We start from the raw sequence: 47,490 nt of genomic DNA, 5'->3' as shown, positions 1-47,490 counted from the left end.
TGGTAGTGTGGTTCGCCCATGTGAGAGTAGGTCATCGTCAGCTCCCTATTCCAAAACACCCCCCTTACTCTTGTAAGGGGGTGTTTTTTTTGCATCCCTGAAAGACTCAGAGAAAAACTCAGAATAGAAAATTAATGTTTTTATCGCAGACTTTGGGTAAAATAGGCGAAAATTTTTGGTGTGAAATTTAAAGTGAGTGTTACCATGCAAATTACCGTTATTGACCATCCCTTAGTTAAGCATAAATTATCATTGATGCGCGAGGCAGATAGTAGCACTTATAAATTTCGCACCTTAACCAAAGAGCTTGCCCGTTTGATGGCGTATGAAGCAAGCCGTGATTTTCCCATAGAAACAATCAGCATTCAGGGCTGGGAAGGCAACCAAATAGAAGGCATTCAAATCAAAGGTAAGACCGTCACTGTCGTACCTATCTTGCGCGCGGGTTTGGGAATGCTTGATGGGGTTTTAGACCTTATTCCCACGGCAAAAATCTCGATGGTTGGACTGCAACGTGATGAGGATACCCTTGAGCCTGTGCCTTTTTTTGAAAAGTTGGTGAAAGATATTAATGAGCGTCCTGCGTTGATTTTAGATCCTATGCTTGCCACGGGTGGTAGTATGGTAGCAACGATTGATATGATGAAAAAACACGGTTGTAAAAATATTAAAGCCTTAGTATTAGTGGCAACGCCTGAAGGGGTGAAAGCGGTGAATGATGCCCATCCTGATGTGAAGATTTTTACCGCAGCACTCGATAGTCATCTCAATGAACAAGGGTATATTATCCCAGGTCTTGGGGATGCAGGGGATAAAATTTTTGGCACAAAACAGCACTGATGGGCAAAACAGTAAAAGTAGGAGAAAAGCTAGATGATTTATCTAGCTTTTTTATTGACACTTGTATAGTGACTATTTTTTGGTCGGTTGTAAGCTATCGGCTAAGTCGATAAGCTTGATAAATTCGCGGCGAATACCTTGTGGGTCGTTGCCGATATTGGCTTGGGCGAGTCGCTTGCTATCGTTTAGTTGCCAATTACCGAGGTATTTGCTTTGCTTGAGGGTTTCACCAAAACCTGCCACACTTAGCGCAAATGCCAGTTCGCTGCTCGGCTGTTGGGTAGTATTGGTAATGGGCAGTGTCAAAAGCGTTGATGTGTTGCTATTTGGGGCTTTATAGCGAAGTTTTAAAAATCCCAGCTCAGTATTTTTGCTGGTGTGACTGATAGGGTAAGCTTGGTAGCGGCTATCGTCTAGCCAACCTTGCTGCCCCACAGGGGTAACTTCAAACAGCGCAACCACGGATTTGCCTGCACCTAGCTCACCTGCGTCTACTTTATCGTTGTTAAAATCTTCTTTTGCAAGGACACGATTTTCATAACCAATCAACCGCCATTCTTTAACCGTCTGGGGATTGAATTCCACTTGGACTTTGACGTCTTTTGCTACGGTATTAAAGGTTGCTGACATTTCGTCTACCAAGGCTTTTTTGGCCTCAGACAGGCTGTTGATGTAGCTATAGTTACCGTTGCCGTTATCCGCGACTTGTTCCATCATATGGTCGTTTAAATTGCCTTCACCAAAGCCAAATGTGGAAAGTGATACGCCGCTATCACGCTCACGGCGGATAATATCTAGCATTTCATCGACGTCCGATACGCCGACATTAAAATCCCCATCGGTCATCATCAAAATGCGGTTGATGCCGTCTTTTTTATAGTGGATTTTTGCTTGTTGATAAGCCAACTTTATCGCTGCTTCGCCATTGGTCGAGCCACTGGCAGCTAGGCTATCAATCGCGGCTAATATTTTGTCGGTATCACTGCCTTTAGTGGCAGGAAGCGTCACTTGGGTACGACCTGCATAGGTCACGATACTAATGGTATCTTGCGCCCTCAATTGCTTGGTGAGCATTTTTAGCGAAGATTTGACTAGTGGTAATTTATCGTTGTCTGACATCGAGCCTGACACATCCACCAAAAATACCAAGTTGGCAGGCGGTAAGACGCTTTGTTTGGTGATGGTAGGGTCATCCGCTTTGATAGCCACTTTGATGATACGATTGGTAGCACGCCACGGTGCGGTAACCGTTTCGGTACTTACCAAAAAAGGGGCGTTGGCAAGGCGCTTGGCTTGTGAAAAGTCATAGTTAAAATAGTTGATAAGCTCTTCAATACGCACCGCGTCAGTGGGCGGTAATTGTCCGTCGTTTAGAAAACGGCGCACATTGGCGTAGCTGCCGGTGTCAGTATCGATACTAAAGGTGGCAACGGCATCAGTTGCGGTTTGGTGAATGGGGTTGACTGCAAGGTGCTGATATTTTTCGCTATTATCCTGTGGTATCGGCATCGGCATGATAGGCGAGTAGCGTGCCATCTTGCTCATTGCTGCCGCTTCCATCATCATGGCAGGCGCAGCAACCATGGGCGTTGGTGAGGCAATAACAGGTGTGGCAGGGCTCGTATCACGGCTATTTGACGGCGAGGGGCTACAAGCCGTCAATAAGCTTTGGGCGATTACGAGGCTCAGTAGTGTTGGCTTAAAAATGTCGCGCTGCATGACTAACTCCTTTTCAATCTTGACTGGCGTAATTACAGTTTACGACATTTTTTGATAAAAAAGGCAGTTTTTGTGATAAAAACCTTCTCAATATAGCGGTACTTAGCGCGCTGTTAGCGGTTAAATAGGTTAAGAATAATAGTGAGAATGATACTCACAATAATCATGGTGACGATGGGGAAGTGAAAGCTGAAGCCACCGCCTTCGGAGCGATAATTAACGTCCCCCGGCATACGACCAAACCAGTTAAAGGCATTGGGAAAAAACAGATAAATTAAGCCAATGATGAGAAATAAAATCCCTATCCCAATAAAAATTTTTGCCATATTGAAAGCCTTTTATTTTTATAATGGTTTGTATTTTAGTGATTTTTTAACGTTTTTAGTGCTGTGTTTAGTTGTTAAGATGTAAGCTTGATGTAAAAATAAAAATTTAAATTTTATTGAGAATATTTTATCAAAAAGAAATGCTATCACATAATGTTTGAGGCTTCGAGTCTTTATTCGGAGCAATACATTGGAGTTTTAGACAGAAGGTGAAATAACGCAGCCATCAGTCATGGGAATGGTTTAATCCATTCAGACTATAGGTTATTTCTAGCTAATTATTTTGCATTTAACGATTACAGTATTCGAAGAAAACACCAAAATCAAATTGGGAGATTTTAGAAATCATCAAAGTCTAAACCAAGTTAAAGGTGCTAAACACTCTTTTTTTAATCATGCAAAAGACATAAAATTGCTATCAATCTTCAGACATGGCATTAAAATTGAAATTATTTAAAAATAAATGAGGCGGCTTGTAGAAATACTCTACAAGCCTTGAATAACATAAACTATTTAGTTTTCCGCGGCGGTAAGCCTGTATGTTGCGTTTGGAAATTACTCTTTTTCGGATTCGGTTTTTTACCAAAGCTCGTGGGCGTGGGTTTTTTTTCCGATTTACTTTGCCCATTATTTGAATTGGAGTTATCCGCTTTACCATTACGCTTAACAGAATCGCCACCTGCTGAGCTGTTTTTCTTTCTTGCCGATTGGTAAATGTCTTCGCCTTCCAATTTTGGGTTATAAGGCGGAATTAAACACTGACTGCCATGCCCAATCAAATCCTCACGCCCCAATTCTTTGAGCGATTGACGCAGCAGTGCCCAATTTTTAGGGTCGTGATAGCGTAGATACGCTTTGTGTAGTTTACGCTGTTTGCCCGATTTGACGATTTCCACACCTTCGCTGTCACGGGTGACTTTATGCAGCGGGTCTTTGGCAGTATGGTACATGGTAGTCGCAGTTGCCATTGGGCTTGGGTAAAAGGCTTGCACTTGGTCGGCACGAAAGCCATTGCGCTTGAGCCAAATTGCCAAGTTCATCATGTCGGTGTCGGTGGTGCCAGGGTGGGCGGCAATAAAATACGGAATCAAATATTGCTCTTTACCTGCTTCACGGCTGTATTTGTCAAACATCTGCTTGAAAGTATCGTACGTCCCCATACCCGGTTTCATCATTTTAGAGAGTACATTGGTTTCGGAATGTTCAGGGGCGATTTTGAGATAACCGCCGACATGGTGGGTGACCAATTCTTTGACATATTCGGGGTCTTTGACCGCCAAATCATAGCGCAAGCCTGACGCAATCAGGATTTTTTTCACCCCTTTGATGTCACGAGCTTTACGGTACAGTTGGGTGAGAGGACTGTGGTCGGTGAGTAAGTTGTCGCAGATATCAGGATACACGCAGGACGGTTTGCGGCAGTTTTTTTCAATGGCATCGTCTTTACAATGCAAACGGTACATGTTGGCAGTCGGTCCACCAAGGTCAGAAATTACCCCGGTAAATGACGGCTCGGTGTCGCGGATTTTTTTGATTTCGCCCAAGATAGACTCTTCTGAACGGTTTTGGATAATCCGTCCTTCATGTTCGGTAATCGAGCAGAAGGTACAGCCGCCAAAACAGCCGCGCATGATATTGACTGATAATTTAATCATGTCGTAGGCAGGAATTCTTGCGTTGCCGTAGCTGGGATGGGGCAAACGCGCATACGGCAAATCAAAGATATAATCCATCTCTTCCATGGTAAGTGGAATGGGCGGCGGATTGAGCCATACATCAATGTCGCCATGTTGCTGCACCAAGGCGCGGGCGTTATGCGGATTGGTTTCTAGGTGCAAAATACGGTTGGCATGGGCGTAAAGTACGGGGTCGGATTTGACTTGCTCAAAGTCGGGCAAGCGAATCACGGTTTTGTCACGGGGCGGCAACGGGCGTTTGTGTTTTAAGGCGTTTTTATTGGGGTCTTTGAGGTTGACCACTTGGATGTCTTGGCTTTCAGCGACCTTATCAGCATTGAGCACTTTGTGCTCGACTTTATCTGCCACAAACCCTTTATATTGACTCTCAAGGGTTTTTTCTTGTTCGATGTGACAGTCGCCCACATCTTCCATCATCACATACGGGTTGATAATCGGGTCAACACGCCCAACGGTGTCGACGTCGTTACTGGCGATTTCTATCATATCGCGTTGCCAGTGTTTTTTGGTTTGTGTAGACAGATACGCGGTGCCACGCACTTTGGCAAGGTCTTCAAAACGGTAACCTTTGGCAAGTGCATGTACAACATCGACAATCGCGCGCTCGGCATTGCCATACAGCAAAATATCAGCGCGGCTATCCATCAAAATGCTACGGCGCACTTTATCTGACCAATAATCATAATGGGCGATACGGCGCAGCGAGCCTTCAATCCCGCCCAAAATAATGGGCACATCGGGATAGGCTTCACGGCAGCGCTGGCTATATACCACAGCAGCACGGTCGGGGCGTTTGTCGGGGGCATTGTCTGGCGAGTAGGCATCGTCACTGCGAATGCGTCTATCGGCGGTGTAGCGGTTAATCATGCTGTCCATGTTGCCTGCGGTGACGCCCCACGCGATGGTCGGTTTGCCAAGTGTCATAAAAGCGTCTTTGCTCGTCCAGTCAGGCTGGGCGATGATACCGACGCGAAAGCCTTGCGACTCTAACAGTCTGCCGATGATTGCCATACCAAAGCTTGGGTGATCCACGTAGGCATCGCCTGAGACGATAATGACATCACAGGCATCCCAACCAAGGGCATCCATTTCGGCTCGGCTCATCGGCAAAAATGGCGCAGGCTCAAAGCAGCTTGCCCAGTGTTTGTCATAGTCAAATAGGGCTTTGGTACCTTGTTTAAAGGCTTTGTTAGCAATAGTTTCGGCGGACATAGGCTTGGATATTAAATAAAATGAATATGGCTCATTTTATCATGAATCAATTTTGCGATGGGGGTTTATAGGGCGAAATAACAAAAAAACCTGATTAAATTAGTCGGAATTTTATTGGCTATTAGACAAAATTTTTTGCAAGTAATTACATTATAATAAGCGTTGAAAATTTTTTACTTACCATAAACTATTTAATCACGATGACTTTAGGCGATAATTTTATTGGTAGTACTTTTTTTGTTGGCAACAGCTAAATATAAGGATAATTGATAATGCAAATCTTACCACTAACTGCACAGGATAAAACTAACTGGCAAGCCTTGTGGCAGGGCTATTTAGAATTTTATCAAACAGATCTACCCCAAGCGACTACGGAAAATACTTGGCAAAAAATCATTGACGAAACATCACCCATTTTTGGTTTCGGGGCATTTGTGGATGATAAGCTTATCGGCTTTGTACATGTTGTATTGCATCCTAATACATGGAATACCACAGACTGTTGCTATCTTGAGGATTTGTTCGTCAAAGAAAATGGGCGTGGTAAAGGTGTGGGAAGAATGCTGATCAAATATATCTATCAATTTGCTGAAGATAAAAACTGTAATCGCGTCTATTGGGTCACTCAAGAAGGCAACGTTTCCGCTCGCCGTCTGTACGACCATATCGCTAAAAAGACGGATTTTGTGCAGTATCGGCATACTTTATAAATAAGATTTTTTATAACTGCCCCAAAACTTTGGTGGTAAACTATAGCTTTCTTGACTTTTTTGCAGCGCCTTATGAGTGATACCTTTGCTGATGCCCTAGAAGCGCTTGATCCGCTAACACCTGAGCCTACTAAGCTTTCGCCCCCGACAGAGCCGAAGCCTAGACGGCGGTTGCCGTATATGGCGTATGAACACCAGCAGCAAATCACCCGTCTGTGTGTGCGCTGTGGGCTGCTACTCATGCAATATGGGGCAGAGTCGGCAACGGTAACAGATTTGTGCCGCCGATTGGGGTTAGCGTTGGGGTTGGCTAGCGTGGAGTGTGGGATTGCCTACAATGGCTTGACCATCACCACAATTTATAATAACCGCTGCATTACCACCCTGCGCGCGTCAACCACCCATGCCATCAATGTCAATATTATTGTACAAATTCAGCGAATTGTACTGGATTTGGAAAGTATGCCGGTGACGAGTACCCTAGAGCATGCGACTTATCGATTTGATGAGATTGATCGCGGCACTTATCCTGCCAAGATGGTCGCGCCGATGGTCGGTGTGGCGTGTGCCTGCTTTGCGTATTTGGCAGGGGGCGATATACTGGTGTGTTTGGTGACTTTTATTGCCAGTATGATGGGGTATTCGCTGCGGCTATGGCTGAGTAACCGCAACTTTAATCCCTTTATATCCGCGCTCATAGCGGCGTGTTTTGGCTCCATCTTCGCCAGTACCGCGCTGTTATTGGGGATTGGTAACGACCCGCATATTGCCATGGCATCAAGTGTGCTTTGGTTGGTTCCCAGTTTTCCTTTGATAAATTCATTATCAGATATGCTCAAGGGTTATATGAACATCGGTATCGGGCGCTTTATGTTTGTGATTATCTTGACACTGTCAAGCTGTATCGGCATCGTGCTGTCATTGCTATTACTAAATATCAGTCATTGGGGCGTGGGTTGATGAAAGCGTTTGATAAAATTTTATTGCCAATATTGGGTAGGGTGAAAAATGGCGATTGATGCGATTGCCTTGATACGCGCAGCAATTTTTGCTTGCTTGATGACGCTTGGCTGGACACTGCTTGTCAATGTGCCACGCCGCTATATTTGGCAATGCTTATTGTTGACCGTGCTGGGTTACGGACTTAGAGAACTCTTAAAACAACTGTCAGTCAATTTGATAATAGCGACATTTGTGGCAGCGGGTATTTCATCCTTTGTGGCAATTTATTTGGCAAAAAAATATTTACTCACCCCAAAGATGATTTTGGTGCCTGCCATGCTGTGTATGATGCCGGGGATTACCGCGTACAAAGCTATGATTAGCTTTGTACAGCTAGGCTACTATGGCTACAATCCACAAGTATTTACCCAAATGATGGATTTTAGCTTCAATGCGATATTTGTGACCGCTGCGTTGGTGTTTGGCATTTCGTTGCCAACGTCATTTTGGTATCGCACCAAGCCCATTGTTTGAGCCCATTGTCTGATGGCGCAGTAATCTAACTAATCTAACTGGATTTTAGTGCCTACCTTGGAAAAATTCATCACAAATTGACTTTTAAAGCGTCGCACATTGTTTTCATAAGTTAAATTATCTTGGGTAAAACGGTGATATTCCGCCATATTTTTGGCATGTACCAATAGCAAAAAGTCATAATCTCCTGAGATTTCATAACAACTCATGACGTTGGGCAATCGGCTCATCAAGCGCTCAAAGCCATGCTGCAGCGCGGTATTTTGTTTTTCCATTTCAATCAGCACAAACGCGCTTAAATCAAAGCCCAATTCGGTGGGATTGACAATCACCACTTGGCGAGTAATCACCCCAGTCTCTGTCATCATTTGGATACGGCGCTGACAGGTCGCTACCGATGCATGCACTTTTTCGGCGATGTTCTTGAGTGGTAGCGTCGCATCTTCTTGCAACAAGTTTAAAATACGTTTATCGATATCATCGATTTCATGAATCATAGCCATGTCCTTCTAAAAATATACAATAAGACAAATTGAGAAAAATATAGCAAATTTATCTTATATTAATATTAATTTATCATAAATAATGATATTTTGAAATAATTTACCAAAGATAATTGTTATACTGCTTGGCAATTTAACCGCAAAAGCAAAAATATAACAAGGTCAATTATGTCAGTCTCCAGCGCTTTATCACCATCGTCTATCGTTGCTCCCCCCAACGCAACAACTTCTCAGCCCGCTACCGCTGCCAAAAAGTTACGTTTTGGGGTGGTGTTGGCATTGATTTCTAATGTGTTGTTTGGCGTGCTGTATCTGTATAGTCACTGGCTTGCGCCGTTGTCAGGCACGCAAGTTTTTTTGTGGCGCATGGTGGCGATGTGGTTTGGGTTGGTGGGGTTGTTGGCCGTGACGCAAAGTTTTGGGCAACTCAAAGCATTTTTGATGGGATTAAACAAACAACAATGGGTTTTATTGCTGTTGCCGACACCGATTTTGGCAAGTCAGCTGTGGCTGTTTATGTGGGCGCCTATCAATGGACAGGCGGTCAATACCGCAATGGGGTATTTTTTGCTTCCCTTGATGATGGTACTGATGGGCTGTGTGGTGTTTAAAGAAATCTTAAATCGATTGCAGTGGGCGGCGATTATCGCTGCGTCGGCAGGGGTAGGATTGCAATTTTGGCTCGCGGGGAGTGTATCGTGGGTCACTGCATGGGTGTGTTTGACGTATCCGATTTATTATGGACTGCGCCGCTGGCAAGGGGTGCCGGCACTGATGGGGCTGTTCGTTGATTTGTCAGTGATTGCACCGATTGCCCTAGGTTTTTTATTATGGCAAAACAGCAGTATATCGATAGTAACAGGGTCAATGACAATGGGGCTGCTATTGATTGGACTGGGTATGATTAGTGCGCTTGCCATGCAGACCAATCTCAAAGCCAGTCAGGTGTTGCCGATGAACACCTTTGGTATGCTCAGTTATCTTGAACCTGCGCTGATGTTTTTATTGTCCATTTTTGTGCTGCATGAAGCTGTCAATGGTACCATGATTGCCAGTTTTGCTTTAATTTGGGTAGGGGTGTTGCTGATGATCGTAAATGCAATGCGAGCGTCCAAAAATAACCACTCAACCGCTATTTGTGACTAGGTAAGCTAATATTCTTGATTTAATGGATGGATTAGTATGTAATAAATTGTTAAAATTGCGCTGAACAAAAATTGTAAAACCATAAAGACTGAGGTGCTGCTTGGGGCAAATTCATTATCTAACTTATGTGAGCCGTATGACGTTGAAAGCTGGCGTAACCCCTAGAACGCTGTCTGATATCATGACGGTGGCACAGCGTGAGAACCTTGCCCATCAAATTACCGGTTTTTTGTGCTTTGGTAATGGCTATTTTTTTCAGTACATTGAAGGCGAAAAATCAGCGATTGAGCAATTATTTGGTAACATTCAGCGTGATGGGCGCAACCGCGATGTCACGCTCAAGTCTAAAGGGATGATCGAACAACGGCTGTTTCAAGATTGGCAAATGTTGATGGTCAATATCAATAACCCAGAAACGCATGAAGATGTTATCAATACATTTTTACCTGTATTGTCAGCTGGGTCAAAAGCGGCAGCGGCTGATAAGTTTGTTGACGTCATGCGGTCACAATATCATCGCCGTAGCTTGGTGGATTTTCAAAGCTATTCTCTCAAAAATGTCAGTCATTATGGCATCAGTCTGCGCGGATTGCTCAAAGTGCATCAGCATTTTTTATTGGTTCAAAGCATTTTACTGGTATTAATTTTGATTAGTTTTAGCCTATTTTGGGGTCTGTAGCACCGAGAAATCTGTAGCATCGAGAAATATGTTATCCGCTGTTGACTATTGAACCCGCTTATCGAAAATCACACGCCGCTACATGGTCATTCACCATGCCGACTGCTTGCATAAACGCATAGCAAATCGTCGAGCCCACAAATTTAAACCCGTCTTTTTTAAGCTGTTTTGACATGTTATCTGAATATTCAGTATTGGTGGGGATATCAGCAAATATTTTTGGGTGGTTATCCTGCGGTATTTTTGCCAAGCCGCTGGGCGACAGTGCCCAAAGATAATCGCTAAAAGCTTGCGTTTGGGTGATTTTTAGATAGCATTTGGCATTGTTGATGATGGCTTTGATTTTACCGCGGTGGCGAATAATGCCCGCATCGGTCATGAGACTATCCACCTTGGCATCATCAAACTGTGCGATAATTGCAGGGTCAAAATCAGCAAATACTTGGTAATAACGCTCGCGTTTTTTGAGTATGGTAATCCAGCTGAGTCCCGCTTGCATACCTTCTAAACATAACATGGCAAATAGATGACGGTCGTCATAACTGGGCTTTCCCCATTCATTGTCGTGGTAAGCTTGATAAAGTGGGTCAGTGCCGCACCATTCACAGCGGTTATAGGCTTTCATCCTATGTCTCACGGTATTGAAAGGTTTATTATAACCGCCTTGGGCAAAAAAAACGCCAGCATTTGCCAGCGTTTTTGAGGTATCAGTTTTTAGTCTATCTTTTCTTTTAATCCATCAAATCGATATTTTTGGTTTCTTTAATTGAGAATAAGGCAATGAGAGAAATCAAACCGTTGATAACAATATATATAGCCACACCTTTCATGCCATATTGCTCATTGATTTTGATGGCATAAATCGCAGGAATCGATGCACCCACAATCGCCGCTAGATTGTAAGCTAGGGACGCACCTGAATACCGTACTTCGGTGGGGAACAGCTCTGGTAATAGCGCTGCCATTGGACCAAATGACATACCCATACATGCCATGCCCAAAATGAGGAAAATAAATACCGTGGTTGGTGTACCATTGCTGAGCAGTGCTGGCATAAAGCAGGCAAACACCATACATAATATAGTCACGCCAATCAGCCATTTTTTACGACCGATTTTGTCCGCGCCAATCCCAGAGATACTGGTAAAAAGACCAAACACAATCGCAGCCACCAATAAAAAGCCAGTAAAGGTATTTGGGGCAATACCTAACCCTGTTGGGAAGCCAAAAGAAGATAATTTTGCCGGGCTTTTTGAATAGGCTTGTACGAAGGCAGTCATGATATAAAAAATCACATAAGTCATCGCCATCAAGAATGTGCCTTGCATAATCGGACGCCAATATTGGGTAATGACTTTTGACACAGGGGCATTAACTTTTTTGCCTTCGGCTTCAGCGGTAAGGAATACATGGCTTTCATGCAGGCTTAAACGTACCCAAAGACCCACACCCACAAGCACGATTGAAATAAGAAACGGGATGCGCCATGCCCACTCGACCAAGGCATCTTTTCCTAAAAAATAACTGAGTAAAAAGAACACTAAGTTGGCTAAAAATAACCCAATCGGCGCGCCTAACTGCGGGAAAGTACCATACCAAGCACGTTTGCCTTCTGGCGCATTTTCGGTGGCGACCAAGGCAGCACCGCCCCATTCACCGCCAAGCCCAATCCCTTGACCCACACGAAGTAAACATAACAATAATGGGGCAATGACGCCTACTTGGGCATAAGTCGGTAGCAAACCAATCGCTACGGTTGATAAACCCATCGTGAGCAGAGAGGCCACCAAGGTTTTTTTACGACCGAGTTTATCACCAAAGTGACCAAATAATGCTGAACCGAAAGGGCGGGCAATAAATGCCAATGCCAACGTCGAAAGCGAGTAAAGCATCGCCGCTTTTTCATCGGTTTTATCAAAAAACTGGGTATTGAAAATCAATACCGCCGCGGCGGCATAAATGTAATAATCATAAAACTCAATAGCCGTACCAATCATAGATGCCACGGCGACCTTTTTTGGGTCATTGCGTAGCGCGATATGCTGATGATCAGGGGGCGCGGTTGAAGCCGTCGTCATGATGTCATCCCTCCTTAGATAATAAAAGTTTAAGTTAAAATTAAGATGCATAAAATATTGGAATGAATTATAAATCATAATTTGCCAAAAACTTGATAAAAATAGTTAAGGTGATGCAAAAATTTGGTTATTAATCGCTGATTTGATAAATTTCGTCAGCTTATCCATAATAAGCCATCACAAAATACACATTAAAAATTAAGAGGTAATCATGATTCGTGAACTAGCCATTACCGAATTTTCTGCCACGGCAAACGATACCGTTTGGGATGTGCGGGATAGTCAAGCATTTGCGCAAGGACATATTGAGTGTGCCAAAAACCAACCCTTGGATACGCTGACGGCAGAGTTATTGGCAACCACAGATGGCACTGTCTATGTGCTATGCGGTGGTGGCAGCAAAGCCGCCAAAGCTGTCGCTTTGCTCAATGAGATTGACCCACATCGGGATATCGTCCATTTGACGGGTGGTACGCGTGCAGCAAAAGCGGCAGGTATGACCATCGTGAGTGATAATCTGTCATGAGTGAGCCAGCAAAAAATATTATCTATACGGGCGTAGCAGGGACAGGCAAGACCTACCGACTGCAACAAATCGCCAAACAATATACCGAGATATTGCCAGTAGCCAATGCGGATGAATTGCTAAGAGCTTTGCTTAAGCCACTAAGCTGGCGAGATGTAATTTGTTTGATATTCCTAAATAATTATCAACAAGGTAGAAAACTGCTTAAAGTGCCAGAAATAATCGATCATCAATTTTTTAGGATGAAGGCGCAATTAAATGACCGTAAAGAAAATTTGAATCAAACGGCTTGGGGCACATTGATGATGTACAGTGATAAGAACTCAGTCCGTGTCAAATATCATCGAAGGGCTAGCCAATCGTATTTTGATAAAGACGATAGCAGTAATTGGTTTTTATTAGCAGACAGTTTGCCGTTATTAGCAGACTTGCAAAACAAGCTTGATGATTACCAAGTGGCGATTCACAGCCAGTTTCAGCCCAACTATTTACAGCCAAAGCTAGAACGCTTTAGTTTTGTCAGTTTTCATCAAGCGTATGGGTATGAAGAATTTGTCGAAGGGATTCGTCCCCACATCGCGGACAATGGGCAGATGAGCTATCGCGTTGAGTCAGGGGCTTTTCTTAGACTGTGTCAACAAGCCAAACATGACCCTAGTCACCGTTATGCCATGTTGATTGATGAAATCAACCGCGCCAATGTCGCCCGCGTGTTTGGGGAATTGATGAGTTTGATTGAACCGAGTAAACGCGCAGGACAGACAGATAGCCTGTCGGTAAATTTGGCGTATTCGCGTCAGCCGTTTAGTGTGCCTAGCAATGTCGATATCTACGCCACCATGAACAGCCAAGATCATTCATTGGCGCCGCTCGATATGGCATTTCGCCGCCGTTTTGAATTTATTGAATGTCGACCACAGCCACAGTTATTGGGTAAAGTCATGGCAAATGGGATTGAGATTGATTTAGCCAAATTGTTGACTGCACTCAATGAAAGAATCTCGCAGAATTTGGCAAAAGACAGCCAGTTAGGGCATAGTTTTTTGTGGGGTATTGATTCGCTGCAAGCGTTAAGCGCTGCGTTTAGCCAATCCATCATCCCGCAAGTGGCGCAATCCTGCCAGCACCATGGACAAATCTTGCAAGCAGTCTTTGGGCAACGCTTTATCAGGCTGATTGATAACAAAAAAGCAACTGGATTTATGGCGCAGCAAGCGGGTTTTGACATCAATACCCAGGCGCTTGATGACCCAAATAGCTATCTTGCAATCTATCAAAGCACCCAATGAAAGCCATCATCACGTTTGAACATAGTTGCCTGACCGCGGCAGATTTTGATGATGGGCAGGATTTTGACTGGCTTATTGAGCAAAATTTTGACGTGTTTCGCATTGAGCGTAAACAGCAGCAGTGGCAACTCAAAGTGCGCCACTATATCGGTGTGATTGGGTTGCCCAGTGGTGGGCAAATTGAGATTTTGCCAAAACTTGCACAAAGCCAAATTACCCATGCCGATGAAGTTGCCCAAACCCGTCAATGGGTGCAACAGATGCTGACAGCGGTGTGGCAAGCCTTATTGCCCAAGTCGTTACCCAATCTAGCCAATCAACTACTCATCAATCCTCCAGCCCCCAATCCTCCACCCAGCAATCATTCACTATCGCTTAGCGAGTGGCTACAAGCGTATTTTTGGCAGGGATTTGCCCAGTATGTGCCCAATCAGCAATATCAGCAATTTGAGCAAAATCAGCCCTATCTGCAGGGTAAATTACTGGTCAAAGAGCAATTGCAGCATAACTTCCACCAGCCGCATAAGTTTTATCATCAGACTGAAAATTTTGCGATGGATACCGCGGGCAATCGCTTGGTAAAAACCACCATCGAGCGGGTGATTGGCAGCATGGCTTTCCCATTACCGCCTCAGTGGCAGGTAGTGGGTACCGTTGCCAAAGACTTATACGACATCTTATTTTCTCAAGCGCTGCAAGAGTTGACCGCGTTGCCCAGTCTGCTTGCCCAGCGTAATTATACTTTTATCAGCTTTTGTTATGCGCTGCTGACGCTACAACAAGCCAGTAACCAAGGGCAGTTTTTGACCCCAACTTGGCTGGTGAATATGCCATTTGCCTTTGAAAAATGGGTGGGCAGGAAAATCCATGAACAATTTGTAGGGCAGAATTTTGAGCTAGTTGAGCAAAAAAGACAGCCATTGACCGTGCAGCAAGGGTTAACCATCAAACCCGATATTTGGCTAAAGTCTCCCGACAAACTCATTATTGCCGATGTAAAATGGAAAAAAACTGCTACTTTCAACGACATAAGCTTGGCTGATATGTACCAACTACTTACCTACGCCAGTGAGTTTGATGCCGATGAAGCTTGGCTGATTGTCCCAACACTAAGCACACAGTTAATGGCACAGCAGATTGAATTTTGCCAACCCAAAAAAACCCGATTTTATCTGATGCCTTTTGAAGTGACGCAAGGGTGTTTAAACCTTTTTCATTAAAATTATTCAAAAAAAAAGCTAATTCGTTTTATTTTATCAATGAGAAAGGTGAGAATTAACAACTTTTCTAGCCACCAAAACTTGGTAAAATAACCGCATATAACTTTGAAAATGACCAAAAAACAGGAAAAATTATGAGCAAACATTATGATTATATCGCGATTGGTGGTGGGTCAGGGGGCATTGCATCCATCAACCGTGCTGCCAGCTATGGTAAAAAATGTGCCTTGATTGAAGCCAAGCAGCTAGGCGGTACTTGTGTCAATGTGGGCTGTGTACCCAAAAAAGTGATGTGGTATGGCGCCAATATGGCAGCAGCGATCCATCATTATGCGCCTGACTATGGCTTTGATTTGGATGTTAAACAATTTGACTTTGCGAAATTGGTACAAAGTCGCCAAGCCTATATCACCCGTATTCATCAGTCGTACAACAATGGTCTGAAAAATAACCAAGTCGATGTGATTCATGGTTTTGCCAAATTTGCCGATAAGCATACGGTTGAGGTGTATAAAAATGACGGCACAATAGAGACCATTACCGCTGACCATATTTTGCTAGCGATGGGGGGACGACCTGTTCGCCCCGCGATTGAAGGGGCAGAGTTGGGTATTGACTCGGATGGTTTTTTTGACTTGACCGAGTTGCCACCGCGGGTAGCGATTGTGGGGTCAGGCTATATCGGTGTCGAGATTGCAGGGGTGATGAATGCATTGGGCTCAAAGACCCATTTGATTGTGCGTAGCAAGCGGGTGCTCAAAAACTTCGATGCCGACATTGTCACCACGCTCACCCATATCATGCACGATGATGGTATTGAATTTCATTATGGATTGCTGCCACAACAAGTGCGCAAAAACCAAGATGGCTCATTGAGCATTGAATTGTCAAACAATGAGACCTTGACGGTGGATTGTTTGATTTGGGCAACGGGTCGCGAACCTGCAACTGATACCATCAATCTTGATAAAGCGGGCGTTGAAGTCAATGAGCAAGGCTTTGTTAAAGTCGATGCCTATCAAAATACCAATGTCGAAGGGATATATGCCGTCGGCGATATTATCGAACATGGTATTCAATTGACCCCAGTGGCGGTGGCAGCAGGTCGTCGATTATCTGAGCGCTTGTTTAACAACAAACCCAATGAGCATTTGGACTATAACCTAGTGCCGAGCGTGATTTTTAGCCATCCACCGATTGGTACTATAGGGCTGAGTGAAGAAGAGGCGGTTAAAGGCTATGGCATCAATGCAGTTAAAGTCTATAAATCCAGTTTTACCCCGATGTATAGTGCAGTGACCAAGCACCGTGAGCCGTGTCACATGAAGCTGATTTGTGTGGGTGAGGAAGAAAAAGTGGTGGGCTTGCATGGTGTAGGTTTTGGCGTCGATGAGATGATTCAAGGTTTTGCCGTTGCTATCAAAATGGGCGCAACCAAACGTGACTTTGATGACACGGTGGCGATTCATCCGACTGGCTCAGAAGAGTTTGTCACCATGCGCTAAGCAGATTTTTAGGGTAAAAAAGCGGACTTAATCATAAGCCCGCTTTTTTTATAGTTTTTTAATGACCGCTTATTGAAAAATTACATATCCACTTTGAGCCTATCCCAGTATTGCTGATACAGCGCCATTATCTCATCGCCTACGTCTTCACGGAACATCGCGTGTTTTAGCAAATCAGCTGGCGGATACACAATTGGATTGTTGGCAAGCTCAGGTGGCATTTCTTTTTTAGCCGCCTCGTTGGGCGAGCCGTAGCCGATTTCTTCACTAATCATGGCAGCGTATTTGGGTCGCAAGATAAAATCGATAAACTTGTGGGCGTTGTCGTTGTTTTTGGCATTTTTGGGGATGACCATGTTATCCATCCACATAATAGCGCCTTCTTTTGGATACACAAAGTCCAGCTCTGGCATCCCTTGGTCTTGCGCCATGATGACTTCACCGTTCCAAGCCAAGCCCAAGTAAGTTTCCCCTTCCATAAACGGCATGCGTGGTGCATCTGAGTTAAAGGTGCGCACATTGGGCATCAGCTTGGTGAGTTTTTCATACGCTTGTTTGATGGCTTCAGGATTTTTGGTGCTGCCGTTATAGCCAAGGGTCAATAGACTCATGGTAAACACGTCACGGATGTCATTCATTAGCATCACGCGCCCTTCGTACTCTGGCTTCCATAAGTCATTCCAGCTGCTCAAGCTTGCTTTAGCAATGCGTTTGGTATTGACTGCAATGCCTGATGAGCCCCACAGATAGGGAATACTAAACTTGTTTTCAGGGTCAAAAGGGGCATTGATAAAGGTTTTGCCGAGGTTGCCAAAATTGGTTAATTTGGCATGGTTGAGCGGCTCAAGCATCCCTTCTTTACGCATTTTATCGACAAAATCCGTCCCTGGAAATGCCACATCATACTCACCACTGCCATTCATCAGTTTGAGCTTGGCATACATGGCTTCGTTAGAATCAAAGGTGCTATAAATAACGTCGATACCTGTCTCTGCGGTAAAATCTTTAAGCACTTGGTCAGAGATATACTCTGTCCAGTTATAGACATTGACGACCTTGCCACCTTGACTGGTAGTAGGCGCAGACGCCGCAGTGCTAGTCGCGGTTTCGCTCGCTTTTTGACAACCCGTTAGATTACTTGCCAGCCCCCCTGTTAAAACGGCACCGCCAACACCCAAGCCATACCCTAAAAAACGTCTTCTATTGAGCATCCGAGAAATCATATAAGTCTCCTTAACGTTTTTGGGTCGATGGTAGATTCATCGACTTTTTGGCAAGTAATAACTGCGAGATAATCAGACCCAGTAGCGAGATTGCGAGCAAGATTGTACCAACGGCGTTGACTTCAGGTTTTACCCCGACACGCACCATCGAATAAATCTGTAATGGTAAAATCTCAAACTCAGGTCCTGTATTGAACGTCGATACCACCACATCATCAAGTGATAGGGTAAAGGCAAGCACCCAGCCCGCCAAAATCGCAGGCAAAATAATCGGTACAAGCACGGTACGAATCATGGTGAATTCATTGGCACCCAAATCACGCGCCGCTTCCAACACGCGGGTGTCGAGGCTAGATAGACGCGCAGTCACCGTAATCACCACAAAGGGCAGACAAAAGGTAATGTGCGCAATTAGCAACGTCACAAACCCCAGCTGTATCCCCACAATCAAAAATAACGCCAATAGCGAAATCGCCAACACAATCTCAGGCGACATCATCAGTACAAATAGCAAGCTTTGTAGTATCGATTTACCTTTAAAGTCATAACGCTGCAACGCTAAAGCCGTCAAACCGCCAATCGCAGTAGAAATCGTCGCAGCCACTACCGCCAATATCACCGAGTTGATGGCAGCTTGTACCATCGCGGCATTACTAAATAACTCGCTGTACCAATGGGTACTAAAACCGCCCCACTGATAGCCGACTTTTGAGGCATTAAACGAGAAAATCACCATCACCGCAATCGGCGAGAACATCAGCAGATATACGATGGTCAAATACAGGCGAGACAGCCATTTCATAGTATTAGACATAGCGTCCCCCTTATGCCACTTCGTTGTAGTCAGTTTTGCCAATGCGTTTGCTACTGGCTCGATACGCGATAATCAGCAATGCCATGGCAAGCGTCAATAGTACGGACGCCGCGGCACCAAATGGCCAGTCACGGGCATCCAAAAACTGCGATTTGATGATATTACCCACCAACAAGTTGCGCGAACCGCCCAAGATATCCGCCACATAAAACATGCCCATGGCAGGCAACAGTACCAGCAATACCCCTGAAATAATCCCTGGTGTAGTCAGCGGTAAAATCACGTGCCAAAAGGTTTGTAGCTTGTTCGCGCCCAAATCTTTGGATGCCAAAATATAATCGTCACGCAAATCCACAAATACCGCATACAGGGGCAGTACCATAAACGGAAACAGCAAATACACCAAACCGCCAATCACAGCTTTTTGGGTATATAAAATTTGCAGTGGCTCGTTGATAAGCCCAAGGTTAATCAGCAAGGTGCTAAGTAGACCATTGGCCGCCATAATGAGTTTCACCGCATACAGCCGCACCAATGAGTTGGTCCAAAACGGAATCACTAGCAATAACATCAATAATGACTGCCATTTCTTATCCGCTTTACTGACCAGGTAGGCAAATGGATAACCCAGCAGCAAACAGATAATCGTCGTCATCCCTGCCATCGACAGCGAATGCAAAAACACTTTTAAATAAAGCGGGTCAATCAATCGAATATAGTTGTCAAGGGTGACCGGCAGCGTTAAAAACTTATCTTCATCACGGGTCAAAAAACTGGCGGCTATCACCAAGATATTGGGAATCAGGGCAAAAATAATCAGCCATGCCCAAATCACAAACAGGGTCGCACGCTGAAAGCCGCGCCCGCCTTGTTTTGTCATAACAGGGGCAGGCGTGCTAGCAGCCGAAACGCTAGAGGTCGAAGGTGAAGTAGTATTATTCATCTGGCAAAATCCACTCCCAACCATCGACCCAGTCAATACGCACTTCTTGACCCAGTTTATAGTTAAAATTTGGATCGTCTTCGTTAAAGTACTCTGACGTTTTGACGATATTACCGTTTTTTAATCGAATCACAGAATCCAGGGTACTGCCTTTATAAGCACTGTCTACCACGTTGCCAATTAAGCCTTCATGACCTTCATGGGTGTAGTACACGCGGATATCTTCAGGACGCAACAGTAAGTTGACATTTTGACCGACTTGCACGTCAAATTTTGGCCGGGGCAATTCACGAATCGGATGAAAGCCGTCATTTTGCTCCACCACTTCCACCTTGATGGTGGCTGGATTGACCTCTAGCACTTTACCTTTAAACAAATTGGTTTCGCCAATAAAGCTTGCGGTAAATAAATTGGCAGGCGATTCATAGATACCAATGGGCGTATCAATTTGCTGGAATACGCCGTTTTTCATGACGGCAATCCGGTCAGACATTGACAAAGCTTCTTGTTGGTCATGGGTCACGAACACAAAGGTAATACCCAGTTCACGCTGCAAGCGTTTGAGTTCTGATTGCATTTGCTCACGTAGTTTGGCATCGAGCGCTGAGAGAGGTTCATCAAGTAGCAGCATTTTTGGGCGATTAACCACGGCACGGGCGATGGCGATACGCTGCTGCTGACCCCCCGACAAATCTTGCGGACGACGATTGATGGTATGGTCAAGTTGCACCATCGCCAGCGCTTCACGCACCCGCTGGTCGATTTCGGTTTTGGGTACGCCTTTAAGTTTTAGTCCATAGGCGATATTGTCGTACACGTTCATGTGCGGAAACAGGGCATACTGCTGAAACACCGTATTAATCGGACGTTTTTCCGCAGGTAAGCCTGCAATATCAACCCCTTCTAACTGCAAACTACCGGCATTGGGCAGCTCAAACCCGCCAATCAAGCGTAGTAGGGTAGTTTTGCCACAGCCAGAAGGACCCAGCAGCGTCAAAAACTCCCCGTCATAAATATCTAGATTGATATTTTGCAAAATTTGGGTGTCGCCATAAGATTTGGATAAATGACGGATTTGTAGTAGTACAGGTTTTTGGTTGGTCGGCTGGGCGCTATCAGGCATAGCTGATGGTGCGTTTAGGGTGGTTTGTGGCGTTGATGCGGACGTTGATGCAGACATAGGCACAATCTCACGGCAAGGCTAAAATAGCGGGCTAAAATGGCATATTTATGATAGGGTCAAAGCGCAATCAGCATGACAACATAAATACAGAGTTTTTCGATAGTTTCACCTGTGAAAATACAGTTAAAAGTTGCGTTCAGTATAACGGCTAAAATTAAAAAATGTTACTGAAAATTGACCTACTATTCATAAAATTTTAGTGGCTAATTTTAGTAGAGAATAAGGGGTTGATTTGGCACAAATCAGCAACGTAACTTTTTACCAAAGCCATTAAAATAGCAAGCTTGAACGACTTTTATGTGATGATAATTTAGCCAGTGACCGATTGAGCATTTAGCTATTGAATATTTACCGATTGAACATTTAAGAGACACGCCATGCCTAGCAAAAAAAAGCCTCAAAACCCAACGACTGAAACAACAACCACTCAAACAGGTGCAAACAATACGGCTTATCAAACCACGGCTAACAAAATACCTGCAAAAAAACCAACCGCTAAAGAAACAGCGACCAAAAAACCAACAACGGACACAACAGCGGCGCTGCCCATCGCTATTGCTCTGCCCAAATCCTTACAGCATGCTCAGTGTGTGGATTTGACGCGCCATCGCTACCAAGGCAAGCTTCTAAGCCAAGCAGATAGTATTGCACTTGGCAAACAGCAGCGTAAGGCGTATCCATTAAAAAACTTGGCTGCCATCAGCCAACGTCCGACTGCCATCGACGCGCTCAGTCTTTATCATTGGTCTAATCAAGGTCGCTTATTAGAACTGCTGCCCATCCGTGCCAAGCGCATGAGTGTATCGCCGTTTACTTTTTTTCGCGGGATGCCCGCTTTGATGCTGTTTGACCAAGCATGGCAGGGGCAACATTCTGGGCTATTTCAGCAGATTTGCGGCGATTGTCATGTCAGTAATTTTGGCGGTTATGCCAGTCCTGAACGCAATTTATTATTTGGCATTAATGATTTTGATGAAACCATCGTTGCACCATTTGAATGGGATTTGCAGCGACTGGTCGCCAGTATTTTAATCGCCAGTCAAAGTTTTAAGTATGTAGAATCGGTGGGCTATAAGGCGATAGAAAAACTGCTGACCAGTTACCTTGATGGATTAGAAGCGCATCGCAGCTTGTCACCACTACAAGTGTGGTATGAAAAAATCGACACCCATAAAATATTGGCAAATACCGAAGACGTGACTGTTCGTAAACGCCGTCATGCCGATTTTGAAAAAGCCAAAAAAAATGATGCGGTAAAAATGCTGCCAAAATTGACTGAGCGTGATACTGTCACAGGGTTACGCGCGTTTAAAACGGACGGTGAATTGCAGCGACCACCACACCGAGGACAGCCATTTTTTGGCGGTAGCCACGCTTTTTTTGACGCTTATCGAGATACCCTGAAGTCAGATAGACAAGTGTTGTTTGACCGGTATGATTTTACCGATGTGGCATTAAAAGTAGTTGGGGTGGGGAGTGTCGGTACCGTGTGTGCGGTGGCATTATTCCAAGATGCCGACCATGAGCCGCTGATATTGCAAATGAAGCAAGCCAAAGCGTCTATCTTGGCACCCTTACTGGCAAAACAATTTAGCCATCAAGGCAAGCGCTTGGTGGAAGGGCAACAATTGATGCAGGCATCGAGTGATATTTTCTTGGGCTATGCATCGCTCGATAACTTTGAGATGGATTTTTATGTCAGGCAGCTGCGGGACATGAAGTATTCGGCGTCTCTTGAGACCATGACGGCTGCCCATTTTTACGAATATATCGAAAGCTGTGGTCATGCCTTGGCGCATGCGCATACCAAAGCGGGCAATGCCGATACGCTTATGGGTTATCTGGGCAATGGTAGTGAAATCATCTCTGTCATGCAAGGGTATGCCGAGCAAACTGCGGCTCGCAATGCCCAAGATTATGCGCAATTTATGAACCAAATAGCCGATGGGCATATTGCTGTGGCAGGCGATGAGGTATTATAGTAGCTATAGAGCCGTCTTGAAAAAAATTTTGCGTTTTAAAAAGTTTAAAATGATAAAAAATATCGCGTTTTATATCATAATACAGTTCGTTATTATCACAGGATGAAAGGAGAAAACCAAATGCCAAACAGTCACTTACCGCGTCCCGAAACTGCCGAGCAAGCGCTCGAGATGCTCAAACAAGGCAACGCACGATTCGTAGAGAATGTGCAAAACCCCCAATCAACCTTGCTTGCGTCTAATGCGCTCACCCATGTGCATGAACCGTTTGCGATTATTTTGGGGTGTTCTGATGCGCGCGTGCCCGCTGAGATTGTCTTTGATCAAGGTTTAGGTGATTTATTCGTCATTCGTGTAGCAGGTAACGTAGTCGCGCCGTCTCAGATTGGCTCGGTTGAGTTCGCCGCTGAAAAATTCGGTACCAAGTTAGTCGTGGTGTTGGGTCATTCCCATTGCGGTGCGGTGACGGCTTGTGTGGAGACACTGATCAATCCTGATCAGCAGTTTTCCCCCAATTTACGTTCGATTGTTGACCGTATCCGCCCCAGTGTTTACAACTTGCATGAAATCTATACCGCCAATGGACAAGACATTGACGCGCAAGAGTTGATTAATCGAGGCATTAAAGCCAACGTGCGTATGTCAGTCACCCAGCTCAAACACGGCTCTCGTATTCTTGAAGATGCGGTTAATAATGGTAGCTTAATTATTGTTGGGGCGGTGTATGATTTGGACACCGGTAAAGTGACATTTATTGAGTAGCAAATATTGCATAGAGAATAGTAAATAGCCAATTGAGCAGCTTACCTAAGTGCAATGTTATGTAATATTATTAGCCATGATGTTATGAGAAATGACGGCTATATTTTTACCCAAAAGTTAATTAAAATTAAACAGTATTGAATTTTTGGCAAACTGTCGTTATTAATGACGTTTAGTCAACGTCTTTTTCTTTTAAGGTTTTTTCTTTTAGAGGCATATTACAATAAGGATCACTATGTCAAACTTGTCCGCTACCAATGGGTTTATCTTTAATCACACCATGCTTAGGGTGAAAGACCCGCAAGTGTCTTTGGCTTTTTATCAAGATGTATTAGGCATGACGCTACTACAAACCAAACGCTATCCACAAGCGGAATTTGATTTGTATTTTTTGGCAAAGCTTACCGATGAACAGGTGGCAAATTTGCCGACCGATACTGCCGCGCTAGCAGCATTTACCTTTAGTCAGCCAGGGGTGCTAGAATTGACCCATAATTATGGCACGGAGTCTGATGCAGAGTTTCACTATCACAGTGGCAACAGCGAACCACAAGGATTTGGGCATATTTGTTTTGCCGTGCCAAATCTGCAAGAAGCGGTTGCTTGGTTTGAGCAACACCAAGTCACCTTCAAAAAACGCCCTGAAGAAGGTACGATGAAAGATATTGCCTTCATCTTGGATCCAGATGGTTACTGGATAGAAATCGTACAACCAAACTTAATGGGTTAATCGCCCATGAAAAAAAGGGCAACTGTGATTGCCCTTTTTTATGGTGTTTTATTAAGATTGCGTTTTGTTAAGCCTTGAGGTTCAGCCAATCTCTGGGTTTTAGATAAAAATCCGTGAGTTCAAATTCAGGCGTTCCTGCGAGAGGCTCATAACGATATTCCCAGCCGGTGAGCGGCGGCAGACTGACCAAAATCGACTCAATGCGACCGTTTGATTGTAGGCCAAACAAAGTACCGCGGTCATACACCAGATTGTATTCGACATAGCGACCGCGACGGTACAACTGAAAATTACGCTGCGGCTCGGTATAGTGCGTGTGTTTGCGTTTCTCAAAAATCGGGATAATACCTTTAAGGTAGCCATTGCCTACCGCCTGCATAAACGCAAAGCACTTATCAAAATCCCAGCCCATGCTAAGCGTGTTCAAATCATCATAAAACAAGCCGCCGATGCCGCGTTGTTCGTTACGATGCTTTAAATAAAAATACTCATCGCACCACGTCTTAAACTTGGGATAAATATCTGCCCCAAACGGCGCGCACAAATCATGACACACTTGGTGCCAATGCACACAGTCTTCCATCACAGGATAAAACGGCGTTAAATCAAAGCCCCCACCAAACCACCAAATCGGCTCGTAGCCTTCTTTTTCCGCGATAAACATCCGTACGTTGGCATGACTGGTTGGCACGTTAGGATTGGTCGGATGAATCACCAGTGAGACACCGAGTGCTTGTGCTTGGCGACCAGCAAGTTCAGGGTGGCGAGCGGTGGCAGTGGCTGGCAGATGGTTGATAACAATGTGGCTAAACATCACCCCGCCTTTTTCAATCACTTTGCCGCCTTGAAGTACATTGGAGCGACCACCGCCCAAATTTTGATGGGTGCCTTGCTCAGTGGGTCTCTCCCAAACATCAGCGACAAATTTGGCATTGCTGGCACCTTCAGCATATAGATTAAAGCCGCCAGTGGCTTCTTGGTGTTCTAGCGCTTGGCAAATACGGTCTTGTAAATCAAGTAAATAGGCGCGAACGGCTTGAACATTGGGTGAGGAGAGCAGCATAGACATAGCAATAATTCTTTTAAAAATTTTTAGCGATTAAATTTTAGCGGTTAATTTTTAGTGATTGATTTTTAATAATCATTGTAACACATAATCGCGTGGGTAAAATTTAGCGTATTGGGCGTATTGACTGATGACACGCATAAATATTTACATAAAACCGTTAAAAAAATCGTCACAGCCGCTACCCAAACGGTCAGAAAACTCATAAAATGCCATGACGTCTTGATTACATGATTGATGAAATTAAGTTGAGATTTTATAAACTGACTAGCCCAGCGATACTGATTGACCTAGTGATATAGTTATTGGGATCATATAGTTATCGGACTATCAAGTTATCAGATGGATGATTACATTAACCGTTTTTGGAGAAAACTATGAATAAATTATTAATCACATTAGTGACAGTCATCAGCCTTGTGGGCTGTGGTAAAAAAGAAGAAGCCAAAACTGAAACCACTACCACGACGACGACCACCACAATAGCGTCTGTACCTGCCAATACAGCGACTGCAACGGCAAATACAGCGACTGCTACTGCGTCACCGGCAAAATAATAGTGGCGAGAATATGATTGATAAAACCGCTAATCCACTTAGCGGTTTTTTTTATGCTTTTTTTTATGCCATGGCAGATTTATCAGCTTGAGGGTTTAGCAGGTTTAGTCTGATTTCTGTGTACCCAGTCAGCATAGATTTAATGAATAATTGCTAAAATTTTGCTAAAATAAGCGCCTTTTTTGATATCTATACTCTAGCAACATGCGGTTAAAACAGCTCAAACTGGCAGGCTTTAAATCCTTTGCCAATCCTACAACGTTTCATTTTCCCAAAACCATCACAGCGATTGTCGGGCCCAACGGCTGCGGCAAATCCAATGTGATTGATGCCATCCGCTGGGTGCTGGGCGAATCCTCCGCCAAGCAGCTTCGCGGCGGCGCGATGAGTGATGTCATTTTTGCAGGCACGCAAGACAAGTCCGCCAAAAGCTTGGCAAGCGTAGAATTGGTGTTTGAACATACCCGCGGCGAAGATGGTAGCAGCGGCATCCACCACGCGCTCAATCTGTATCAAGAATTATCGGTACGCCGGCAAATCAATAAAGAAGGCAAATCCGATTACTTTATCAATGGCACCAAAGTACGTCGCCGCGATGTGGTCGATATTTTTTTGGGCACAGGTCTTGGCGCGCGCTCGTATGCGGTCATTGAGCAGGGTATGATAGGGCGAATCATTGATGCCAATGCGCTGCAGCTACGAGAGTTTATTGAAGAGGCGTCGGGCGTGTCGCGCTACCAAAGCCGGCGTGATGACACCCAAAAACAGCTCGATACCGCAAGCGATAATTTAGCGCGGCTGCATGATATGGTCAGCGAACTGACCAGCCAACAAAAACGCCTAGAAAAACAAGCCAAAACGGCACAACAAGCCCAGCAGTGGCAACAAGCGCAGCAAGCGATCAGTGAGCAGCTACTCATTGATGACTATGGGCGGGCATGGCAAAAACAGCAAACCCTCGCGGCAGATTTTCAAGCGATCAGTGAGCGCGTTGACGCCCAGCAAATATTCATTGAAGAATTAATCGAGCAGCAGCAACTTGCCCAGCAGGCTCTGACTGAACAACATGACACTTTACAAACCCAGCAAAATCTTGCTAAGGATTATTGGCAGCAGCAGCATGAAACGCAAAGTCTACTGAAACAAGCTGAACAAGCCCTAGCCAATGACCAACAACGCCAAAATGTCCTCAATGTTGAATTGGGGCGTTTTGCTGAGTATCAACAAGAGTTGCAAGCACAAAAACAGCAAGCACAAATGCGTATTGAAGGCTTACCTGCAAAGCTTGAACAGCTCACCGCACAGTTGCGCCAATTGCGTGAGGAACAAGATGATTGCAAACAGCAGCGTGAGAAAATTGCGAAAAATTTAGTGGCATTAAATAAGCAAAAGCAAGACGTAGAAAAAAATCTTGCCGTCAGTGAAAACGCCCTCAAACACCATGCCAGCCAACAACAGCGCCAACAACAACGCCAAAGCGAACATGACAAAGCCGTATTGGCATGGCAGACTGCTAAGGCCGCATTTGATCAGCAATTTGCAGTGTTTGAGAATAACGAACTAGACACGCAAATGACGAGACTCAGTGATGAGATTAATCGTCTTGAAGCCAATATCATCGCCCGTCAAGAGTCTATCGCTGACCAAGCCGATGAAGTTGACAGCTTAACCCGTCAGCATCGCCAAGCTGAGCAGCAGTACCAAGCGTGGCAAACCGAGCACGCGACACTACAAAATTTGCTAGCACAACAAGAAACTGCCCTTGACCAATTTATCCACCAGTCACCCAATCAAGAACACACTAGCAGTTTGCCAAAACTTATCAGTCAACTGCAATTGACCGAAACAGGTAAGGGGTATGCCAATGTTTTTGATACCCTAGTTACGGTATTTGCCAAATGGTCTATCGCGGCTGACCAAGATTTTGCCCAAATCATCCATGACCATGCGGTGTTTATTGATAATCAATCAGCTTTACATCACACCTCGAAAAATCACACAGCGAACAGTCATCTGGTAGAAGGTTGTTTGCCATTGTCTGCTTTGATTGCGGCGCCCAATCTGGCTATTTTTCAGCAGGTTTGGATCAGTGCGACGCCACTTGACTGGGCAGATGTGCAGGATAAAGGGCTGCTCGATAACTTACCAACGGGCGATTGGTTACTGGTGCAGACCTCAGCGCAACAACTGATACTCTGTAATCAGCAGCTGCTGATTAACCTAAGCCATTTGTTGCAAGCTGAGGGTCAGCAGGTTATCAGTTTTAGCCAGCAGTTGATGAATGAAGCCCGTATTGAAGAGCTCGATGAACACTTGGCGCAGCAACAACCGCAACTACGGCGTCTAGCCGATCGCTTGCAACAAGCGAAGGTTAGTCTGCAAGAATGGCAAGCCCAAGACCGAACCGCGCGTAATCAACTGCTAAGCCTAACCCAGCAACAACAGCAATGCCAGCAACAAAAACTACAACAGCAGTATCGCTATCAATCCGCACTCGATAAACTTAATCAAGATAAAAAACGTCTAGACAGTGACAGCGAGCGTCTACAACAAGAGGGGCTAGGTTTTGCGGACAAATTGCACCAAGAGCAACAGCGGGTTTATGAGCTAAGCAACACGCTTTCGCATTTACAACCGCAATTACAGCAGCAAATCAGCGAACGCCAGTTACTCGATGAACGCTTAAACCAGTTTGCCAGTCAACAGCGCGAGCTAGAACAACAACAAAATCGCATCACCCAAACACTGGCAACCGGACAATTGCAAATCACCGCAAGTGAGCAGCAACTTGCCAAAGCTTTGCAAGACCAAGCAAGATTCACCAGTGAGCAGCAGCTGCTGAGTCATAAAATTAGCGAGCAGCAGGCACGCTTGCCCCAGCTACAACAGCAACTCACGGTGGACTCGACGCAACTGCAAACCGCCAATGACAGCGTTACGCAATTGACAATCACCTTGCAAACCATGGAAACCGAGGTGCATCAAGGGCAGCTGAGTGTGCAAGAGTCTCAGCAGCAGTTAAGCCAACTACAACAGCAATATCACACCACCGACACCGCATGGGCACTAGCCAAGCAAAACGTGGCATTGATTGGTGAGCAATTGACTAGTCGCAAAATCGCCGTGCCAAAAACTGACAACATTGAGTTACTGGGTAGCAGCAAACGCGAGCAACTACAGCGACAACTCGATCAGTTAGCATCACAGGTGATTAATCTTGGGGCAGTCAATCACGCCGCAGTGGCTGAGCTCAGCGAAGTGAACAGCCGCTTGGCGCCCCTTGCTGAGCAAATCTCGGATTTGACCGCCAGTATTGACAAATTGCAACTTGCTATCCAGCAGATTGACAGTCAAACCAAACAGCTTTTTATGGATATGTTGACCCAAGTCAATATCGAACTTAACAAGCTATTTACCCAAGTGTTCGGCGGCGGCCAAGCGCAGCTGGTGTTATCAGACCATACCAATGACAAAGATAACAGCGGCAAAGGCTGGCAGTCAGGGCTAGAACTTATGGCGCAGCCGAAAGGCAAAAAGAATAGCCGGCTAGCGCTGTTATCGGGAGGGGAGAAGACCTTAACGGCGCTAAGTTTAATCTTTGCTATTTTTAAACAGCAGCCCGCGCCATTTTGTGTGCTCGATGAAGTCGATGCGCCGCTCGATGATGCTAATGTCGCTCGCTTTACCCGCTTAATTGAGCAGCTTGCCAAAGACGTGCAGTTTGTTTTTATCAGTCATAACAAACTTGCCATGCAAATTGCCGATGAGCTCAAAGGTGTGACCATGCCAACGGCGGGGGTGTCCAAGCTGGTCAGTGTGGATATGAGGGAGGTGGAAGCTTATTTGGCATAAATGATTTTCACCTGTCAAATACGCAAAAAGTCAAGCCTCGTCACGGTTTTTTCTAGCTGATTTTATGAAGTCATGATAGTATAACGGCAAAAATACCGATGTAAAAATTTTTACACTACAAACAGGGTCGTTATCGTCTTTCTCAAAGGTCGTTGTTTATGTCTATCACTCAGCTTATTCTTATCATTCTTGCGGTTGTTGCTATCGTTTGGGGTATTTACACGCTACTAAAATCCATTCGTCAAAAAAACCAAGATGTATTAGCGACTGACGCGATTGAACATGACAAAGATGGTCTACCTATTATTCCACGCCATCAGCGTCCTGAGCCCGAAGAAAGCCAGTTATTTAAAGCGGAAATTACATCCGACAATCCTAAAGGCGAAGTAAAGCTAAGCGCGGACGATACCGAGTTACACCTAGACAACTATCCAGCCAATGGCGGTTTTGCCAATGCCAATGCCAATGCTACTAAATCTGCCAACGACAAATTATTGGCAGAAACCCATACATTTGTGGAAAACGAAAACGACGCTTTTAGCATGCTTGCCAATGCCACAGAGACTATCACCCCGGTTGTGCATACTTTCGATGAAAATCAGCTAAAAAAAGACAGCTTTACCGATAACAGCCCAATTTTGGACACCCATATCCAAGCGCAAATTGACGAAGAACAAAACAGCCCACTCAACAACGCCATTCAAAATATTAACATCAGTATTTTTCCTAATCAGCAGTTTGTCGACATTAAAGGCGATTATCTGTTAGAGCTGATTGACAAGTATGGCTTGAAGTTTGGTGCGATGAATATGTTCCACCGCTACGAAAACAAAGACGGGACAGGCTTATTGTGGTTTAGTCTGATGATGATTGACAATGAGGGTATTTCACCTTTCGATCTCAATCGACTACCCACACAAACCATGAAAGGCTTGGTATTATTTTTATCGCTACCACACCCACGCCCTGTTCAAGGCTTTGATAGCATGATGAGTATCGCAGGATTGCTTGCCAATGACCTAAATGCCACAGTATATGACGACACAGGCGAGCCGATTAACAAAGAAAATACCCAAGCCATGCGCGAGCTTGCCATTAATTTTGGTCGATAGATTTTACTAAAATAAAAAAAGGTGCTCCTCGCGAGTGCCTTTTTTTATGGTTAAAAAGCTTTATGGTCAAAATGTTTATTGTGTTGACTGACCTGATGACTGAAAAAATTGACCAAGTAAACCCTCACTTTGTTGTAAAATATCCGTTATCTTTTTTAAATCATCATGATTATGAACACAGCCGCCATTACTGCGCAAATGCGCAAACTCATTGCACAGCTAAAACAACATAACCACGCTTACTACGTCTTAGATAATCCGCTGTTAGAAGATAGCGAATACGACCAACTTCGCCAAGAACTGTTGGCACTAGAAACCGCGCATCCTGAATTGGTACAAAGCGATAGCCCTACCAACCAAGTAGGCGACAAACCGTTGCCGTTTTTTACCCAAGTCACCCACCAAATACCCATGCTGTCATTGGGTAATTTATTTACCTTTGATGATTTACAGAACTTTATGCGCCGGGTCAATGACCGTTTGGCGGACCATCAGCAAAATCCTGAATATGAAGTCGAGCTCAAACTTGACGGGCTTGCGGTTTCACTGTTGTACCAAAACGGACAGTTGTCCCAAGCGGTCACGCGCGGCGATGGTCAAACGGGCGAAGATATTACCCAAAACGTGCGTACTATTCGAAATCTACCCCTGCAGTTGCCGATTGATATACCGCGGCTAGAAGTGCGCGGCGAAGTACTCATGCCCAAAGCGGGGTTTGCCAAGCTTAACCGGGATGCAGAGGCAAAAGGGGAGAAAACCTTTGCCAATCCGCGTAACGCCGCCGCAGGGAGTTTGCGCCAACTTGACCCCAATATCGCCAAAAGTCGTCCGCTGGCGTTTTATGCCTATTCCGTCAATCAAGGCTTGCCCGCTGAGATTACCACCCAATCCGATGCGCTATTTTGGCTAAAAGCGTTGGGCTTTAGCATCAGCGATATCAAAATCGTGCAAACAGCCGCGCAGCTACAAGCGTATTATCAAGCGGTGATTGAAAAACGCAGTCACTTACCCTTTGAAATTGATGGCACGGTGATTAAGGTCAATAGTTTAGCCTTGCAAGAGCAATTAGGCACTTTAAGCCGTGAACCACGCTGGGCAACCGCCTATAAATTCCCTGCCGAAACTGTGATGACGCGTCTAAATGCGATTGAGTGGCAAGTTGGGCGCACAGGTCAGTTGACGCCTGTGGGCAAACTTGAACCTGTCAATGTCGGTGGCGTCACTGTGAGCAATGTGACCCTGCATAATATCGGTGAAATTCAGCGTTTAGACATTCGAGCAGGGGACATGGTCAGCGTACACCGTGCCGGTGATGTCATTCCCAAAGTTACGCGCGTCTGGCAAGATGAACGCCCCGCCAATGCCCAAGTGGTGAGCCTGCCGACGCATTGCCCGGTGTGTGATTCACCCGTTATCATGCCAGAAGGTGAAGCGCTGGCACGATGCACCGGCGGACTATTTTGCCCAGCCCAGCAACAAGAAGCGCTGATTCACTTTGTCAGTCGTAAAGCGATGGATATCGACGGGCTTGGTGAGCGCTGGTTGATTAACTTTTTTGAGCAAGGTATTGTTAAAAATGTCGCAGATATTTATGCGCTGAGCAAGCACCGCGATGCGCTCATCAACCTTGAAAAATTAGGGGAAAAATCTGTCGAAAATATGCTAGCCGCCATTGAAAAAAGTAAAGATACGACCTTACCGCGGTTTATTTTTGCCTTGGGTATTGGTGGCGTAGGCGAGAGCACGGCGATGAATTTAGCCATGCAATTTGGCGACTTGCAGCCGCTCATGGCAGCGAGTATTGAAGCCTTACAAAAAACCCCCGATGTCGGTGAAAAAACCGCAGACTCGATTTTTGAGTTTTTTCGTGCCGAGCACAATATCGAAGTCATTAATCGACTATTACAAGCGGGTATTCATTGGCAGCCTGTCAGCCAAGTGCCTGAAGGTAATCAGCCGCTTAAAGGTCAAAGTTGGGTCATTACAGGCACCCTTGAAAGCATGGGACGTGACGAAGCCAAAGCCAAACTGCAAGCATTAGGGGCAAAAGTCTCAGGCAGCGTTTCTGCCAAGACCACCGCACTGCTCGCAGGCGAAAAAGCGGGCAGTAAACTTGCCAATGCTGAAAAACTGGGGGTGAAAGTGGTGACTGAAGCGCAATTCACCGATTTATTGAACACGTATCATGCCTAATATATGTGCGGTATTGTAGAAAAAGTTAACGCAACCTTGAGTAAGCTATTTGTTGCCCAAATTATAGCAAGGTTACTTACAAAACACGTATAAATCAGTCTTTATTTATAACAATAGGGTGAAAAATTTACGCTAATATATCTTCCGTAAGTTGCTAAAAGCACCTGACATTTTAGCAAATGGAAACCCTACTGGAGAAAACTATGAAATCACTTAAAACACTTGCGGTACTTGCAACAGTTGTTGGTTCAACAGCATTAACAGCTTGTGCAACCACTGATGCCTATGGCAACCGCGTCACTACCCAAGGCTCTTCTCGCGCGGCGACGCAAGGCGCGGTAGCGGGTGCAGCATTAGGTGCACTGGCAAAATCAGATGGCAACCGTAACGACATCGGTAAAGCTGCGGCAATCGGTGCAGCAGCGGGCGGGGCAACAGGCTATGTATTAAGTACATCACCTAACTACCCATACCAAAAATAAGCTATACTAAAAGTCATAGCCTATCTCGACAGCATCCGACAGCGATGCTGTCAAAAGCCAACCCTTTAATGGTTTGGCTTTTTTCTTTGCTAAACGTTAGGCAAGCTATTTGATACAATCAAAGATAAGTTCAACTAGGTGATTTTTATTTTTCTAACCTAAACTGCTAGCCTAAATCATAGCGCTAAAAATCAAGGGTATAAAAAAAGCCCTTATCAATTCGATAAGGGCTTTGGATATGGTGGATCGTCCGCGACTCGAACGCGGGACCAATGGATTAAAAGTCCACTGCTCTACCAACTGAGCTAACGATCCTGAGAAGCGTTAAGAAAACGTCTGGGAGACGTTTTTAGCTTCGCAAGAGCAAATCTATGATTTGCTAAAGCATTAAAAAATTGCAAAGCAATTTTGATTTCACAAGTCAAATTCATAAAATGACATTGTGAAACTTTCAAAATATGGTGGATCGTCCGCGACTCGAACGCGGGACCAATGGATTAAAAGTCCACTGCTCTACCAACTGAGCTAACGATCCAAAACTGTTAAGGCAATACAAAACGATTTTCACGTTTTTATTTTGGCTATTGCCGTTAAGTGAGTGCATATTATACGCATTAAATCTTAGTTTGCAAGCCTTTTTGCACAAATTTTTTAACTAAGGATGTGCATCAAAATACAGGCGTAAATTCATCGATTTATCATACCTTTAACTTATCTAGTCTTGATTAGATAAGTCTAATTAGATAGGTATTGACGAGCTAGATGATGACTAAATAGGTGATAAAAATTTTATTCACCACCTGATTATTCACCACCTGATTATTCACCACCTGATAAGGCATCAACAGGATTGAGTCTGGCGGCATTGCGCGCCGGAATAAACCCAAAAACCACACCAATGAGAGTGGAACACACCACCGCCGCTACAATAGAGGTGGTTGAATACACCACTTGGAAATTACCCCCTGCAAATTTGTTAATTAAAGCGCCGATACCAAACGCTAGGCTAATACCTAAAATCCCGCCCAAGATACATACCAAAATCGCTTCTATCAAAAACTGCTGCATGATATCAGATTGTCTTGCGCCCACTGCCATGCGCACACCAATTTCACTGGTACGTTCGGTAACTGAGACGAGCATGATATTCATGACGCCAATACCCCCCACGATCAAAGAAATAATGGCTATCGACGAAACCAGTAATGTCATCGTGCCTGTGGTGGATTCAATCGTCTGACGAATTGAATCAGAATTTTGAATACGAAAGTCATCGGTGCCGTGTCGCTGCTCTATCAAATCAGAAACAGCTTGCTCAGCGGCACTAGACGAGATAGTATTTTTTAGTAGCACAATAAAACTATCTACATGACTAGTACCAACCATTCTATGCATCACAGTGGTATAAGGCATATATAGGGTAGGGGTGTCTGAACTTGGACCAAAAGCTTGCTCAGACGGCTGCAATACACCGATGACGCGAGCGGGCACACTACCCACCAACATCACTTCACCAATGGGATCGCTGACATTGGCAAAAAAGGCGGTTTTTGCATTATTATCAATAATCACATCTTGGGTCATCGAGGTGATACTATTGTCATTAAAAGTTTGCCCAAGCGCGAGTTTTTCGCCTTTCACCGTTAGATAATCTTTGCCCACGCCACTGACATTCACAGAAGCTTCTGTTTCACGGTAACGGGCGGTGGCGGTATTGCTGCTGACTTGTGGACTGACGCTTTGCACATAAGGCTGTTCTGCGACAGCATTGGCATCGGCATCTGTTAAATTATTATCATGGTATTTACGGCGAGGGTCACCAAATTTATAGCCATCTCGTACGGTTAAAGTATTGGTGCCTAAGGAGCTGATATCATTGAGAATTTTTTGTTGAGAGCCTTGCCCTAGACCCACTACCGATACCACAGAGGCAATACCAATGATAATACCTAGCATGGTTAACAATGTCCGCATTTTATGGGCTTTCATCGCCAAAACAGACATCTTAAAGGCTTCAGATAAGCGGTCTAAAAACGCGGTAACACCAGACTTTTTGGCAAAATTTAGGTGTTGAACCGCTTTGGTTTTATCAAATCTATTGTCGGTATAATAATCTTTAAGAATCTGTCCGTCTTTGATTTCAATCACGCGTTCGGCTTGGGCAGCGATAGAAGGATCGTGGGTCACCATAATGATGGTATGACCTTGGCTATTTAGATTTCTCAAAATTGCCATCACGTCTTTGCCCGATTGGCTATCTAATGCCCCAGTCGGTTCATCAGCCAGGATAATGTCGCCACCATTCATTAACGCACGAGCAATAGACACACGCTGTTGTTGACCACCGGAGAGTTGGCTCGGGCGATTTTGGGTTTTTGTCCCAAGCCCTAAGTCGTCTAACAATTGGGTGGCGCGCGCTTCACGTTGCCGCACCGGCATCCCTGCATATACGGCAGGGACGGCGACATTGTCTCGGGCATTGAGGTCACCGAGTAAATGATAGCGCTGAAAAATAAACCCAAAATGTTCACGGCGAAGCTCGGCAAGTTCGTCTGCGCTGAGTTTGTCCACCGCTTTGCCATAGATGTGGTAACTGCCCGCAGTCGCCTGATCTAAGCAGCCTAAGATGTTCATTAAGGTGGATTTACCAGAGCCTGATTGACCGATAATTGCGACCATTTCGCCTTCATAAATGGTCAAGTCAATCCCATGTAAAACCCGAATTTTTTCATCACCTGCAGGGAATTCGCGGATTAAATCCTTCACTTCCATAATAGGTTGTTTGGTGTCTTGCGTTATCATCAGCCGTGTATCTCACAGTTAGCATGCGTCATAGGTTACAATCAACGTTTACAATCTAGGGTTCTCATCTACCGATGACTAAATCATCGGTGGACGACCGTTATTTTTAGATGATGAACTTGATTTACTCACCGTTGCTTGCCCTACAACCACCTTATCCCCTTGGTTGACGCCGCTAAGAATTTGGGTGGTAATACGATTGGTGACACCTGTTTTGACCGCTTGTTTTTTGGTAGTACCATCGGCTTGTACGACTTCAACATAACTGCCCATTTTTGGGTCAGTTTTGATTGCCGCCGCCGGTACGCTAAGCACATTACTGACTTTATTTTCAACAATATAGACTTGCGCTGTCATGTTGATGCGTAGCGCCCCATCGGGATTGGGGACAGTAAAATAACCAATATAATAAATTGCTGAATCCGTTGACGTCGATGAATCACTGGCGGTAGTACCATCGGGCGCTGGTCCAATGGTCGACAGCGTGGCTTGGTATTTCTTATCTGGGCGTCCAATGATATTAAAATAAACAGGCAACCCTACTTTGAGGTTAACGACATCGGCTTCTGATATTTTGGCTTTCACGCGCACACTGCTCAAATCTGCCAATGTCACAATGGTGGGGGCTGATTGATTGGCGTTTACTGTTTGCCCTTGTTTGGTGGTGATAGAAATCACCGTGCCTGACATTGGGGCAACAATTTGGCTATATCCAAGATTTTTTTCAGCCGTATTGACGTCCGTTTGCGATTTTTTTATGGTTTGTTGTGCACTAACAATATCGGCTTGCGATGAGGCAATATTTGCTTGGGCAGTCGCAATCGCTTCTTTGGCACTGTCTACATTGGCTTGCGCTGTTTTGACAGCGGTACCCGCTTGCTCCAGCTCTTGTTTGGAGATGGCATTCATGGCAAGCAAGGATTTTAGGCGATTGTATTCTGTTTGCGATTGTTGCAAGGTTGCTATTTTACCTTTCAAGTCGGCTCGCGCTGTGGCAAGCGCGGCTTGTTTGGTCTGATAGGCGGACTTGGTACTTTCCAAATTCGCTTTGCTTTGCTGTAAAGTAGCCTGCTGCGTGGTTAAGGTATTTTGCAGGGTAACTGGGTCAATTTGAGCAATAACATCGCCTTTTTTGACCGTATCACCCACTTCAACATACAATTTTGTCACTTCCCCTGACACCTGAGCCCCCACATCCACTTGTTTAATGCCTTCAATTTTGCCCGTCGACATCACACTGTTTTCAATATCGCTACGTTCGACATTGGCGGTGATGTAATTGGGTTTTTGGGGTTTGGGTTTAAAGTACCAATAAGCTAACGCTGCCAGCGAAATAACGATCAAACTTAAGATTGCCCATTTGAGCCATTTTTTTTGGGTAGCGGTCATCGTGCCAAGCCTTATCAAGGGATAAACAATTGAAAAAAAATTAAAAGTGAACAAACAAAGTTTTTTACCACTGAGCATTAAAAGCTAAATGAGAATAAATTGCAATAAAAATAGGTAAGTCGCAAGGATTTTTAATTATAACGACATAATCTTACTGGATTATAAAATAAATGTTATGAGTAAGAAAAATGCATTAAAAATTTGGGGATAGTGGATTGTACGGTGACTTGATGGGCGTGCTGTTCGAAAATCTGCAAAGGTTGCGAAGCATTTTTAAAAGCAACTTTAAAAGTAACTTTTAAAGCAATTAGTGAAATAGGGGTTGACCCGCTAGGCGAAAAGCGAGTTGGTAGAGCAGCTCCCAAGCAGGTTGTTGCACCAGACCTTTGATGGCTTGGTCGGCTTTGTACAGTGCATCCGACCAGTTTCGGGTGGCGTCATGGGAATGACGATGCAGGGCTTTACTATACAGCTGTTGCTTACTTTGCCAAATGCCGAGGCTTTGATAGCTTGCCCCTGATTGCAAGCTTAAAATATTGCGCATGTCTTTGGCTATCATCCATAACACCAAACTCTCTGGTTCTTCACTGGCTTTGAGTTGCTGTAAGATTTTTGCAACCTGCGCGATATCACCTGCCAACATGGCATCCGATAAGTCAAAGGTGGTAAACATAGATTGACTCACCAACCCATCAAACAGCTGAGCCTCATCGATGGTCACAAAATGGGTAGGAGGATTCGCATCTGTTGTAGCATAGAGATAGGAGAGTCGCCACAGACTTTGGTAAGCTGCCAGCAAATTATGCTGAGTTTGTGCCATCAGCATTTGCCAAGCGGGTTTGGTGAGTTCGAGCCCAAAGTCTTGGGCGTGTTGCTGTAGCAATTGTTCGCGTTGCTGCTCTTGATAAAGATGGCATTCGATGACCTGACCAAATTTGTCGCAAAGCGAAAAAAACGCACTGCTTTGGCTTTTTTTATCGTATTTATCACTGATAATGACTAAGCAATTGCTTGGATTGCTCGTCGCAAATTGCGCTAATTCTGCTAACGCCTCTTTATCGGGTTTATGATTACCGTGAACGATAATGGCTTTGTTGTCGTCAAACAGTGACAGACTGTTCAGCTCTGCCAAAACCGCTTGCCATGATTTGGCGCTGGTAATATCCATGCGCGAAATTGCCATATTATGCTGCCGCCAATTGGGCGACATTTTTTCTATCAGCCACTGTGACAGCAAATCTTCATCGCCATGCATTAGCCACAGGCCAGTGGCTGGGTCTTGCCTATTTTTGAGATGTTGAAAGGCATTTAAAAAATTGTACTGCATCAGCGTATTATCAATTAGGTTAGGTAGGGTTAGGGGGTAGTTGCGGTCGGCACTTTGGTGATTTTTGGAAGGCTCAGTGCGACATATTGGTCAGCAATACGCTGCGCCAGGTTGTCATACAACCATACTTTAATTTGCTCAGCTTGGGGATTGTCAGTGGCTACCACGCCTTGGTCATACTGATAACTGCGCTGTACTTGAATCGTATTGGTCAGCGTGCGGGGTTGACCATTTTCAATGGCGCGATAGCTCACCTCTGCGCTTAGCACCATGCGAATTTCGGTCAAAATACCGCGTAGCTGGTAGTTTTGCAGGCGAATGTTTTTGACTTCAATACTGGCAGGCAAGGCGGTATTTGATTGGTTGGCTGCCTTGTTATCAATCACCCTATCTTGGGTGTTAATGCTCAGCTGGTCGAGTTGTTTTTTTAAGGCATTTTTTACCGCATAGGCTTCAGGCGTGTTGTTAAAAATCAGCTCAGTGGTTGGGATATTCTGTGACATAGGCGCATCATACCCGCGTAGATGAAAACCACAGGCAGGTAGCTGCGTCAGTAACACACTGCTTAGGAGGATACGAAGTAATGGCTGATTCATATAGTTACCTGTCTATGATTGTCGGTATTTCTTGTGATAATACTATATTATGAAGCTTCAAGTTATTATAAAGCTTTAAGGTAAAAAAGGGCTTAGGTTGCCAATAAGCCCTTGTAATCAATTAGGCTTTTACCACAATATTAACCAATTTATTGGGCACCACGATTTCTTTGACGATATCGCCGGTGATAAATTTAGCGACGCTGTCGAGTTGTTTCGCTTCGGCTTTTAACCAATCGCTATCACTGTTTGGCGCCACATCCATTTGACCCCGGATTTTGCCGTTGACTTGCACCACCATGGTAATAGTGTCTTGTACCAAGGCTGAAGTATCAACGGTTGGATAGGTTAGTGTCATCACATCAATCCCTAACTCCTCAAGTAGGACTTCTGCCATATGCGGCGCGTACATGGTGAGCAAGGTCAATAATGTTATGAGTGCTTCATTGGCTACCGCCAAGTCGCTGTCTGAATGAATGTCAAATGCAGTGAGTTCGTTCGACAGTTCCATTAAAAATGACACAGGCGTATTGAGCGCCAAGTTTTTGCCAAACGCGTCATCTAATTTGCCGATCGTATCATGTGTTTTACGGCGTAGATTTTTAGCGGCTTTACTCAGCGACTGGGTGTCACTCACCGATAGCGTTGTTGCGGTTAAAGATTGTTGTGCCAATGTTTCGGCATGCTCGATGGTATAACGCCATACTTTTTTCAAAAAGTTATACGGACCTTTTAGTCCATCGTCAATCCATTCAAGCGTCTGGTCGACAGGCGCGGTAAACATGGTGTAAAGTCGAACCGTATCTGCGCCATATTGATCAATAGTCGCTTGCGGGTCGACACCATTGTTTTTTGACTTTGACATTTTTTCGATTTTGCCAATTTTGACTGGCTGACCATCGGCTTTTAAGGTCGCTTCGATGGGCTGACCTTTGTCGTTGTAGCGGATATCAACTTCTTCTGGAAAGTAATAGGATTTGCTACCATCGGCATTTTCGCGAAGATAAGTACCCGCCAAGACCATGCCTTGGGTGAGTAAATTGGCAAAGGGTTCATCTCCCTGCACCAAGCCTTCATCACGCATAAGTTTGTGGAAAAAACGCGCATACAGTAAGTGTAACACAGCGTGCTCAACACCGCCTACATATTGATCTACAGGTAGCCATTTATCGGCCGCGACTTTATTAATCATCCCATCGGTATAATTGGGTGAGGCAAAACGCGCGTAATACCAGCTTGATTCTACAAAAGTATCAAAGGTATCAGTTTCACGTTTGGCAGGCTTACCACAACATGGGCAGTTGACATCAGTAAATGAAGCGAGATTGTTGAGGGGATTGCCGCGTCCATCGGGCACTACATCTAAAGGTAATACCACAGGCAGCTGATTTTCAGGGACAGGCACTGTAGCGCAGTCGGCACAGTTGATAACTGGAATTGGGCAACCCCAATAACGCTGACGAGATACTCCCCAATCACGTAGCCGATAATTAATGGTTCTTTTACCCAAGCCTTTTGGCTCAAGTTGGGTTAAAATGTTGTCAAAGGCTTGTTTAAAATTTAAACCGTCTAACTCACCCGAGTTAATAGCCACGCCATTTTGCTTATCGCCATACCAGTCTTGCCAAGTCGTCGCATCAAACTGTTGACCTTGCTTATGGTTTTCGTCCAGGTCAATCACTTGCTTAATAGGTAACTGGTATTTATTGGCAAATTCAAAGTCGCGTTCATCATGCGCAGGGACTGCCATGACAGCGCCAGAACCGTAGCTCATTAATACATAGTTAGCGACCCAAACAGGCACTTGCTGACCTGTCAACGGATGGGTAACAGTCAGACCCGTGTCCATACCCATTTTTTCAGCTTTGGCTAAGTCTGCCTCGGCAACTGAGCCTTTTTTGCAGGCTTCAATAAAGCTTTGTAGGGCAGGATTGCTCGCGGCAGCGTGTTTTGCTAGTGGATGCTCAGCTGCCACCGATACATAAGTCACGCCCATTAAGGTATCAGGACGGGTAGTGAACACGTCTAGGGTTTTTTCTTCACCATTTAAGTTATAGGGGAAATGAATTTCCATGCCTTCAGAGCGACCAATCCAGTTGCGCTGCATGGTAATCACTTGCTGTGGCCAATGACCTTCTAGCTTATCCAAATCATTTAACAGCTCGTCTGCATAGGCGGTGATATTAAAGTAGTACATGGGGATTTCGCGTTTTTCAATTAGCGCACCTGAGCGCCAACCGCGACCATCCACCACTTGCTCATTGGCAAGGACGGTATTATCAACAGGGTCCCAATTCACTGTTGAGAGTTTTTTGTATACCAAGCCTTTTTTGAACAGTTGTACAAATAGCCATTGCTCCCACTTGTAGTATTCGGGCGTACAAGTGGCAAATTCACGTGACCAGTCAATCGATAGTCCTAATGATTTGAGCTGTGCGCGCATGTTATCAATATTTGAAAACGTCCACGCAGCAGGGGCAACAGCGTTGGCAATCGCTGCATTTTCTGCAGGCATACCAAACGCATCCCAGCCCATTGGCTGCAATACTTCATAACCTTTTAACCGATAGTAACGGCTCAAAACATCACTAATCGTGTAGTTGCGCACGTGCCCCATATGCAGCTTGCCACTGGGGTAGGGAAACATAGATAGCAAATAACGTGATGGCTTATCTGATGCCGCGTTGTTTACTTGATAGCGATTTTGCTGTTCCCATTTTTGTTGTTGGGCGGGCTCGATAACTTGGGGTTGGTATTGACTGGTTAAAGCTGAATTACTCATAATGGTCTGAATTTGTAGTATTTGAATGGGAAAATATATTAAGCCCCATAGCATAGCCTAAAACCGTAAAAATTGCGATAAAAAAAGGAGCCAATATGAGCATCACCATCTACGGTATCAAAAACTGTAGCACCATGAAAAAGGCGTTTGATAAATTAACTGCACTGGGTTTGGAGTATGAATTTTTTGACTACAAAAAACAGGCGATAAATAAACCGACATTAGCACATTGGGTCGAAACAGTTGGTATCGACAAAATCATGAATAGCAAAGGCACAACCTACCGCAAACTTAGCGATGCGCAAAAAGCCCAAATAAAGCAAGATGTGGATGCTGCTTTAGATATGATGGTGGCTAAGCCAAGTATGATTAAGCGCCCGATTGTCGTCTCAAACAATGAGTTAATCATTGGTTTTGATGAAACTGCCTTTGAAAAACTAGGCATGTAAAACTAGGCAAGTAAAGAGGGACAAGGAAAAGTCAATCCGCAATAAAAAAGCGAGTAACTAAAACTCGCTTTTTTAAGTGGCGGGTAAAAATTATTTTACCGCACTAGCAACCGCAGATTTGACCGCATTTGCAGTTTCAACTGGGGTAGAGGCTGCACCACGTTCCTTATTGACGATAGTTTGTGGCGTCATCACAGAAGCGTCTTGTTTGTGATCGCTTAATGAATAAACATACGCCGCCAATAACATAATACGCTCGTTACCCAATTTGGTATCCCAATGTGGCATCACACCGGCACGGCCGTTACGTAACGTAGTACGAACCGTTTCACGGTCGCCACCATATAACCAAATGTCATCCGTAAGATTCACCGCACCGATATCATGGTTACCTTTGGCATCTTTACCGTGACATACCGCACAGTTAGTATCAAAAATAGCCTTACCTTGATTAACCAAAGTTTGGTTCAACTGACCATTTTCTTTTGAACCATGACCGGGTGATAGTGATAGTACGTATTCAGCTGCGGCGCGAACACCATCTTCACCAATCTGCGCTTTCCAAGCTGGCATACCACCCACGCGACCATGATTTAGGGTTAACAAGATTTTATCGGGTGTACCGCCATAAATCCAGTCATTGTCCGTCAAGTTTGGATAACCCGGCGCACCATGCGCTTGTGAGCCATGACACACTGAACAGTTTTGTAAGAACAAACGCTGACCAATTTTAATCGCTTGCGGATCTTGAGAAAGTTTTAGAACGGCAGGTGCCAGTCCTACAATACCTTTATCAATTTGCGATTTTAATTCAGCATTGGGCTCTGCATTTTTAGCTTGCTGCGCTTGTAATTTAGCAAGGCTATCAATTTGCGCCGTTACCGCTTTGTCTTTTAAGATTTTATCATTGAACGTGCCAGTAAATACAGCATTATTGCGCTCAAGATCGGATGCTAATTCATTAGCACTGGTCCAAGGAACATCTTGACCATCTACTTTTACCGTAGTAATACCTTTCCATGAGCCTGGCATTACTGATGGGAACAATAGCATGTATAGTAGTGCCCAAGCTAATGAACCCCAAAAGATTACTAACCACCATTTTGGTAATGGACGGTCAAACTCTTGGATACCATCGTATTCATGGCCTGTAGTACCGTCATCCGACATTTTTGGGCGATAACCCAATACACCGACTAACCAGAACAAAATCCAAGCCCAACAAGCGATGGAAAATAGGGTTATCCAAAAACTCCAAAATCCACTCATTTTTTATCCTTATTGCGTTGTGATGCACCTGTTAGGTCTTCGTCATCTAACGCAAGTTTTGCATCTTCTTCAAATCGTTTGCGATTCTTTGGCGAGTAAGCCCACCAAACAATCGCAATAAAAGCGATAAACGCTGCGACCGTTGCGATACTGTGTAATGTGCCCAACATTAACGTTGACCTTTCATTGCAGTGCCCAGTTGTTGTAAATATGCAACAACAGCATCGAGCTCAGTTTTACCTTGTACCGCATCAGGTGCACCTGCAATATCAGCATCGCTATAAGGCACACCAAAATGGTCACGGAATAGACGCATTTTTGCTTGTACTTCTTTAGGGTTAACGTCATTCTTTGCTAACCAAGCAAATGATGGCATCACAGACTCAGGTACCAATGATTGTGGGTTAATCAAGTGTTCACGTTGCCAGTCATCAGAATAGCGTCCGCCCACACGCGCAAGATCAGGTCCAGTACGTTTGGACCCCCATAAGAAGGGATGATCCCAAGCGGATTCAGCTGCGCGCGAGTAAGGTCCATAGCGTTCCACTTCAGCCCGAAGAGGACGAACCATTTGGGTATGACAGACGTGACAGCCTTCACGAATATAAATATCACGACCTTCCATCTCAAGTGCGGTCCATGGCTTCATATTGGGCAAAGGTTGGTTAACTTCTTTGGTATAAATCAATGGCACGATTTCTACCAAAGTCGCAAAACTAATAGCTACAACGATTAGGATAAGTAGAAGACCCGTGTTTTTTTCAATAATTTCATGATTGAGTTGCATGAGTCTCTCCTTAAATCTGTTTTACGGTAGCAGTTTCTACTACAGGTGTAGTGGTATCCGCTACTTCAACAGTTTTAGTGCTTGGCATCGTGATAGTTTTGTAAACGTTGTAAGCCATGACTACCATACCTGTGACATACAATAAACCACCAAATGCACGACCAATGTAAGGATAGTGCGAGAACAAGACAGTATCAACGAAACTATATACCAGCGTTCCATCTGGATTTGTAGCACGCCACATCATACCTTGACCAATACCTGAAATCCAAAGCGATACGATGTAGAAAATAGTACCTGCCGTAGCCAGCCAAAAATGCGTGGTGATTAAATCAGTTGAATACATTTTTTGTTTGTTCCAAATACGTGGAATCAATACATATAATGAACCAACCGTAATCATACCAACCCAGCCTAACGCACCAGAATGCACGTGACCAACGGTCCAGTCAGTATTGTGGGATAACGCATTGACGGTTTTGATTGACAGCATCGGACCTTCAAATGTTGACATCGCATAGAATGACAGTGCAACAATCAAGAAACGAATAATAGGGTCTGTGCGAAGTTTATCCCAGCTGCCAGATAAGGTAAGTACACCATTAATCATACCGCCCCATGAAGGCGCAAATAAAATGATAGAAAATACCATCCCTAAAGACTGTGCCCAGTCAGGGAGTGCTGAATAGTGAAGATGGTGACCACCCGCCCACATATAAGACGCGATTAACGCCCAAAAGTGGATGATAGATAAACGATAGGAGTAAACAGGACGACCGATTTGTACAGGCACAAAGTAATACATCATACCCAGAAAGGCGGCTGTTAAGTAAAAACCTACGGCGTTGTGACCATACCACCATTGCACCATAGCGTCAGTCGCACCGCCAAATAAGGAATATGACTTCCAAAAGCTCACAGGGATTGCCATACTATTGACAATATGCAGTAACGCAATGGTCAAAATAAATGCAGCAAAGAACCAGTTAGCAACGTAGATATGCGAGGTTTTGCGTTTCAATAAAGTACCAAAAAACACAATAGCATAAGATATCCACACCACGGCAATTAAAATATCAATGGGCCATTCAAGCTCAGCATATTCTTTCGCTGAGGTTAAACCCAAGGGTAGGGTAATAATTGCGCCAACAATAACAAGGTTCCATCCCCAAAAGGTGAACCAGGCTAGATAAGGTGCGAATAAACGCGTTTTACACGTTCTTTGAACGATATAATATGAAGTTGCGAATAACGCACAACCACCAAATGCAAAAATCACCGCGTTGGTGTGCAATGGACGCAAGTGGCTAAATGTTAGCCAAGGGATACCAAAATTGAGGGCAGGCCATGCCAATTGTGATGCAATGAACACCCCAATTGCCATACCGATAATACCATATACTACCGCCATGATTGAGAACAACTTAATGATGTCCACTTCATAATCATCGGTAATAGGTATTGCTGTGTTTTGTAAATTCATTCGATGATTTCCTTTACAGCCTATATTATCAACAAGTTTAAGCAGAAATCTCCTTTGTGCCTGTCAATAAAACTATCCGGTCAGATACGTTGGCGCTAGTTATTTTTTTATAAGATAGGCTAACTGTTTAGTGGCTAGTTTCAGGATGGATTTTAAAGAAATTAGCGGCTAAATCTTGACGCAAAACAGTAAATTTACAAGCAGTAAAATAGGCTCAAACTCACGATTCTCACCAAGTATTGTAACTTAATCTTTGCTAAATATCATCTAATGTAACGTTCATAGCGCAAAAAAAAATTACATACCAACCATTATAATATGAAAAATAAAAAAAACCATGTAAATTGTGGGGATTTTTTTAACATCCTATACACTATCTAGTAACAATGCTAAAAATGGTTAACCGAGCGCCATTATCGTTGCTCTATAAATAGGTTTATTATGCGTCAGAGAATTGTCATTCATACAAAATCTCGGTAAGATGCACAAGTTTTAATACAACTAACGATAATGAGGATTTAAAATGGCTAAAATTTTAACACAAGAATGGTTTGATAAAGTTGACGAATTAACCAACAAAGCCGGTGACTTAAATCTACCACCCGCGATTAAAAATATGTCAATTAATTTACAAGTCACAGATAGCGACAATCAAGAAGTCAATGCCGCTTTTTATGATGGGACAATTCATCAAGGTTCAAAAGATGGCGCTTTAACCACCTTAAAACTTGATGCCGATACCTTAAAGGCGATATTTTTAGATCGTGATATGAACCGGGCA

Annotated in this window: 40 protein-coding genes and 2 tRNA genes (1 of these 42 running past the window's edge); 20 read left to right on the top strand and 22 right to left on the bottom strand. The window is 44.5% G+C overall.

All coding sequences use genetic code 11. The features are described 5' to 3' along the window. Positions 1-204 precede the first annotated feature (204 nt). Complete coding sequence (gene upp / locus RTS10_RS04130; protein WP_065263959.1) at positions 205-840, top strand: uracil phosphoribosyltransferase; 636 nt, start codon at positions 205-207, stop codon at positions 838-840. Between the two features lie 72 nt (positions 841-912). Here the strand turns inward: upp and RTS10_RS04125 are convergent, their stop codons facing one another. The 3 genes from RTS10_RS04125 to RTS10_RS04115 form a co-directional block, all read right to left on the bottom strand. Continuing rightward, complete coding sequence (locus RTS10_RS04125; RefSeq protein ID WP_312539351.1) at positions 913-2,559, bottom strand: vWA domain-containing protein; 1,647 nt, start codon at positions 2,557-2,559, stop codon at positions 913-915. A gap of 113 nt (positions 2,560-2,672) precedes the next feature. Continuing rightward, positions 2,673-2,885, bottom strand: a complete 213-nt coding sequence (locus tag RTS10_RS04120; protein WP_099808321.1) for a DUF2905 domain-containing protein — start codon at positions 2,883-2,885, stop codon at positions 2,673-2,675. Positions 2,886-3,394: 509 nt separating this feature from the next. Continuing rightward, positions 3,395-5,794: a YgiQ family radical SAM protein gene (locus RTS10_RS04115; protein WP_312539350.1), complete on the bottom strand. Its 2,400-nt coding sequence runs from the start codon at positions 5,792-5,794 to the stop codon at positions 3,395-3,397. A 272-nt stretch (positions 5,795-6,066) separates the two neighbouring features. Here RTS10_RS04115 and RTS10_RS04110 point away from each other — a divergent pair, with 272 nt between their 5' ends. The 3 genes from RTS10_RS04110 (at position 6,067) to RTS10_RS04100 (ending at position 7,980) form a co-directional block, all read left to right on the top strand. Next, positions 6,067-6,504: a GNAT family N-acetyltransferase gene (locus tag RTS10_RS04110; RefSeq protein WP_312539349.1), complete on the top strand. Its 438-nt coding sequence runs from the start codon at positions 6,067-6,069 to the stop codon at positions 6,502-6,504. A gap of 72 nt (positions 6,505-6,576) precedes the next feature. Continuing rightward, positions 6,577-7,464, top strand: coding sequence for a threonine/serine exporter family protein (locus tag RTS10_RS04105; RefSeq protein WP_312539348.1), 888 nt, complete (start codon positions 6,577-6,579; stop codon positions 7,462-7,464). A gap of 48 nt (positions 7,465-7,512) precedes the next feature. Then, entirely contained in the window at positions 7,513-7,980 is a 468-nt protein-coding gene (locus RTS10_RS04100) for a threonine/serine exporter family protein (RefSeq protein ID WP_203172143.1), read from the top strand. Between the two features lie 29 nt (positions 7,981-8,009). Here RTS10_RS04100 and RTS10_RS04095 read toward each other — a convergent pair whose 3' ends face one another. After that, positions 8,010-8,477, bottom strand: a complete 468-nt coding sequence (locus RTS10_RS04095) for an Lrp/AsnC family transcriptional regulator (protein WP_312116451.1) — start codon at positions 8,475-8,477, stop codon at positions 8,010-8,012. A gap of 174 nt (positions 8,478-8,651) precedes the next feature. Here RTS10_RS04095 and rarD point away from each other — a divergent pair, with 174 nt between their 5' ends. Together rarD and RTS10_RS04085 are read left to right on the top strand one after the other, a co-directional pair. Continuing rightward, complete coding sequence (gene rarD, locus RTS10_RS04090; RefSeq protein WP_312539347.1) at positions 8,652-9,629, top strand: EamA family transporter RarD; 978 nt, start codon at positions 8,652-8,654, stop codon at positions 9,627-9,629. Positions 9,630-9,729: 100 nt separating this feature from the next. Next, positions 9,730-10,308: a BLUF domain-containing protein gene (locus RTS10_RS04085; protein ID WP_312539346.1), complete on the top strand. Its 579-nt coding sequence runs from the start codon at positions 9,730-9,732 to the stop codon at positions 10,306-10,308. 58 nt (positions 10,309-10,366) lie between these two features. Here RTS10_RS04085 and RTS10_RS04080 read toward each other — a convergent pair whose 3' ends face one another. Together RTS10_RS04080 and RTS10_RS04075 are read right to left on the bottom strand one after the other, a co-directional pair. Beyond that, positions 10,367-10,933 (bottom strand): DNA-3-methyladenine glycosylase I, encoded by a 567-nt coding sequence (locus tag RTS10_RS04080; RefSeq protein ID WP_312539345.1) that lies wholly within the window; start codon positions 10,931-10,933, stop codon positions 10,367-10,369. Positions 10,934-11,039: 106 nt separating this feature from the next. Further along, the gene (locus RTS10_RS04075; RefSeq protein WP_409455580.1) at positions 11,040-12,389 is read right to left on the bottom strand and encodes an MFS transporter; all 1,350 of its coding nucleotides are present in this window, start codon (positions 12,387-12,389) and stop codon (positions 11,040-11,042) included. A 208-nt stretch (positions 12,390-12,597) separates the two neighbouring features. On the opposite strand from RTS10_RS04075, the gene RTS10_RS04070 reads away from it, so the two are divergent. The 4 genes from RTS10_RS04070 (at position 12,598) to gorA (ending at position 16,926) form a co-directional block, all read left to right on the top strand. Next, positions 12,598-12,912: a rhodanese-like domain-containing protein gene (locus tag RTS10_RS04070; protein WP_219332136.1), complete on the top strand. Its 315-nt coding sequence runs from the start codon at positions 12,598-12,600 to the stop codon at positions 12,910-12,912. After that, a complete protein-coding gene (locus RTS10_RS04065; RefSeq protein ID WP_312539344.1) occupies positions 12,909-14,201 on the top strand; it encodes an McrB family protein in 1,293 nt (430 codons plus the stop codon). Before RTS10_RS04070 ends, RTS10_RS04065 begins: the two co-directional genes overlap by 4 nt. Further along, complete coding sequence (locus RTS10_RS04060; protein ID WP_312539342.1) at positions 14,198-15,421, top strand: 5-methylcytosine restriction system specificity protein McrC; 1,224 nt, start codon at positions 14,198-14,200, stop codon at positions 15,419-15,421. Before RTS10_RS04065 ends, RTS10_RS04060 begins: the two co-directional genes overlap by 4 nt. Before the next feature lie 134 nt (positions 15,422-15,555). Continuing rightward, complete coding sequence (gorA, locus tag RTS10_RS04055) at positions 15,556-16,926, top strand: glutathione-disulfide reductase (RefSeq protein ID WP_007115881.1); 1,371 nt, start codon at positions 15,556-15,558, stop codon at positions 16,924-16,926. An 80-nt stretch (positions 16,927-17,006) separates the two neighbouring features. On the opposite strand, the gene RTS10_RS04050 is transcribed toward gorA, so the two are convergent. From RTS10_RS04050 to potA, 4 genes are read right to left on the bottom strand one after another with little or no spacing between them, the layout of a single operon-like run. After that, positions 17,007-18,149: an ABC transporter substrate-binding protein gene (locus RTS10_RS04050; RefSeq protein WP_312539340.1), complete on the bottom strand. Its 1,143-nt coding sequence runs from the start codon at positions 18,147-18,149 to the stop codon at positions 17,007-17,009. 10 nt (positions 18,150-18,159) lie between these two features. Next, the gene (gene potC / locus RTS10_RS04045) at positions 18,160-18,963 is read right to left on the bottom strand and encodes a spermidine/putrescine ABC transporter permease PotC (protein WP_198510933.1); all 804 of its coding nucleotides are present in this window, start codon (positions 18,961-18,963) and stop codon (positions 18,160-18,162) included. A gap of 10 nt (positions 18,964-18,973) precedes the next feature. Beyond that, positions 18,974-19,843, bottom strand: a complete 870-nt coding sequence (gene potB / locus RTS10_RS04040) for a spermidine/putrescine ABC transporter permease PotB (protein WP_312539365.1) — start codon at positions 19,841-19,843, stop codon at positions 18,974-18,976. A 55-nt stretch (positions 19,844-19,898) separates the two neighbouring features. Beyond that, on the bottom strand, positions 19,899-21,086 hold the full coding sequence (gene potA, locus RTS10_RS04035; protein ID WP_007115885.1) for a spermidine/putrescine ABC transporter ATP-binding protein PotA: 1,188 nt from the start codon (positions 21,084-21,086) through the stop codon (positions 19,899-19,901). A 380-nt stretch (positions 21,087-21,466) separates the two neighbouring features. Here potA and RTS10_RS04030 point away from each other — a divergent pair, with 380 nt between their 5' ends. From RTS10_RS04030 to gloA, 3 genes are all read left to right on the top strand, one after another. After that, positions 21,467-23,071, top strand: coding sequence for a DUF2252 domain-containing protein (locus RTS10_RS04030; protein ID WP_312539339.1), 1,605 nt, complete (start codon positions 21,467-21,469; stop codon positions 23,069-23,071). A 120-nt stretch (positions 23,072-23,191) separates the two neighbouring features. Then, positions 23,192-23,833 carry a carbonic anhydrase gene (locus RTS10_RS04025; RefSeq protein WP_007115887.1) on the top strand — a complete coding sequence of 214 codons (642 nt, stop codon included), beginning with the start codon at positions 23,192-23,194 and terminating at the stop codon, positions 23,831-23,833. Between the two features lie 235 nt (positions 23,834-24,068). Beyond that, the gene (gene gloA / locus RTS10_RS04020; RefSeq protein WP_065264285.1) at positions 24,069-24,563 is read left to right on the top strand and encodes a lactoylglutathione lyase; all 495 of its coding nucleotides are present in this window, start codon (positions 24,069-24,071) and stop codon (positions 24,561-24,563) included. Positions 24,564-24,630: 67 nt separating this feature from the next. On the opposite strand, the gene hemF is transcribed toward gloA, so the two are convergent. Beyond that, complete coding sequence (gene hemF / locus RTS10_RS04015) at positions 24,631-25,626, bottom strand: oxygen-dependent coproporphyrinogen oxidase (protein WP_312539364.1); 996 nt, start codon at positions 25,624-25,626, stop codon at positions 24,631-24,633. A gap of 380 nt (positions 25,627-26,006) precedes the next feature. On the opposite strand from hemF, the gene RTS10_RS04010 reads away from it, so the two are divergent. The 5 genes from RTS10_RS04010 to RTS10_RS03990 all read left to right on the top strand — a co-directional run bounded on the left by RTS10_RS04010 (position 26,007) and on the right by RTS10_RS03990 (position 33,825). Beyond that, positions 26,007-26,186, top strand: coding sequence for a hypothetical protein (locus RTS10_RS04010; protein ID WP_239742854.1), 180 nt, complete (start codon positions 26,007-26,009; stop codon positions 26,184-26,186). 204 nt (positions 26,187-26,390) lie between these two features. Continuing rightward, complete coding sequence (gene smc / locus RTS10_RS04005; RefSeq protein WP_312539337.1) at positions 26,391-30,038, top strand: chromosome segregation protein SMC; 3,648 nt, start codon at positions 26,391-26,393, stop codon at positions 30,036-30,038. 158 nt (positions 30,039-30,196) lie between these two features. Next, positions 30,197-31,150 carry a cell division protein ZipA C-terminal FtsZ-binding domain-containing protein gene (locus RTS10_RS04000; RefSeq protein WP_312539336.1) on the top strand — a complete coding sequence of 318 codons (954 nt, stop codon included), beginning with the start codon at positions 30,197-30,199 and terminating at the stop codon, positions 31,148-31,150. A gap of 171 nt (positions 31,151-31,321) precedes the next feature. Continuing rightward, entirely contained in the window at positions 31,322-33,343 is a 2,022-nt protein-coding gene (gene ligA / locus RTS10_RS03995) for an NAD-dependent DNA ligase LigA (RefSeq protein WP_312539363.1), read from the top strand. 203 nt (positions 33,344-33,546) lie between these two features. Further along, entirely contained in the window at positions 33,547-33,825 is a 279-nt protein-coding gene (locus tag RTS10_RS03990; RefSeq protein ID WP_060994478.1) for a hypothetical protein, read from the top strand. A gap of 239 nt (positions 33,826-34,064) precedes the next feature. Here RTS10_RS03990 and RTS10_RS03985 read toward each other — a convergent pair. The 7 genes from RTS10_RS03985 to leuS form a co-directional block, all read right to left on the bottom strand. Further along, a tRNA-Lys gene (locus tag RTS10_RS03985) sits at positions 34,065-34,140 on the bottom strand. 144 nt (positions 34,141-34,284) lie between these two features. Beyond that, positions 34,285-34,360, bottom strand: a tRNA-Lys gene (locus RTS10_RS03980). A 284-nt stretch (positions 34,361-34,644) separates the two neighbouring features. Then, positions 34,645-36,627, bottom strand: a complete 1,983-nt coding sequence (locus RTS10_RS03975) for a MacB family efflux pump subunit (protein WP_312539335.1) — start codon at positions 36,625-36,627, stop codon at positions 34,645-34,647. A 78-nt stretch (positions 36,628-36,705) separates the two neighbouring features. Beyond that, positions 36,706-38,016 (bottom strand): efflux RND transporter periplasmic adaptor subunit, encoded by a 1,311-nt coding sequence (locus RTS10_RS03970; protein WP_312539333.1) that lies wholly within the window; start codon positions 38,014-38,016, stop codon positions 36,706-36,708. Between the two features lie 307 nt (positions 38,017-38,323). After that, positions 38,324-39,343 carry a DNA polymerase III subunit delta gene (holA, locus tag RTS10_RS03965; RefSeq protein ID WP_312539331.1) on the bottom strand — a complete coding sequence of 340 codons (1,020 nt, stop codon included), beginning with the start codon at positions 39,341-39,343 and terminating at the stop codon, positions 38,324-38,326. Positions 39,344-39,372: 29 nt separating this feature from the next. Continuing rightward, positions 39,373-39,939: an LPS-assembly lipoprotein LptE gene (locus RTS10_RS03960; RefSeq protein WP_312539329.1), complete on the bottom strand. Its 567-nt coding sequence runs from the start codon at positions 39,937-39,939 to the stop codon at positions 39,373-39,375. Between the two features lie 121 nt (positions 39,940-40,060). Then, positions 40,061-42,721, bottom strand: coding sequence for a leucine--tRNA ligase (leuS, locus tag RTS10_RS03955; RefSeq protein WP_312539328.1), 2,661 nt, complete (start codon positions 42,719-42,721; stop codon positions 40,061-40,063). Positions 42,722-42,816: 95 nt separating this feature from the next. On the opposite strand from leuS, the gene RTS10_RS03950 reads away from it, so the two are divergent. Then, complete coding sequence (locus RTS10_RS03950; RefSeq protein ID WP_201666031.1) at positions 42,817-43,170, top strand: Spx/MgsR family RNA polymerase-binding regulatory protein; 354 nt, start codon at positions 42,817-42,819, stop codon at positions 43,168-43,170. Between the two features lie 90 nt (positions 43,171-43,260). Here RTS10_RS03950 and ccoP read toward each other — a convergent pair whose 3' ends face one another. Genes ccoP through ccoN form a run of 4 tightly spaced genes read right to left on the bottom strand, consistent with a single transcriptional unit; the run spans position 43,261 to position 46,709 of the window. Next, positions 43,261-44,439, bottom strand: coding sequence for a cytochrome-c oxidase, cbb3-type subunit III (ccoP, locus tag RTS10_RS03945; RefSeq protein ID WP_050325698.1), 1,179 nt, complete (start codon positions 44,437-44,439; stop codon positions 43,261-43,263). Beyond that, positions 44,436-44,609 carry a cbb3-type cytochrome oxidase subunit 3 gene (locus RTS10_RS03940; protein WP_050325699.1) on the bottom strand — a complete coding sequence of 58 codons (174 nt, stop codon included), beginning with the start codon at positions 44,607-44,609 and terminating at the stop codon, positions 44,436-44,438. Before RTS10_RS03940 ends, ccoP begins: the two co-directional genes overlap by 4 nt. Then, positions 44,609-45,226 carry a cytochrome-c oxidase, cbb3-type subunit II gene (ccoO, locus tag RTS10_RS03935; protein ID WP_312539327.1) on the bottom strand — a complete coding sequence of 206 codons (618 nt, stop codon included), beginning with the start codon at positions 45,224-45,226 and terminating at the stop codon, positions 44,609-44,611. Before ccoO ends, RTS10_RS03940 begins: the two co-directional genes overlap by 1 nt. 10 nt (positions 45,227-45,236) lie before the next feature. Continuing rightward, entirely contained in the window at positions 45,237-46,709 is a 1,473-nt protein-coding gene (gene ccoN / locus RTS10_RS03930; protein ID WP_312539326.1) for a cytochrome-c oxidase, cbb3-type subunit I, read from the bottom strand. A gap of 523 nt (positions 46,710-47,232) precedes the next feature. Between ccoN and RTS10_RS03925 the strand changes: the two genes are divergently transcribed. Then, positions 47,233-47,490, top strand: partial view of an SCP2 sterol-binding domain-containing protein gene (locus tag RTS10_RS03925; RefSeq protein ID WP_135888677.1) — the 5' portion only. Its footprint extends 132 nt past the window's final position; the window shows 258 of its 390 coding nt (coding positions 1-258); the start codon lies at positions 47,233-47,235; its stop codon lies off the right edge, out of view.

The organism is Moraxella sp. CTOTU47616, assembly GCF_032017465.1.
GTDB lineage: Bacteria > Pseudomonadota > Gammaproteobacteria > Pseudomonadales > Moraxellaceae > Faucicola > Faucicola tetraodonis.
The sequence above is the reverse complement of the archived record's forward strand: the minus strand, read 5'-3'. Positions and strand labels throughout refer to the sequence as shown.

Coding starts and splice junctions, on each gene's coding strand:
- upp (WP_065263959.1), top strand. CDS start 205: ATGCAAATTACCGTTATTGACCATCCCTTAGTTAAGCATAAATTATCA.
- RTS10_RS04125 (WP_312539351.1), bottom strand. CDS start 2,559: ATGCAGCGCGACATTTTTAAGCCAACACTACTGAGCCTCGTAATCGCC.
- RTS10_RS04120 (WP_099808321.1), bottom strand. CDS start 2,885: ATGGCAAAAATTTTTATTGGGATAGGGATTTTATTTCTCATCATTGGC.
- RTS10_RS04115 (WP_312539350.1), bottom strand. CDS start 5,794: ATGTCCGCCGAAACTATTGCTAACAAAGCCTTTAAACAAGGTACCAAA.
- RTS10_RS04110 (WP_312539349.1), top strand. CDS start 6,067: ATGCAAATCTTACCACTAACTGCACAGGATAAAACTAACTGGCAAGCC.
- RTS10_RS04105 (WP_312539348.1), top strand. CDS start 6,577: ATGAGTGATACCTTTGCTGATGCCCTAGAAGCGCTTGATCCGCTAACA.
- RTS10_RS04100 (WP_203172143.1), top strand. CDS start 7,513: ATGGCGATTGATGCGATTGCCTTGATACGCGCAGCAATTTTTGCTTGC.
- RTS10_RS04095 (WP_312116451.1), bottom strand. CDS start 8,477: ATGATTCATGAAATCGATGATATCGATAAACGTATTTTAAACTTGTTG.
- rarD (WP_312539347.1), top strand. CDS start 8,652: ATGTCAGTCTCCAGCGCTTTATCACCATCGTCTATCGTTGCTCCCCCC.
- RTS10_RS04080 (WP_312539345.1), bottom strand. CDS start 10,933: ATGAAAGCCTATAACCGCTGTGAATGGTGCGGCACTGACCCACTTTAT.
- RTS10_RS04070 (WP_219332136.1), top strand. CDS start 12,598: ATGATTCGTGAACTAGCCATTACCGAATTTTCTGCCACGGCAAACGAT.
- RTS10_RS04065 (WP_312539344.1), top strand. CDS start 12,909: ATGAGTGAGCCAGCAAAAAATATTATCTATACGGGCGTAGCAGGGACA.
- RTS10_RS04060 (WP_312539342.1), top strand. CDS start 14,198: ATGAAAGCCATCATCACGTTTGAACATAGTTGCCTGACCGCGGCAGAT.
- gorA (WP_007115881.1), top strand. CDS start 15,556: ATGAGCAAACATTATGATTATATCGCGATTGGTGGTGGGTCAGGGGGC.
- RTS10_RS04050 (WP_312539340.1), bottom strand. CDS start 18,149: ATGATTTCTCGGATGCTCAATAGAAGACGTTTTTTAGGGTATGGCTTG.
- potC (WP_198510933.1), bottom strand. CDS start 18,963: ATGTCTAATACTATGAAATGGCTGTCTCGCCTGTATTTGACCATCGTA.
- potB (WP_312539365.1), bottom strand. CDS start 19,843: ATGACAAAACAAGGCGGGCGCGGCTTTCAGCGTGCGACCCTGTTTGTG.
- potA (WP_007115885.1), bottom strand. CDS start 21,086: ATGTCTGCATCAACGTCCGCATCAACGCCACAAACCACCCTAAACGCA.
- RTS10_RS04030 (WP_312539339.1), top strand. CDS start 21,467: ATGCCTAGCAAAAAAAAGCCTCAAAACCCAACGACTGAAACAACAACC.
- RTS10_RS04025 (WP_007115887.1), top strand. CDS start 23,192: ATGCCAAACAGTCACTTACCGCGTCCCGAAACTGCCGAGCAAGCGCTC.
- gloA (WP_065264285.1), top strand. CDS start 24,069: ATGTCAAACTTGTCCGCTACCAATGGGTTTATCTTTAATCACACCATG.
- hemF (WP_312539364.1), bottom strand. CDS start 25,626: ATGCTGCTCTCCTCACCCAATGTTCAAGCCGTTCGCGCCTATTTACTT.
- RTS10_RS04010 (WP_239742854.1), top strand. CDS start 26,007: ATGAATAAATTATTAATCACATTAGTGACAGTCATCAGCCTTGTGGGC.
- smc (WP_312539337.1), top strand. CDS start 26,391: ATGCGGTTAAAACAGCTCAAACTGGCAGGCTTTAAATCCTTTGCCAAT.
- RTS10_RS04000 (WP_312539336.1), top strand. CDS start 30,197: ATGTCTATCACTCAGCTTATTCTTATCATTCTTGCGGTTGTTGCTATC.
- ligA (WP_312539363.1), top strand. CDS start 31,322: ATGAACACAGCCGCCATTACTGCGCAAATGCGCAAACTCATTGCACAG.
- RTS10_RS03990 (WP_060994478.1), top strand. CDS start 33,547: ATGAAATCACTTAAAACACTTGCGGTACTTGCAACAGTTGTTGGTTCA.
- RTS10_RS03975 (WP_312539335.1), bottom strand. CDS start 36,627: ATGATAACGCAAGACACCAAACAACCTATTATGGAAGTGAAGGATTTA.
- RTS10_RS03970 (WP_312539333.1), bottom strand. CDS start 38,016: ATGACCGCTACCCAAAAAAAATGGCTCAAATGGGCAATCTTAAGTTTG.
- holA (WP_312539331.1), bottom strand. CDS start 39,343: ATGCAGTACAATTTTTTAAATGCCTTTCAACATCTCAAAAATAGGCAA.
- RTS10_RS03960 (WP_312539329.1), bottom strand. CDS start 39,939: ATGAATCAGCCATTACTTCGTATCCTCCTAAGCAGTGTGTTACTGACG.
- leuS (WP_312539328.1), bottom strand. CDS start 42,721: ATGAGTAATTCAGCTTTAACCAGTCAATACCAACCCCAAGTTATCGAG.
- RTS10_RS03950 (WP_201666031.1), top strand. CDS start 42,817: ATGAGCATCACCATCTACGGTATCAAAAACTGTAGCACCATGAAAAAG.
- ccoP (WP_050325698.1), bottom strand. CDS start 44,439: ATGAGTGGATTTTGGAGTTTTTGGATAACCCTATTTTCCATCGCTTGT.
- RTS10_RS03940 (WP_050325699.1), bottom strand. CDS start 44,609: ATGTTGGGCACATTACACAGTATCGCAACGGTCGCAGCGTTTATCGCT.
- ccoO (WP_312539327.1), bottom strand. CDS start 45,226: ATGCAACTCAATCATGAAATTATTGAAAAAAACACGGGTCTTCTACTT.
- ccoN (WP_312539326.1), bottom strand. CDS start 46,709: ATGAATTTACAAAACACAGCAATACCTATTACCGATGATTATGAAGTG.